A 57,671-nucleotide genomic window follows, 5' to 3' on the forward strand; every position below is an offset into this window, starting at 1 on the left:
TGATCCAGCCGCACTGCTCGGCCAGGTATTCGGCATTCGGGTTATCGGCGATGGCCCGCATCGCCGGCAAGCGTACGAAGCCCTGGCGCAGGCGCTGGACGCGGCCGCCTTCCTGATCCACCGCCAGCAGGAGGTCGGGCCGGATGGCACGGATCGACGCGCTCAACTCCCGCACCTGACGCGGGTGCTCGATGTTGCGGGCAAAAATGATCAGGCCACCCACTTCGGGCTGACGCAACAAGTGGCGATCTTCGGCCGTCAGCCAGGTACCGGCGACGTCCACCATCAACGAGCCTTGCAGGCCAGCAGTCATAGGATTTCCTTGATAAAGATGAACCCGCGCGCAACAACACTGCCAGGAAACAGGCCCGGCAGGTCGCGGTGACGCAATGGAAGATAGGACGGATTCGAAACGAGAGTCGGCATGGGCGGCTAGCTTAGCGGATGTAGGCCGCTGCGCCCACCCATGCCCTTACGCCTTGGCGAGCGCCGGGACGGATTTGCTGCGCGGGCGCAATTGCGCGGCCGCCATGGCTTCATCGGTCACGCCGGTTTCGGCGCGCATGCCGGCGGCCAAAAACGGCACCATCAGCCGCATCACCTGCTCAATCGAGGTGTTCACGCCGAAATCCGTTTCCGCGATGGCTCGCAGTGCCTTGATACCGGACATGCTGAACGCGGCGGCGCCGAGCATGAAGTGCACGCGCCAGAACAACTCGATCGGCGGGATACGCGGCGCCGCCTCATTGACCAGCAACATGTAACGGCGGAACACCTTGCCGTACATGTCTTCCAGGTAACGCCGCAAGTGCCCCTGGCTCTGGCTGAACGCCAGGCCCAACAGGCGCATGAAGATGGACAGGTCGTTGCCGCTGCGAGGTTGCACGACAAGGGCTTGCTCGACCAGGATTTCCAACAGCTCTTCCAGGGTCGGCTTGACCTCGGGCTTGGCCTGGCGACGCTCCAGCTCGCGGTCGAGGCTCAGGCAGAACGGCCCGAGGAAGCGCGAGAACACGGCCTGGATCAAGGCCTTTTTCGAACCGAAGTGATAGTTCACCGCCGCCAGGTTGACCCCGGCCTTGCTGGTGATCAGGCGCAACGAGGTTTCGGCGAAACCTTTTTCCGCGAACAACTGCTCGGCAGCATCGAGGATGCGTTCAACGGTTTCCGACTGGGCCATGACTACTCCGCCTGACAAACACTTGTTTGAAACATACGTTTCAGCCTGTGGGTTGTCAAGTCTGCGCGGGCGTTTTGCGAACGCCCGGTCAGCTATTTAACCACACCTTTGAACGGGCTGTAGCCATGGCGCGGGCGACCGTCCAGCGCCTGGTGAAAAAAGGAGGATTGCCAAGCGTCGCCCACTGTATATAATCCCAGTCACTGTATAAAAAGACAGAGCGATCAATATGCTAAAGCTGACGCCACGCCAAGCAGAGATTCTGGCCTTCATCAAACGTTGCCTCGAAGACAACGGCTACCCGCCGACCCGTGCGGAAATCGCCCAGGAACTGGGGTTCAAGTCGCCCAATGCGGCTGAAGAACACCTCAAGGCGCTGGCCCGCAAGGGTGCAATCGAAATGACCCCGGGGGCCTCCCGCGGCATTCGTATCCCGGGCTTCGAAGCCAAGGCCGACGACACTACCCTGCCGATCATTGGTCGCGTGGCCGCCGGTGCTCCCATCCTCGCCGAGCAACACGTCGAGGAGTCCTGCAACATCAATCCTTCGTTCTTCCACCCGCGAGCTGATTACCTGCTTCGGGTACACGGCATGAGCATGAAGGACATCGGCATCTTCGACGGCGACCTGCTGGCCGTTCATACCACTCGCGAAGCCCGTAATGGCCAGATCGTGGTGGCGCGCATCGGCGACGAAGTGACCGTCAAGCGCTTCAAGCGCGACGGCAGCAAGGTCTGGTTGATTGCCGAGAACCCCGAGTTCGCGCCTATCGAAGTAAACCTGAAAGATCAGGACCTGGTCATCGAAGGCTTGAGCGTCGGCGTGATCCGCCGCTAAAGGAGGCTTTATGCAATTCCCTCACACCCCACAACACACACAACTGCCGCTGTTCGAGGCATTCATGGCCCAACCGCTGGTTCCAGTCCTGAAAGAGGTCATCGAATCGCCCTGGGGCGTCGAACCCGAGGCTTTCAGCGAACTGTCGTTACGGGGTGCAGCCGGGAATTGCCTGAACCTGCTCGCGCCGATCCTGCGAGAGTTGAGCCAGGACCAGGATGCTCGCTGGTTGACGCTGATCGCCCCACCGGCCAGCGTCACCCAAGCCTGGTTGCGCGATGCCGGCCTGAATCGCGAACGGATCCTGCTGCTTCAACCACGCGGGACCCAAAGCGCGCAACAATTGACCTGCGAAGCGTTGCGCCTGGGCCGTAGCCATACCGTCGTCAGCTGGATCAATCCGTTGACCGCGACCGCGCGGCAACAATTGATCAGCGCCGCTCGCACCGGGGACGCACAAAGCTTGAATATTCGATTGGGCTAAGGCAAGCGCAGGGCTTCTCCAGAACAGAGAAGCCGGTCAGTACAGTGCTTCTAAAAAGCCGACGGACGGGATCAATGAAGAACCCGAGGGCCCTCTTCCTTGTTGAGGTCGCCTTCAACCAGGCGCCCCGCCATCTGGACACCCACGCTCAGCATCGCCTTGGCGACCTCGACGTGCTGGCCCTGAAGGAATGCCTTGGCGTCTTCGGAGAAGTTCAGCGTCACCAGGGAACCCTCATCCTCGGCCCTGCGCAGCTCGATGCGGCCATCAGGAAGTTCGACAATTTCTAGAAAGGACGTAGGCATAAAAGTCTGTTCTCCACGAAAGGCGAGGATTATATAGTCATCGGAACCGCTTCGCTCGGGATCTTGACCAAGCGTTGTCAGCGAATGTCTTGGGCCGAGCCGTAACTCAGCACTCATTCAGCCCTTCGCGAAAGCGTAGTGCCAGGCTCTTGAGGTTCTGCCGCCAGCTTTCCAGCTCCTCCCGGCTCAACACCTGCTCAGGCTCTTCTTCGTCCAGGTTGACCGCCACGATCAACGGCTGGGTCACGTCCCCCTTGGGCTTGCGAGGGGCCCGTGGCGGCTGGAAGAGCGCCGCATGGGCAGCCAACAGTTTCGCCAGCCAGGTTTCCGGGTTGTGGGCCAGCTCGACCATTTCGGCCAATTCCGGGATGGCGAGGGTTTCCAGCACTTCGCGGGTCAGCAGTTGTTCGGCCCGGGACGCATTCGCTTGCGGCAGGCGATAGAACCCCGCAATTTCATGGCACAACCCCAATAGAGCACCGTAAAGGTGGAACAGCACGGACTCACGCCCCGCCTGCAGCAGCGCCGGGGAATTCATCGCGCGCCCATCCTCGGCCCTGGCGAGCGCTTCGAGCGACAGGCCGGCGAAATAAATCTTTTGATTGGTGCGGGTATAGAGTTCGTGGGCCATGGCGGCACCTCTCCAACAAAATAAAAGCGTCACGCAAGGGCGACAGTGTCGTGGATCGACCGAAGGCCCGCAAGCCAAAAACAGGAAGGCCGCATGAAAACCCCGGGGTTGTCATGCGGCCTTCCTGTTCACTGGGGCTTACAAGAGGGTTCTCACCCGACAAGCAGCCGCCCTATCGGTCAGCGCTTGTCTTCAACGGTCCACTTGCCACCGTCGTAGAACGCCTTCCAGCCGGTTGGCTTGCCATCGACCTCGGTCTGCACGTACTGCTCCTTGGTCTTGCGGCTGTAGCGGATGACCGCCGGACGACCCTCCGGGTCCTTCTGCGGGGCTTCGCAGAGGAAATGGTACTTCGGATCGATCTCGTCCTTGTGCGGCACGATCTCCATCACCAGTGGCGCACGGGTCTCGCGGTTTTTCGGGAACTGGCTGGCCGCCAGGAACAGACCGGAAGCACCATCACGCAGGATGTAGGTGTCGTTGACCTTCTCGCACTGGAGTTCGGGCATCTTCACCGGGTCCATCTTCGGTGGCGCCGCATCGCCGCTCTTGAGCAGCTTGCGGGTGTTCTTGCAGGTTGGGTTGGTGCAACCGAAGAACTTGCCGAAACGACCGGTCTTGAGCTGCATCTCGCTGCCGCACTTGTCGCACTCCAAGCTAGGGCCTTCGTAGCCCTTGATGCGATAGGAGCCCTCTTCGATCTCGTAGCCGGCACAGTCCGGGTTGTTGCCGCAGATGTGCAACTTGCGCTTTTCATCCAGCAGGTAGGCGTCCATCGCCGTGCTGCAGATCGGGCAGCGATGCTTGCCACGCAGCACCAAGGATTCGGACTCCCCCTCGTCGTCCGCGGCGATTTCATCGCCAGGTACCAGGTTGACGGTCGCCTTGCAGCGCTCCTTGGGCGGCAGGCTGTAGCCCGAGCAACCGAGGAACACGCCGGTGGACGCTGTGCGGATCTGCATCGGACGACCGCAGGTCAGGCATGGAATGTCGGTCATGACCGGCTGGTTCGCCCGCATGCCACTTTCCGGGCTTTCGGCCACTTCGAGTTTTTTCTTGAAGTCGCCGTAGAACTCGTCAAGCACATTTTTCCAGTCGCGCTCGCCCTGGGCCACGTCGTCGAGGTTCTCTTCCATGCCGGCGGTGAAGCCGTAGTCCATCAGGTTCGAGAAGCTCTCGGACAGGCGCTCGGTAACGATGTCACCCATCTTTTCCGAATAGAACCGACGGTTGTGCAGCGCCACATAGCCACGATCCTGGATGGTGGAAATGATCGCCGCATAGGTCGAAGGACGACCGATACCACGTTTTTCCATTTCCTTGACCAGGCTGGCTTCCGAATAGCGAGCCGGCGGCTTGGTGAAATGCTGGGTCGGATCAAGCTTGATCAGCTTCATCACGTCGCCCTGGGCCATGTCCGGCAGGACGTCGTCATCCCCAGGCTTGGTGATTTGCGGCATGACGCGGGTGTAGCCGTCGAACTTGAGGATGCGGCCCTTGGCGCGCAGCTCGAAATCGCCAGCACCCACGCTGACCGTCGTCGACAGGTATTGCGCCGGCAGCATCTGGCAGGCCAGGAACTGGCGCCAGATCAGCTCGTAGAGACGCTCGGCATCGCGCTCCATGCCAGACAGCTTGCTTGGCTCGGTATTGGCGTCGGACGGACGAATCGCTTCGTGAGCCTCTTGTGCGCCTTCCTTGCTGCTGTAGACGTTGGGCGTGTCCGGCAGGTATTTCTTGCCGAACTCGCTTTCTATATAAGTGCGCGCCATCGCCACGGCATCGGCCGAGAGGTTGGTCGAGTCGGTACGCATATAGGTGATGTAGCCGGCTTCGTACAGACGCTGGGCCATCATCATGGTTTTCTTCACGCCAAAGCCCAGGCGGTTGCTCGCGGCCTGTTGCAGCGTGGAGGTAATGAACGGCGCCGACGGCTTGCTGCTGGTCGGCTTGTCCTCGCGCTTGACGATGCTGTAGCTGGATGCCTTGAGCTTCTCCAGCGCGGCCATGGCCTGGGCTTCATTGAGCGGCTTGAAGGCCTCGCCCTTCTCGCGGGCCACTTCGAAGCGCACGGTAGCGCCCTTGGCGGTGCCGAGGTCGGCGTGGACTTCCCAGTATTCCTCGGGGATGAACGCACGGATTTCCCGCTCGCGCTCCACCACCAGCTTGACCGCCACGGACTGTACGCGCCCGGCCGACAAGCCGCGGGCGATCTTGGCCCACAGCAGCGGCGAGACCATGTAGCCCACTACGCGATCGAGAAAGCGCCGTGCCTGCTGGGCGTTGACCCGGTGGATATCCAGCTCGCCCGGCTGGGAGAAGGCTTCCTGGATCGCCTTCTTGGTGATTTCGTTGAACACCACGCGCTTGTAGCGGCTGTCATCCCCACCGATGGCTTCGCGCAGGTGCCAGGCAATGGCTTCCCCTTCGCGGTCCAAGTCCGTCGCGAGATAGATGGTGTCGGCGTCCTTGGCGAGCCGACGCAGTTCTTCGATGACCTTTTCCTTGCCTGGGAGGATCTCGTACTTGGCTTTCCAGCCGTGTTCCGGATCAACCCCCATGCGCGAGACCAGCTGCTTGCGCGCCTTGTCTTTCGGCGACAGCGCCGGCGCTTCACCGGCAGCCGCCTTGCCGCGCTTGGCGGCTGGCTCCTTGCTGGCGCTAGCCGAACCGCTGGTGGGCAGGTCTCGGATATGGCCGATACTCGACTTCACCACGTATTGGTTGCCCAGATACTTGTTGATGGTCTTGGCCTTAGCCGGGGATTCCACAATGACCAGCGATTTGCCCATGGATCAGAAAATTCCTGAATGCTAAAAAGTGAAAGGCGGTTGGCGCCTGACGCGGCACCGCTATATATAGTGGCTGCAAGGTGAGGTCAAGCGCAGGGTTGCCCGCAGGTTGGCCTCAACGCTTGGGAAAAATGCTTTCCTCGGCCTGCACCAAAGCAAAGCGTGGCACCTGTTCGCCGTCAACCTCGACGGACTCCTGGAACATGCTCAAGGGACGCACCCAGAAGCCGTAATCGCCATACAGGGCTTGATAGAAGACCACTTCTTCCTCGGTCTCGGAATGCCGCGCAATACTGAATACGCGGTACTGCGGACCCTTGTAATGTTGGTAGAGCCCAGGTTGTATCGGCATGCTTTGGCCCTCACTGAATTTTTTTCAAAATAAAAACAAAATTTCTTTCTACTAAACCCGGAAAAACAAAAACCGGGGCACTTGGCCCCGGCTTCCATCGACGCAACGCTTAGACGCGTTCGAAGACAGTGGCGATGCCCTGGCCGAGACCAATGCACATGGTGGACACGCCAAACGTGCCGCCGTTCTGTTTCATCACGTTGAGCAACGTGCCGGAGATACGCGCACCGGAGCAACCGAATGGGTGGCCCAGGGCGATCGCGCCGCCGTGCAGGTTAACCTTCTCGTTCATCTTGTCGAGCACTTTCAGATCTTTCAGCACCGGCAGGGCCTGTGCGGCGAACGCTTCGTTGAGCTCGAAGAAGTCGATATCGGAGATGCTCAGGCCGGCACGCTTCAAGGCTTTCTGCGTGGCCGGTACCGGACCATAACCCATGATCGCCGGGTCCACACCCGCCACGGCCATGGAGCGAATTACCGCCATCGGCTGGATGCCCAGGTCTTGGGCACGCTGGGCCGACATCACGATCATGCACGAGGCACCGTCGGTGATCTGCGACGACGTACCGGCAGTCACGGTGCCACCCTTCGGGTTGAACGCCGGCTTGAGGGTCGCCAGGCTTTCCAGGGTGGTTTCCGGACGAATGGTTTCGTCGTAGTCGAACAGCTTCAGGAAGCCGTTCTCGTCATAGCCCTGCATCGGGATGATTTCGTCCTTGAACTTGCCTTCCACGGTCGCCTTGTGGGCGAGCTGGTGGGAGCGCACGCCGAAGGCGTCCTGCTGCTCACGGGTGATGCCGTGCATCTTGCCGAGCATTTCCGCGGTCAGGCCCATCATGCCCGAGGCTTTCGCCGCGTACAGCGACATGTGCGGGTTCGGATCGACGCCGTGCATCATGCTCACGTGGCCCATGTGCTCGACACCGCCGACGACGAACACGTCGCCGTTGCCGGTCATGATCGCCTGGGCGGCGGTGTGCAGCGCGCTCATGGACGAACCGCACAGGCGGCTGACCGTCTGGCCGGCTGCCGTGTGAGGAATCTGGGTCATCAGCGACGCCATGCGGGCGATGTTCCAGCCCTGCTCCAGGGTCTGGTTCACGCAGCCCCAGATCACGTCCTCGACTTCATTGGGGTCGACCTTGACGTTGCGTTCCAGCAGTTTGCTGATCAGGTGCGCCGACATGTCTTCGGCGCGGGTGTTGCGGTGCATGCCGCCCTTGGAGCGGCCCATCGGCGTACGACCGAAGTCGACAATCACGACGTCTCTAGGATTCAAGCTCATAAATGTTCTCTCGCTCTAGTCGTTGGGCGCTTAACCGAAGAAGCTCTGGCCGTTCTTGGCCATTTCACGCAGCTTCGCGGTCGGGTGGTACAGCGCGCCCAGATCAGCGTACTGGTCAGCCAGGGCAACGAACTCGGCCACACCGATCGAATCGATGTAGCGCAGCGCACCGCCACGGAATGGAGGGAAGCCGATACCGTAGACCAGGCCCATGTCGGCTTCGGCAGCCGTTTCGACGATGCCGTCTTCCAGGCAACGCACGGTTTCCAGGCACAGCGGGATCATCATCCAGTTGATGATGTCCTCGTCAGTGACCTCGCGCTGCTCGTAGACGATCGGCTTGAGCACTTCCAGCACCGACGGATCGGCGACTTTCTTCTGCTTGCCGCGCTTGTCGGTCTCGTAGGCATAGAAGCCCTTGCCGTTCTTCTGGCCCAGGCGCTTGGCTTCATAAAGCACGTCGACAGCCGAACGACGGTCGTCTTTCATGCGGTCCGGGAAGCCTTCGGCCATGACGTCGCGACCGTGGTGGCCAGTGTCGATGCCGACCACGTCCATCAGGTACGCCGGGCCCATCGGCCAGCCGAATTTTTCCATGATCTTGTCGATGCGCACGAAGTCCACGCCCGCGCTGACCAGCTTGGCGAAACCGCCAAAGTACGGGAACAGCACGCGGTTGACCAGGAAGCCCGGGCAATCGTTGACGACGATCGGGTTCTTGCCCATTTTCTTGGCGTAGGCCACGGTGGTGGCAATCGCCTGCTCGCTGGACTTCTCGCCACGGATCACTTCCACCAGCGGCATCATGTGCACCGGGTTGAAGAAGTGCATGCCGACGAAGTTTTCCGGGCGCTTGAGGGCCTTGGCCAGCAGCGAAATGGAGATGGTCGAGGTGTTCGACGCGAGGATGGTGTCCTCTTTGACCTTGTCTTCGACTTCAGCCAGTACCGCCTGCTTGACCTTCGGGTTTTCCACGACCGCCTCGACCACCAGGTCGACATGGCCGAAATCGCCGTAGGACAGGGTCGGACGAATGCCGTTGAGCACTTCGGCCATCTTCGCAGCGGTCATGCGACCTTTATCGACGCGACCCACCAGCAGCTTGGCTGCTTCGGCCAGGCCCTGCTCGATCCCGTGCTCGTTGATGTCCTTCATCAGGATCGGCGTGCCCTTGGACGCCGACTGGTAGGCGATACCACCACCCATGATGCCGGCACCGAGTACGGCTGCCTGCTTCACGTCACGGGCGATCTCGTCGTAGGCCTTGGCCTTTTTCTTCAGTTCCTGATCATTGAGGAACAGGCCGATCAGGCTCTGTGCAGCCGAGGTCTTGGCCAGTTTGACGAAGCCGGCGGCTTCGACTTCCAGGGCCTTGTCGCGACCGAAGTTCGCGGCTTTCTGGATGGTCTTGATCGCTTCGACCGGGGCTGGGTAGTTCGGGCCAGCCTGGCCGGCAACGAAGCCCTTGGCGGTTTCGAAGGCCATCATCTGCTCGATGGCGTTGAGCTTGAGTTTTTCCAGCTTCGGCTGGCGCTTGGCCTTGTAGTCGAACTCGCCGCTGATGGCGCGCTTGATCGTCTCAAGGGCCGCAGCCTGGAGCTTGCCAGGTTCAACCACGGCGTCCACGGCGCCGACTTTCAGCGCGTCTTCGGCACGGTTTTCCTTGCCGGCGGCAATCCACTCGATGGCGTTGTCGGCACCGATCAGGCGCGGCAGGCGCACGGTCCCGCCGAAGCCTGGGTAGATGCCCAGCTTGACTTCCGGCAGGCCGATCTTGGCGGTGGTGGACATGACGCGGTAGTCCGCCGCCAGGCACATTTCGAGGCCGCCACCCAGGGCGATGCCGTTGATGGCCACGACGGTCGGTACGTTGAGGTCTTCGAAATCGCTGAAAATGCGGTTGGCTTCGAGGTTGCCAGCGATCAGCTCGGCATCGGGCAGCTTGAAGTTGTCGACGAATTCGGTGATGTCGGCGCCGACGATGAACACGTCCTTGCCGCTGCTGACGATCACACCCTTGATCGAAGCATCTGCCTTGATAGTGTCCACGGCCTGACGCAGTTCATTCAGGGTAAGACGGTTGAACTTGTTGACGGACTCACCCTTGAGATCGAACTTCAGTTCGACGATGCCACTTTCAAGAGCCTTAACCGTGATGGCTTTACCTTCGTAAATCATCAACTGATCTCCACGATATGGAAGCTGAACAGTACACGTTGAACGCTGACCGCTGGTTGGGCATTGACGTTACCGTCGATGCTACGCCAATCCGCCAGGCACACCCGTCAACGCGATAGTCGGGTTCTGTAGGAACGTTCTGAAAATACAAACGCTCAATTCATACGCCCGTTTGATTTGGGTACGTCACCTTCACGGAATTTCCGACAATTGTCAATCGCCCTAAACAGAGGGCGCGAACACGACTTTACGGTCATTTTCGTACCGTACGGATCCGCAACACCCGGCCGCATGAGCAGCCATTCATAAGATCAATTATTAGAAAAGTCGCCCTAATCCCGGGCAAAGCCGGCACAACCGACTACGCTGTCGCAAACACGCTGCAATTGTTCGAGCAAGGGCGTTACGAACGAACGCCCGGAAATGACATTTGATTACCGGCCTGCCTGGCCAACCCGCCCGATGAGTCTGTCGGGCTTTTTTACGACTCAGGCCAGGACCTTGAGCACCTCGGCAATATGCTGCAAAACACTGGTTTCGCCCTTTTCGCCCCAATACAAGGCGATCATTTGACGATCAGCCTCGACCTTGTAGACGTTGGCCGGCAACTTTTCGAAATGCACGAGCAACGCCTCATCCTGGCAAACCTCTCGCCACTGGTTGACCCACACGCCGGGCGCGGACTGCCAGTAACTCCAGCTGTCCGGCTGCTTGCCGCGCCGCGGCCGATGGTACTGGGCACAAGGGTTTGGCGGCTGCTGGCCGAGCCAGTGAGGCCATTCCTGCGGCGCCAGCTGCATGGCCAGGCCAAGGCGCCGTGCCTCCATGCGCAGGGCCATCCGACCACTCTGAACACGGGAGGGCCGCAACCATGCCAGAGGACTTAACACCACCAACAGGATTGACACCACTATCCAGACCGTCATATTCGTACTCCCGAATTTTGAGGAGCCATTGACCTGCGTCGCCGTCAATGCGCTTGAAACCAGCCATACTTACCGTATCGCAATTCTCTGGAGTGCCTTCCATGTACTACGAACACGTTCTGGTCGCCGTCGACCTCACTGAAGAATGCGATCCCGTCGTCAAGCGCGCCCTCGCCCTTTGCGAAGGCCGGGAGACCAAGCTGTCGCTGGTGCACATCGTCGAGCCGATGGCCATGGCCTTTGGCGGCGACGTTCCCATGGACCTGTCCCAATTGCAGCAACAGCAATTCGACCAGGCCAAGGAGCGTCTTGACCGGCTGATCGTGAAGTACCCGGCGCTGAAAAAGGAATTCAGTCACTTGACCTACGGCCAACCGCGCCAGGAAATCCATCACCTGGCCAAGGAACAGGGTTGCGACCTGATCGTCGTCGGCAGCCATGGCCGCCACGGCCTGGCACTTCTGCTGGGCTCCACCGCCAACGACGTGCTGCATGGCGCACCGTGCGATGTGCTGGCGGTGCACCTGATCAAGCGCAGCTGATTCACCAAGGAACTCAGCTCAATGACCGTGGCGAGGGAGCTTGCTCCCGCTGGGCTGCGTAGCAGCCCCCTGGCGGTGAGTGCCTCGCCCTCAGGCGGCAGCAAATCCCCTCGCCACGGTCATTGAGCGTGCGGGCTCAAGCGTCCAGCTCGGCCCAACGCTCGACCAATGCATCCAGCTCGGCCTGCAGTTGCTCCAGGTGCGCAATCACTTTGGCGGTTTCAGCAGCAGGTCGCTGGTAGAACCCGGTGTCGGCCATCTCGGCTTCCACCGCTGCGATCTGCTGCTCCTTCGCATCGATATCACCGGGCAAGGCTTCCAGCTCACGCTGCAGCTTGTAGCTGAGTTTCTTCTTCACCGGGGCCGGAGCGGCGGCAGCGGGCACCGGGGCCGGCTCGGCCTTGACCACGGCCGAGTTCAGGTCGGCCTTGCCGGACTTGCTCTCGGTCACGCCCAGAAGACGCGGCGAACCGCCCTGGCGCAGCCAGTCCTGGTAACCGCCAACGTATTCGCGAACCCGGCCTTCGCCTTCGAACACCAGGGTGCTGGTGACCACGTTGTCGAGGAATGCCCGGTCGTGACTGACCATCAGCACCGTGCCATTGAAGGTCAGCAGCACTTCTTCCAGCAGTTCCAGGGTTTCCACGTCCAGGTCGTTGGTCGGCTCGTCGAGCACCAGCAGGTTCGCCGGCTTGCTGAACAGCTTGGCCAGCAGCAAGCGCGCGCGCTCGCCACCCGACAGCGCCTTGACCGGCGTGCGGGCCCGCTGCGGGCTGAACAGGAAGTCGCCCAGATAGCTCAATACATGGCGGCTCTGGCCATCGATCTCGATGAAATCGCGGCCTTCGGCCACGTTGTCGATCACGGTTTTTTCCAGATCCAGTTGATGGCGCAATTGGTCGAAGTAGGCCACGTCGATCTTCGTGCCCTCTTCCACCTTGCCACTGCTCGGGACCAGGCCACCGAGCATCAGCTTGAGCAGGGTAGTCTTGCCGGTGCCGTTGGCACCCAGCAGGCCGATGCGGTCGCCACGCTGCAGGACCATGGAAAAATCCTTGACCAGGAACGGCCCGCCGGGATGGGCGAAGCTGACGTTCTCCAGCACCATGACCTGTTTGCCGGATTTTTCGGCCGTTTCCAGTTGGATATTGGCCTTGCCGGTGCGCTCACGGCGTTCGCTGCGCTCCACGCGCAGCGCCTTGAGGGCACGTACCCGGCCTTCGTTACGGGTACGACGGGCCTTGATACCCTGGCGGATCCAGACTTCTTCCTGGGCCAGGCGCTTGTCGAACAGGGCGTTGGCGGTCTCTTCCGCCGCCAGCACGGCTTCCTTGTGCACCAGGAAGCTGGCGTAGTCGCCGTTCCAGTCGATCAGGCCGCCACGGTCCAGCTCAAGGATGCGGGTGGCCAGGTTTTGCAGAAAGGAACGGTCGTGGGTGATGAACAACACCGCACCCTGGAAGTCCTTCAAGGCTTCTTCAAGCCAGGCAATCGCACCGATGTCCAGGTGGTTGGTCGGTTCGTCGAGCAGCAGCAGGTCCGGCTCGGACACCAGGGCCTGGGCCAGCAAAACGCGACGACGCCAGCCGCCGGACAATTCGGCGAGGGTCTTGTCGGCCGGCAGTTGCAGGCGGCTCAGGGTGCTGTCGACCAGTTGCTGCAGACGCCAGCCATCACGGGCTTCGAGGCCCTGCTGGACGTGCATCAGCTTGTCCAGGTCCGCGTCGGTGACGATGTTCTGGCTCAGGTGGTGATATTCGGCCAGCAGCGCGCCGACACCGTCGAGGCCCTCGGCAACCACGTCGAACACGGTCCGCTCGTCGGCTACCGGCAGTTCCTGAGGCAGTTCGCCGATTTTCAGGCCTGGCGCACGCCAGACCGAGCCGTCATCGGGCTTCTGATCGCCCTTGACCAGCTTCATCATGCTGGACTTGCCAGTGCCATTGCGGCCGATGATGCACACCCGCTCACCACGGGCGATCTGCCAGGACACCTTGTCCAACAACGGCATCGCGCCGAAAGCAAGGGACACATCGCTGAATTTGAGCAGGGTCATGAGCTTCTCCAAAAACCGGGCGCGCATTCTACCTGAGAAGCGCCCGGCCAGGGCCGCCAATTTCGTCGCCAATGCGCCCTTTAGCGGTTATGCCGCACAAATGTTGCGAACTGATACCAACGGCCCCGCAAAGCTTTCGCCGGTTGCTGGCAAAAGGCTAAGCTACAGACAGTTACCCCAGGTTCCCCCTGGGCTTGTCATGTTTTTTCTGCCCGGATGCCTCATGCGCAGTCGCCTTTTCAGTGTTCTATCGTGTCTATTTGTCTGTGCCACTGCCGTTCAATCCGCCCAGGCCGTGGATATTTCTACCCAGCGCCAGTATTACGATGAGGCCAAGCGGGCCTTGGCCAAGGGCGATTCGGGCCCCTACTTGCGCTACAGCCAGGCCCTGCGTGACTATCCGCTGGAACCGTACCTGGCCTACGACGAACTGACCGCTCGCCTCAAGAGCGCCAGCAACGCCGAGATCGAGAAATTCCTCGCCGAACACGGCGACCTGCCCCAGGCCAACTGGATGAAATTGCGCTGGTTGCGCTGGCTGGCTGATCGCGGCGACTGGGACACGTTCGTCAAATACTACGACCCCAAGCTCAACTTCACCGAACTGGACTGCCTCAACGCGCAGTACCAGCTCAGCCATGGCTTGAAGGCCGAAGGCTACGCCAATACCGAAAAACTCTGGCTCACCGGCAAATCCCAGCCCGACGCCTGCGACACCCTGTTCGGCATGTGGGCAGCCCAGGGCCAGTTGACCGAACAGAAGCGCTGGGAGCGCGCCAAACTCGCCGCCCAGGCGCGTAATTACCCATTGGCCAACAGCCTGGTCAATGCCATGACCACCCTCGCCCCCCGTGGCAGGTTGCTGGTGGACGTGGCGCAGAAACCCGAATTGCTCAACCAGCCGTCGCGCTTCCTGCCGGCCGACGAACCGATGTCCGATATCGTCAGCCTGGGCCTGCGTCGCCTGGCACGCCAGGACCCGGACAAAGCCATGGCCCTGCTGGACGGCTATGCCAGCACCATGCGTTTTTCCCGGGATGAGAAAGTCGCGATCGCCCGGGAAATCGGCCTGACCCTGGCCAAGCGTTTCGACAGTCGCGCCCTGGCCGTGATGACCCAGTACGACCCGGAGCTACGGGACGACACCGTTTCCGAATGGCGCCTGCGCCTGCTGTTGCGCCTGGCTCGCTGGGACGACGCCTACCAATTGACCCGCCGCCTGCCCGAGTCGCTGGCCAGCACCAACCGCTGGCGCTACTGGCAGGCCCGCACCCTCGAACTGGCCCAACCCCAGAACCCCGAGGCACTGACGCTCTACAAGCACCTGGCCCGCGAGCGCGATTTCTACGGTTTCCTGGCCGCTGACCGCTCCCAGTCGCCCTACTCGCTCGTCAACAAGCCACTGGTGATGAGCCAGGCGCTGATCAACAAAGTACGCAACACCCCTGGCGTGCGCCGTGCACTGGAATTCCACGCCCGCGGCGACATCGTCGATGGACGCCGCGAGTGGTACCACGTCAGCCGGCATTTCAATCGGGACGAAATGGTCGCCCAGGCCAAACTGGCCTACGACCTGAAGTGGTATTTCCCGGCCATCCGTACCATCAGCCAGGCCAAGTACTGGGACGACCTGGACATCCGCTTCCCGATGGCCCACCGCGACACGCTGGTGCGCGAAGCCAAGGTCCGCGGCCTGCATTCAAGCTGGGTGTTCGCGATCACCCGCCAGGAAAGTGCCTTCATGGACGACGCCCGCTCCGGCGTCGGTGCTGCCGGCCTGATGCAACTGATGCCCGGCACGGCCAAGGAAACCGCACGCAAGTTCAGCATTCCGCTGGCCTCGCCGCAGCAAGTGCTGAACCCGGACAAGAACATCCAGCTTGGCGCGGCTTACCTGAGCCAGGTCCACAGCCAGTTCAACGGCAACCGCGTCCTGGCATCGGCGGCCTACAACGCCGGCCCAGGCCGCGTGCGCCAGTGGCTGCGCGGCGCCGACCACCTGAGCTTCGACGTCTGGGTCGAAAGCATCCCCTTCGACGAAACACGCCAATACGTGCAGAACGTCTTGTCGTACTCGGTGATCTACGGCCAGAAACTCAACTCACCGCAGCCGTTGGTGGACTGGCATGAGCGGTATTTTGATGATCAGTGATTATTAGCGGAAGCTGTTGCTGAGAAGAAAAATGCCCGCATCGAAAGATGCGGGCATTTCTTTTTGCTCGCTTGCTGGACCCTGTGGGAGCGGGCTTGCCCGCGAAGAAGCCTGGCCTATCCAGCATCTCCATCGACTGACACACCGCTTTCGCGAGCAAGCTCGCTCCCACAAGGGATCTACGGTGAACACACATCCTGTGCCCACCCACGATCAACCTGTGGGAGCGGGCTTGCCCGCGAAGAGGCCCGACCTGTCCAACATCTCCATCGACTGACCCACCGCCTTCGCGAGCAAGCTCGCTCCCACAAGGGATCTACGGTGAACACACATCCTGTGCCCGCCAAGGATCAACCTGTGGGAGCGGGCTTGCCCGCGAAGAGGCCCGGCCTGTCCAACATCTCCATCGACTGACACACCGCTTTCGCGAGCAAGCCCGCTCCAACAAGGGAAGTACGGTGAACACACATCCTGTGCCCGCCAACGATCAACCTGTGGGAGCGGGCTTGCCCGCGAAGAGGCCCGGCCTATCCAACATCTCCATCGACTGACACACCGCTTTCGCGAGCAAGCTCGCTCCCACAGGAGTCCTTTGGTGAACACTGAATCCGCGAACACTCAGGAAACCGCTGTGCTTAGTCGGTCGCCGCTTCTACCCCCACATTGAACTGCAACGCCGCCAACCGCGCATACAGCGCGTTGCTGGCGACCAGTTCCTGGTGGGTTCCCACGGCAACGACCTTGCCCTGGTCCATCACTGCGATCCGGTCGGCGTTCTTGACCGTGGCCAGGCGGTGGGCGATGACCAGGGTGGTGCGGTTTTTCATCAGGCTCGGCAGGGCTTGCTGGATCAGGTGTTCACTTTGCGCATCGAGGGCGCTGGTGGCTTCGTCCAGCAGCAGGATCGGCGCATCCACCAGCAGCGCCCGGGCGATGGCCAGGCGCTGGCGCTGACCGCCGGATAACCCCAGGCCACCGTCGCCCAAGTGAGTTTGATAGCCGTCGGGCATTTTCTCGATAAAATCGTGGGCGTGGGCGATCTGCGCGGCTTCGCGCACCTGCTCGGACGTCGCCTGTGGATTGCCGTAACGTATATTTTCTTCAACCGTGCCAAAAAACAGCGCCGGGTTTTGCGAAACCAGGGCGAAATGGCGGCGCAGGTCCAGGGGGTCGAGTCGGGTCAGCGGCACATTGTCGATGAGAATCTGCCCCTGCGCCGGGTCGTAGAAGCGCAGCAACAGGTCATACACCGTCGACTTGCCCGCCCCGGAAGGCCCGACCAGGGCCAGTGTCTCGCCAGCCTGGACGGTCAGGTCGAGGCCATCGACCGCGTAGCTGTCCGGTCGGGACGGATAGGAAAAACGCACGCCCTCCAGGCACAGATCGCCTCGGACCCGTTCCGGCAGCGTCACCAGACCGGTGCTCGGCGGCTGGATGATGTTCTCCGAACGCAGCAACTCGGCGATACGCTCCGCCGCGCCAGCCGCCCGTTGCAACTCGCCGATCACCTCGCTCAGGGTTCCGAAGGCACTGCCGACGATCAGGCTGTAGAACACGAAGGCCGCCAGTTCGCCACCAGAGATACGCCCGGCGATCACGTCCATGCCGCCCACCCACAACATCACACCCACTGCCCCCAGGACCAGTACGATCACCAGGGTGATCAGCCAGGACCGCTGGACGATACGTTTGCGTGCGGTATCGAAAGCCTGCTCCACTGTGACGGAAAAACGTTGCTCATCCTGGACCTGGTGGTTGTAGGCCTGCACGGTCTTGATCTGGCCAAGGGTTTCGGAAACATAGCTGCCAACGTCGGCGATGCGGTCCTGGCTCTGGCGCGAGAGGCTGCGCACCCGGCGACCGAACAGCAGGATCGGCGCCAGCACCAACGGCAGCGCGATCACCACGATGCTGGTCAGCTTGGGGTTGGTGACGAACAGCAGCACGATGCCGCCCACCACCATCAAGGCGTTGCGCAGGAACAAGGACAGCGACGAGCCGATCACCGACTGCAGCAACGTGGTGTCGGCGGTCAGGCGCGACTGGATTTCCGAACTGCGGTTGTTTTCGTAGAAGCCCGGGTGCAGGTATACCAAATGGTTGAAGACCTGCCGGCGGATGTCGGCCACCACCCGCTCGCCGATCCACGACACCAGATAGAAACGGGCAAAGGTGCCCATCGCCAGCGCGATCACCAACACCATGAACAGGCCGATGGACTGATTGAGCAGGTGCGGTGATCGGGTCATGAAGCCCTGGTCCACCAGCAATCGGATGCCTTGCCCCATGGACAGGGTGATGCCGGCAGTGACAACGAGTGCCAACAATGCGCCAGCCACTTGCTTGCGATACGGCGCGATGAAGCCGCTGGCCAGGCGTATGGCACGGCGATGTTGGGAAGAAAGCATCAGAAACGTCCGATAAAGGGAAAAAGGCCGCCAACGGCATCGAAAAACAAGGGAACCAAGTTGAATCAAAATGAGTCCGGTTGAATATGACCGCAACGACTAGCGGCTAGATGTTATCGGTCTAAAGTCTGGCTGGAAACGCGACTGTGTTTCTGGTTGAGTACAGGTGTCGCCATGAACCCACAAGGAGTGTCATGGCTCGGTCACCTGGCGACATTACAGTAGGCACACAACCTGATGAGGAGACAGGCCATGTCCTTGCAACACAGCAGCGACGACAAGATCCAAGTAATCCGCACGCAACCGGACCAGTCCCTGGGCTGTTCGTTCATCGATGCCCAAGGGCGCGAAGTACCGATCACCGAGGACATGATCCAGAAGGCTTGCAGCGAACTGGAAAAACGACTGGTCAAACCTGCCGAACAAAAGTGATACAGCCCGTCTTCGCCTGAACCCGACCTTGGTGTCGGGTTTTTTGTGCCTGATTACAACAGGGTGGCGCCCAGCGCGGTCACGATCTGTTGCAAGGCCGGCGACTGCCCTTCGATAGCCACGTTCAAGCTGTCGATCTCCCGGCGCGGCGGATAGTGCTTGCGCAACGCATCGAAGGCGCTGCGCTGCTCACTGACCGTGTCCACCAGGCTGCGGCGAAAATCCGCATCGTCGCGGCGCGGGTCGTACACACCGCGGCACAGCGCGGCCAGGGCCCAGGCGGGGTCGGTGTCGGCATCCAGGGTGACACCGCCAAGCCAGGGCCGGGGCAGCAGGTCGCTCAGGCTGACAGCCACCGGTTGTTGCAGGAAATCGCACAAGGCCTGGTAGATCTGCGCCGTGCCGCGCTGGCGGCCATCGAGACTGTAGCCGGCAATGTGCGGGGTGGCGATGACGCACAGGTCGGCCAGGTCCACGTCCACGGTCGGCTCCTGCTCCCAGACGTCCAGCACCGCTTGCAGGTCTTCGCGCTCCAGCAGCACCTCGCGCAACGCCGCATTGTCGATCACCGGGCCACGGGCGGCATTGATGAGCCAGGTCCCGGGCTTGAGCCGGTTCAAACGCGCTTCGTCGAACAGGTGCCAGGTCGGTTGCTCGCCGTCACGGGTCAGCGGTGTGTGCAGGCTGATGACATCGCACTGCTCGATGATCTGCTCCAGGCTGACATAGTCACCGCCCTCGGCGGCCTGGCGCGGTGGGTCGCAGACCTTCACGGTCCAGCCCAGCCCCTGGAGCACCTTGATCAAGCGCCCGCCCACCTGGCCCGCGCCGACCACGCCGAAAGTCCGTTGCTCAAGGTTCGCGCCCTCGATTTCAGCCAGGGCCATGAGGCTGCCCAGCACGTAGTCCACCACGCCCCGGGCATTGCAGCCCGGAGCACTGGCCCAACGGATCCCGGCTTCGGCGAAATACTCCAGGTCCAGGTGATCGGTGCCGATGGTGCACGTGCCCACGAAGCGTACCCGGCTGCCTTCCAGCAGCGCTCGATTGACCTGGCTGACCGAGCGCACCAGCAGCACATCGGCCTGCTCGACCATCGCCCGATCGATCCCCCGCCCGGCCACTCGGCGGATTTCACCGAAACCTTGGAAAAATGCATCGAGCAGGGGGATGTTTTCGTCGGCGACGATCAGCATGGCGAAGCTCCTGTGGCGGGGTGGGCAGTGTAGGCGCTCCGGTAGGTCTGCGCATTACCAAGAGCGAATGATGTTGTGGCGAGGGGATTTATCCCCGCTCGACTGCAAAGCAGTCGCAATGATAGCAAGGGGTGCTACGCACCCAACGGGGATAAATCCCCTCGCCACAAAAACTCACGCGCCGAGTGCATGATTACAAATCCCCTAACACAGGTTTTTTCCTGACCACTGCGTCAACGCGTAGAATTCGCCGCCTTGCGCTTATTCTTTCGGACGCTTCGCCTGTGAAACCTGTGATCGACACACCCGCCCTCCTCTCCCGCCCGGCCCGGGTCCGCCTGGAGTTCAAGACACTGCTAGCCCTGGCATTGCCGATCATGGTGGCGCAACTGGCGACCACCGCCATGGGCTTCGTCGATGCGGTGATGGCCGGCCGTGTCGGCCCGCGGGACCTGGCGGCGGTGGCGCTGGGCAATTCGATCTGGGTGCCGGTGTTCCTGTTGATGACCGGTACGTTGCTGGCCACCACCCCGAAAGTCGCCCAGCGCTTCGGTGCCGGCGCGTTTGGCGACATCGGCCCGCTGGTGCGCCAGGCACTGTGGCTGGCGCTGGTGGTGGGGCTGATCGCCACGCTGGCGCTGTTCAGCGCCGAGCCGATCCTGCACATCATGAAGGTCGACCCCGAACTGATCGGCCCGTGCATGGAGTACCTGCGCGGCATCGGTACCGGCCTTCCGGCGGTGGCGCTGTATCACGTACTGCGCTGCTTCAGCGATGGCCTGGGACGCACCCGGCCAGCGATGGTGCTGGGGTTGTGCGGGCTGGCACTGAACATTCCGCTCAACTACATCTTCATTTATGGGCACCTGGGCGTGCCGGCCATGGGCGGCGTCGGTTGCGGCTGGGCCACGGCCATCGTGATGTGGGTCATGGCCCTGGGCATGGCCGGTTGGGCCCGATGGGCGCCGGCCTATCAATCGAGCCATCTGTTCAGCCGTTTCGACTGGCCGCAGTGGGCCGTCATCCAGCGCCTGCTCGGCATCGGCCTGCCGATTGGTATCGCAGTATTCGCCGAGTCGAGTATTTTCGCGGTGATTGCATTGTTGATCGGCAGCCTTGGCGCCACCGTGGTCGCCGGGCACCAGATTGCCCTGAACTTCAGCTCCCTGGTGTTCATGATCCCCTACTCCTTGGGCATGGCCGTGACGGTTCGGGTCGGTCAGGCACTGGGACGCGCCCAGCCCCGTGAAGCGCGCTTCGCCGCGGGCGTGGGCATGGGCACCGCGCTGGCGTATGCATGCCTGTCGGCGAGCCTGATGTTCGCCCTGCGCGGCCCCATCGCCGCGATCTATACCGCCGACCCGGTGGTGATCGAGGTCGCGTCGATGCTGATCGTCTACGCGGCCCTGTTCCAGTTTTCCGACGCGATCCAGGTGACGGCGGCGGGCGCGCTGCGTGGCTATCAGGACACGCGGGTGACGATGATCCTGACGTTGTTTGCCTATTGGGGCATCGGCCTGCCGGTGGGCTATGCCCTCGGCCTCACCGACTGGCTCGGCGCGGCCAGCGGCCCGAGCGGGTTGTGGCAGGGTTTGATCGTAGGCTTGAGCTGCGCGGCGCTGATGCTGTCGATCCGCCTGGCACGCAGCGCACGCCAGCAGATTCGCATCAGCCGTACGCGAGGCTAGGCGAGTTTCTTGCGGATCCAGTAGCGGTAGGTGCCATCCACTTCGTCCTGGCCCACCAGTTCGTGGTCGAGAAACACACAGAACTTGGGGATGTCGCGACGCGTCGAGGGATCGGTGGCGATCACTTTCAGCAGCCCGCCAGGCACCAGGTCGCGGATGTGTTGGTGCAGCATCATCACCGGCTCGGGGCAATTGAGGCCGGTGGCATCCAGCGTGCCGTCGACCGGTGTGTCGTTCATTTCACTCATGTTCTACTCCAGATACTGACCGGCATTGTCGCGCAATGCCGGGGCTCTTAACAAATGCGCCTAGCCACAGACCCGTCCTAGCGGGACTTGGGCTTGCCGGTGTCCAACCGCCGCAAATGACAGGTCACTTCCTCGCGGTCGTGGTACAGCTGCTTGCAGCCGATCTCGACCTTGATACCCCGGGCCTTGAAGCCCTCGGCGATGCGTTCGAGCAGGCGCTTGACTTCGGCATAGCGCTGTTTCATCGGCAACTTGAGGTTGACCACCGCCTCGCGACAGTGCCCGTCGCCAATCCACTCTTCCAGCATCGCCGCGTTGCGCGCCGGTTTCTCGACGATGTCGCAGACCATCCAGTCCACCGGCTGCTTGGGCTTGAAGGTGAAGCCATCCGCCATCAGGTGCTGCACCAGGCCAGTCTCCATCAGGCTCTCGGCCATCGGGCCATTGTCGATGGCCGTGACCAGCATGCCGCGGTTGACCAACTGCCAGGTCCAACCGCCCGGCGCCGCGCCCAGGTCCACCCCGGTCATGTCGCTGTGCAGGCGCTCGTCCCACTCCTGGCGAGGAATGAAATGGTGCCAGGCCTCTTCGAGCTTGAGGGTGGAACGACTCGGCGCCTCCCGGGGAAACTTCAGGCGCGGGATGCCCATCGGCCACATCGCCGAATTATCGGCCGGCGCCTGCCCCAGGAACACTTCGCGGCCACTCTTGAAGGTCAGTAACAGGCGAGGCTTGTGCGGGTCGTCCGCCAGCTTGCCGGCGGCGGTCAGCGCCTTGCGCAGCGGGCCTTCGAATTTCTTGCAGAAGTTCGACAGTTCCTTGCCATCATTGGTGTCGACCACCTCCAGCCACAAGCTGCCACAGACGGGGAACTGCGCCATGTGCGCCAGGATCACGCTGATGCGATCGGTTTCCGGCAGCTCGATAAAGGTGCCGCGGGCCCACTGACGCGGAAAAATCAGCTCGGCGAAACGCAGGCCGCGCATCAGGCGCTCGGCGCCGTCCTCCTCGGTGCAGACAAATTCGACACAGGCACTGGCCGGCTTGGCCTTGGCGTAGCCGGCCACGTTGAGCCGGGCCGCGTGTTCGGCGATCTCGGAGCAGACCTCGCCCTCGAAGCCGGGCCGGCAGTGCATGAAAAGCGTGTTCATTGAAACTCCGTAGCAAAGCCTGTCACGAAAACCGCCGCATGATAGCGGACTTCGGAACCCCGAACCTGTCCATAGAGTCCAGTGATTAGTCATACGCTCGAAACAGGGCTAGGTTAAAGGCTCTGTCCGTCCCCGTCAGTCCGTAGCCGTGCGGACTCAAAGGAGTGATTTCAATGCCGTCCCTCGATAGCCTGAAAACCCTTAAAACATTGCAAGTCGACGCCAGGACTTACCACTATTTCAGTCTCCCGGACGCTGCCCGCAGCCTCGGCGACCTGGACAAGCTGCCCATGTCCCTGAAGGTGCTGCTGGAAAACCTGCTGCGCTGGGAAGATGAAAAAACCGTCACCGGCGCCGACCTCAAGGCCCTGGCCGGGTGGCTCAAGGATCGTCGTTCCGACCGCGAGATCCAGTACCGCCCCGCACGGGTGTTGATGCAAGACTTCACCGGCGTCCCGGCGGTGGTTGACCTGGCGGCCATGCGCGCCGCCGTCGAACAGGCCGGCGGCGACCCGCAGCGGATCAACCCGCTGTCACCGGTGGACCTGGTGATCGACCACTCGGTGATGGTCGATCGCTTCGCCAGCCGCGACGCATTCGAACAGAACGTCGACATCGAGATGCAGCGCAACGGCGAACGCTACGCCTTCCTGCGTTGGGGCCAGAGCGCCTTCGATAATTTCAGCGTGGTGCCGCCGGGCACCGGCATTTGCCACCAGGTCAACCTCGAGTACCTGGGCCGCACCGTGTGGACCCGCGAAGAAGACGGCCGCACCTATGCCTTTCCAGACACCCTGGTGGGCACCGACTCCCACACCACCATGATCAATGGCCTCGGTGTACTGGGCTGGGGCGTCGGCGGAATCGAGGCCGAGGCGGCGATGCTGGGCCAACCGGTGTCGATGCTGATCCCCGAAGTGATCGGCTTCAAACTCACCGGCAAGCTGCGCGAAGGCATCACCGCCACCGACCTGGTGCTGACGGTCACGCAGATGCTGCGCAAGAAAGGGGTGGTGGGCAAGTTCGTCGAATTCTATGGCGACGGCCTCGCCGACCTGCCCCTGGCCGACCGCGCCACCATCGCCAACATGGCCCCGGAATACGGTGCCACGTGCGGTTTCTTCCCGGTGGACGACGTCACCCTGGATTATTTGCGCCTGTCCGGCCGGCCGACGGAAACCGTGAAACTGGTGGAAGCCTACTGCAAGGCCCAGGGCCTGTGGCGCCTGCCCGGCCTGGAGCCGGTATTCACCGACACCCTGGCCCTGGACATGGGCAGCGTCGAGGCCAGCCTCGCCGGGCCGAAACGCCCCCAGGACCGGGTCTCGCTGCCTAACGTCGGCCAGGCCTTCAGCGACTTCCTGGGCCTGCAGGTCAAACCCACCAGCAAGGAAGAAGGTCGCCTGGAAAGTGAGGGCGGTGGCGGTGTCGCGGTGGGCAACGCCGATCAGGTCGGCGAAGCCGAGTATGAGTTCGAAGGCCATACCCATCGGCTGAAAAACGGCGCGGTGGTGATCGCCGCCATCACGTCCTGCACCAATACGTCCAACCCCAGCGTGATGATGGCCGCCGGGCTGCTGGCCAAGAAAGCCGTTGAAAAAGGCCTGACGCGCAAACCCTGGGTCAAGAGCTCCCTGGCGCCCGGCTCCAAGGTCGTCACCGACTACTACAAGGCCGCCGGCCTGACCGAGTACCTGGACCAGCTCGGCTTTGCCCTGGTGGGCTACGGTTGCACCACCTGCATCGGCAACTCCGGGCCGCTGCCGGACCCGATCGAGAAAGCCATCCAAAAAGCCGACCTGACCGTGGCGTCGGTCTTGTCGGGCAACCGCAACTTCGAAGGCCGGGTGCATCCACTGGTGAAGACCAACTGGCTGGCCTCGCCGCCCCTGGTGGTCGCCTACGCCCTGGCGGGCACCGTGCGCATCGACATCAGCAGCGAGCCGCTGGGGAACGACCAGCACGGCAAGCCGGTGTACCTGCGGGACATCTGGCCCAGCAGCCAGGAAGTGGCCGAGGCCGTGGCCAAGGTCAACACCAGCATGTTCCACAAGGAATACGCCGCCGTGTTTGCCGGTGACGAGCAGTGGCAGGCCATCGAGGTGCCACAGGCGGCAACCTACGTCTGGCAGGACGACTCGACCTACATCCAGCACCCACCGTTCTTCGACGGTATTGGCGGGCCACCACCGGCCATCAGGAACGTCGAAGGCGCCCGGGTCCTGGCGCTGCTCGGGGACTCGGTCACCACCGACCACATCTCCCCGGCCGGCAACATCAAGACCGACAGCCCCGCCGGTCGCTACCTGCGCGAACAGGGCGTGGAACCGCGGGACTTCAACTCCTACGGCTCAAGGCGCGGCAACCACCAGGTGATGATGCGCGGCACCTTCGCCAATATCCGCATACGCAATGAAATGCTCGACGGCGAAGAAGGCGGCAACACGATCTATATACCCAGCGGCGAAAAAATGCCGATCTACGACGCCGCCATGCTGTACCAGGCCACGGGCACGCCACTGGTGGTGATCGCCGGCCAGGAGTACGGCACCGGTTCGAGCCGGGACTGGGCGGCCAAGGGCACCAACCTGCTGGGGGTCAAGGCGGTGATCGCCGAAAGCTTCGAGCGCATCCACCGCTCCAATCTGGTGGGCATGGGCGTGCTGCCGTTGCAGTTCAAGCTCGACCAGAACCGCAAGCGCCTGAACCTCACGGGCAAGGAAACCCTGGACATCCTTGGCCTGGATGGCGTCGAGCTGACCCCGCGGATGAACCTGCCCCTGGTGATCACCCGCGAGGACGGTCGCCAGGAGCGGATCGAGGTGTTGTGCCGGATCGATACACTCAATGAAGTGGAGTACTTCAAGGCCGGCGGGATCCTGCACTACGTGCTGCGGCAGTTGATCGCCAGTTGAACGCAATCTCTTGTGGGAGCGAGCAAGCTCGCTCCCACAAGGCTTTCCCCCCGGATGAACGGTTCAATCGCCGTTTTTGTATCGACCTGCTTATAATCCCCTCCCCACTGACGCTCACGGAACGGTGTCAGCCGCGAGGTGCCCGCGCGCGTCCATGAGTCGGCGTGGACACCCTTTGTGCTCTTTGCGTGACATGGCAGCGTCGTAGACGCGGCGACCACGTTCGCCCAAAGCGCCACCGCCTAAAAGGATGTTATATGCCTGCTCTCCCCTGGCCTTACCTGGCCCTTCTTTCTCTTGGCTATGCCTTGGCCCTGGTCTACGGGCATTTGGCGTGGACGGCCGCCATTACGCTGGTATTGCTACTGTTCGCCGGTTATGCCGTTCGCCAGCAAGCGATGCCGGTCGGCCGGTTTCTCGGGCACGTCCTGTTCCTGGTGATGGCCCTCGCGTTGGCGATGCATTGGATGCCTGGTTTTTTCAATGGCCGGGTGATCCCTCCACAGCGCCTGACTGACGACGCCGCGCGATTCGCGCTGTACTTGAACCAGGACAAACCCCTGATAGGCTTTTGGCTGCTACTGGCCTGCCCGTGGGTCGTCGGCCGGCGCTCGCTGCGCCTGTCGGTCTTCGCCACGGCCCTGGGCCTGGGTCTGAGCGCAGTCCTTGCATTGGGCGGGGCACTGCTGCTGGGCATGATCCACTGGGCGCCGAAATGGCCGGACCAGGCGTGGATCTGGCTGGCCAATAATCTTTTACTGGTGACATTGGTGGAGGAAGCGCTGTTTCGTGGCTACATTCAGGGAGGCCTGAGCCGGCGTTTCAAACATCTGGCCTATGGCGACAACCTGGCCTTGCTCCTGGCCTCGCTGGTATTCGGCCTGGTGCATGCCGGCGCTGGCTGGCAATGGGTGTTGCTGTCGGGCCTGGCGGGGATCGGTTATGGCCTGGCGTACCGTTTCGGTGGCCTGGGCGCGGCAATCGCCACGCATTTTGCCCTCAACCTGCTTCATTTCGCCCTATTTACCTACCCGATGCTGGCGTGATAGCGACAGGCAAAAATAACTTCAACTTAAACCTGACGACGCCGACAACCTTTCAAAGCCTTGCGGATCTACACACCATGCGTAATAACCAACCCATTACACAACGCGAAAGGACCTTCCCGGCCCAGCAACGATTGATTTCCACCACCGACGCCAAAGGTGTGATCACCTACTGCAACGACGCATTCGTCGAAATCAGCGGGTTTTCCAAGGAGGAACTGATTCGTTCACCGCACAACCTGGTACGCCATCCCGACGTTCCTTCCGCCGTGTTCGCCCATATGTGGGGCACGCTGAAACAAGGCTTGCCATGGATGGGCATCGTCAAGAATCGCTGCAAAAGCGGCGACCATTACTGGGTCAACGCCTACGTCACGCCTATATTCGAAGGCAACCAGGTGATCGGCTACGAGTCGGTACGGGTCAAGCCGACCGCCGAGCAGATCACCCGGGCCGAGGCGCTGTATCGCCGCATCAACCAGGGCAAGCCCGCGGTTCCACGCAGCGACAAGTGGCTGCCCATGCTGCAGGACTGGCTGCCGTTCATCCTGGTCAGCCAGTTGAGCTTCGTCGTCGGCGCGTTCCTCAACTCCCACTGGGGCTTCGCCCTCGCGGCGGTGCTGTCGGTGCCGTTGGGCCTGATGGGGCTGCAATGGCAGCAACGCGGGATCAAGCGCCTGCTGCGCCTGGCCGAACAGACCACTTCCGACCCGCTGATCGCCCAGATGTACACCGACAGCCGTGGCGCCCAGGCACGCCTGGAGATGTCGATCCTCAGCCAGGAAGCGCGCCTGAAAACCTGCCTGACCCGCTTGCAGGACACCGCCGAGCACCTCAACGATCAGGCTCGCCAGTCCAACTCCCTGGCCCACGACAGCTCCAGTGGCCTGGAGCGCCAGCGAGTGGAAACCGAGCAGGTGGCCACGGCGGTGAACCAGATGGCGGCGACCACTCAGGAAGTCGCCAGCCATGTACAGCGCACCGCCGATGCGACCCAGGAGGCCAATCGCCTGACCGGTCGCGGCCGCGACATTGCCGGGGAAACCCGCGAGGCCATCGAGCGACTGTCGGTTGTCGTGGGTGAAACGGGCCAGACCGTGACCCAACTGGCCAAGGACAGCGACGAGATCGGCGGCGTGGTAGACGTGATCAAAGGCATCGCCGACCAGACCAACCTGCTGGCCCTGAACGCCGCCATCGAAGCGGCCCGTGCCGGTGAGATGGGCCGCGGTTTTGCCGTGGTGGCCGACGAAGTGCGGCAACTGGCGCAGCGCACCAGCGAATCCACCGGGCAGATCCACGCCCTGATCGCCAAGCTCCAGCAGACCGCCACCAACGCCGTGCAAACCATGGACGCCGGCCATCGCCAGGCCGAAGAGGGTGTGGCGCGGGTCATGGAAGCGGACCAGGCATTGGTGGGCATCAGCGAAGCGGTGGCCAACATCACCGACATGACCACCCAGATCGCCGCAGCGACCGAGGAGCAAAGCTCGGTGGCCGAGGAGATCAGCCGCAACATCAGCAACATCTCGGAACTGGCCGACCAGACTTCGGGGCAGGCTCACAGCTCGGCGCTGCTGAGCGAAGAACTGACCCGCACGGCCAATACCCAGTACTCGCTGGTGGAACGGTTCAACCGCTGACAGGGCTTAGCGGGATAAAAAACCGGGAAGACAGTGCTTCCCGGTTTTTTTTGCCCATTTAAAAGAGTTGCAGCGTTACAAACCTTCGCGTGAAAACTGCCTTCCTCTGTGGGAGCGGGCTTGCCCGCGAAGAGGCCCCGCCAGACACGCTCAACGGCGAAGAAGAAACCCAGCCACCGCCTGCGCCGCCGTCTCCAAATGCTGCCCATGACTGAACCCCGAAGCCTTCAACGGCTTGAGGTCATGATCCCCCGCCTCCAGCCACACCACCTCGATACTGGCTGACAACGCATACCCCGCCACCGCCTCGCGATTGCCCAATGCGTCGCGCTCGCCCTGGATGATCAGCGTTGGGGCCTTCAATTCGGCCAGATGCTCGACCCGCGGCTTCTCCGGTTTGCCCGGCGCATAGAACGGATACCCGAGGCACACCAGCGCGTCGCACCCCAGTTCGTCAGCCAACAGGCTCGCCATCCGCCCGCCCATGGATTTGCCGCCAATCGCCAGTCGACCCGCGACATAAGGCCGCACGGTGGCGTACACCTCGCGCCAGCATTCCAACAATTTCGGTGCCGGGTTGGGGGGGCGCTTGCCGCCGTCCAGGCGTCGTTGGGCCATGTAGGGAAACTCGAAGCGCAACACGTTGACGCCCTGCGCAGCAAGACGTGCGGCCATGTCGTCCATGAAACCGCTGTCCATCGGCGCACCCGCACCATGGGCCAGGATCAGGGTCGGCGGATCGCCGTCGTCCACCGGTTGTGCCGGCGTCCACAGCCAACCGTGTTGGGCCACGCACCGCGCCCATTGATCCCCGTCAATACTGGCCTTGTGCTGTTTGTCCATGCTTGCCTCGCTTTTAGTCTGCCTATAACTCCAGGCGAAGCACGCCGCCCTGCCTTGCGCAGGCGCTCACTTCGGCTGAACCGTGGATGGGGAACCATGAACACTTCTATCAGTACCGCCTACAACTACAAGGTGGTCCGCCAATTCGCCATTATGACGGTGGTGTGGGGCATCGTCGGCATGGGGCTCGGGGTTTTTCTCGCCGCCCAATTGGTCTGGCCACAGCTCAACTTCGATTTGCCCTGGACCAGCTTCGGTCGCCTGCGTCCGCTGCACACCAACGCGGTGATCTTCGCCTTCGGTGGCTGCGCGCTGTTCGCCAGTTCGTTCTATTCGGTGCAGCGCACCTGCCAGACCCAGCTGTTTGCGCCGAAAATCGCCGCTTTCTGCTTCTGGGGCTGGCAACTGGTGATTCTGCTGGCGGCCATCAGCCTGCCGCTGGGCTACACCAGTTCCAAGGAATACGCCGAGCTGGAATGGCCGATCGACATCCTGATCACCATTGTCTGGGTCGCCTACGCCATCGTCTTCTTCGGCACCGTGGCCAAGCGCAACACCAAGCACATCTACGTCGGCAACTGGTTCTTCGGCGGGTTCATCCTGACCGTGGCGATCCTGCACATCGTCAACAACCTGGAACTGCCGGTGAGCTTCACCAAGTCCTACTCGGTGTACGCCGGGGCCACGGACGCGATGGTGCAATGGTGGTACGGGCACAACGCCGTAGGCTTCTTCCTCACGGCCGGGTTCCTGGGGATGATGTACTACTTCGTGCCGAAACAGGCCGAGCGTCCGGTGTATTCCTATCGCCTGTCCATCGTTCACTTCTGGGCGCTGATCACCCTGTACATCTGGGCGGGTCCTCACCACCTGCACTACACCGCGCTGCCGGACTGGGCGCAGTCGCTGGGCATGGTGATGTCGCTGATCCTGCTGGCACCGAGCTGGGGTGGCATGATCAACGGCATGATGACCCTCTCGGGCGCCTGGCATAAGTTGCGCAGCGACCCGATCCTGCGGTTCCTGGTGGTGTCCCTGGCGTTCTACGGCATGTCGACCTTCGAGGGCCCGATGATGGCCATCAAGACCGTCAACGCCCTCTCCCACTACACCGACTGGACCATCGGCCACGTACACGCCGGCGCACTCGGCTGGGTGGCGATGATTTCCATCGGCGCGCTGTATCACATGATCCCGAAAGTCTTCGGCCGGCCACAGATGCACAGCATCGGCCTGATCAACGCGCACTTCTGGCTCGCGACCATCGGCACCGTGCTCTACATCGCCTCGATGTGGGTCAACGGCATCGCCCAGGGCCTGATGTGGCGCGCGGTGAACGAGGACGGCACGCTCACCTACTCCTTCGTCGAGACGCTGGTGGCCAGCCACCCGGGCTTCATCGTACGGCTGGTGGGCGGGGCAGTCTTCCTCACCGGCATGCTGCTGATGGCCTACAACACCTGGCGCACCGTGCGGGCTTACCAGCCTGCCGAAGCCGCCGCTGCCGCGCAGATGGCCTGAGGAGTCCGCCATGAAACACGAAACAATCGAAAAAAACGTCGGCCTGCTGATGCTGCTGATGGTGCTGGCCGTGAGCATCGGCGGCCTGACCCAGATCGTGCCGCTGTTCTTCCAGGACGTGACCAACAAGCCGGTGGATGGCATGAAGCCCTACACCGCCCTGCAACTGGAAGGCCGTGACATCTACATCCGCGAAGGCTGCGTCGGCTGCCATTCGCAGATGATCCGTCCGTTCCGCGCCGAAACCGAGCGCTACGGCCACTACTCGGTCGCCGGTGAAAGCGTCTGGGACCACCCGTTCCTGTGGGGTTCCAAGCGTACCGGCCCGGACCTGGCCCGCGTCGGCGCACGCTACTCCGACGACTGGCACCGTGCGCACCTGTACAACCCGCGCAACGTGGTGCCCGAGTCGAAGATGCCGGCCTACCCATGGCTGGTGACCCAGGCCGTGGACAGCAGCCACACCGAGACCAAGCTGCGGGCCATGCGCACCCTGGGTGTGCCGTACACCGACGATGACATCACAGGCGCCGTGGCCTCGCTCAAGGGCAAGACCGAAATGGACGCCCTGGTGGCCTACCTGCAAGTGCTCGGCACTGCCATCAAGAGCAAGAGGTGAGCCCCATGTTTCTTGAAATGAGCACTGGAATGATCCGCGGCCTGGGCACGATCGTGGTCTTCGTCGCCTTCATCGGCCTGCTCCTGTGGGCGTTCAGCAGCAAGCGCGGCCCGGAATTCGCCCAGGCGCGCCTGCTGCCGTTCGCCGACGAGCCACCCGCCGATACCGCCAATCCCCAAGACCCTGCAACAAGGAGTACCCGGCCATGACCACCTTCTGGAGTACGTGGATCTGCGTACTGACCCTCGGCAGCCTGATCGGCCTGACCTGGCTGCTGATCGGTACCCGCAAGGGCGAGACCAAGGGCAGCGTCGACCAGACCATGGGCCACAGCTTCGACGGCATCGAGGAGTACGACAACCCGCTGCCGCAATGGTGGTTCCTGTTGTTCGCCGGCACCCTGGTGTTTTCCGTCGGCTACCTGGTCCTGTATCCGGGCCTGGGCAACTGGAAAGGCATCCTGCCCGGCTACGAGAATGGCTGGACCGGTGCCCACGAATGGGAAAAGGAAATGGCCAAGGCCGACGCCAAGTTCGGGCCGATCTTCGCCAAGTTCGCCGCGATGCCCGTGGAAGAAGTCGCCAAGGACCCACAAGCCCTGAAAATGGGCGCCCGCCTGTTCGCCTCCAACTGCTCGGTCTGCCACGGCTCGGACGCCAAGGGCGCCTTCGGCTTCCCGAACCTGGCCGACAACAACTGGCGCTGGGGCGGCGCGGCCGACACCATCAAGACCACCATCATGGGTGGCCGCATGGCGGCGATGCCGGCCTGGGGCGAGGTGCTTGGGGACGCCGGGGTCAAGAACGTCGCGGCGTACGTGCGCCATGACCTGGCCGGCCTGCCGTTGCCAGCGGACAGCGGCGCCGACCTGCAAGCCGGCCAGCAGGCCTTCAACACCACCTGCGTCGCCTGCCACGGCGCCAACGGCCAGGGCACCGAAGCCATGGGCGCGCCTAACCTGACGCAACCGGCCGGTTTCATCTACGGCACCAGCCTGGCCCAGTTGCAACAGACCATTCGCCATGGTCGCCAGGGCCATATGCCGGCGCAGAATGAAATGCTCGGCAATGACAAGGTGCAACTGCTTGCCGCCTACGTCTACAGCCTCTCCCACAACGCTGGCGCCGAACGCCTGCAAGCTGAACGCAAAAGCGAATAAATCCTGACCACATGAACAGCCGCATCCATTGGATGCGGCTGTTCCATGCCTGCACGCGACGCATTGTCGCACCCTCCCAAGGTCTTTCTTTCGGTTCCTGCGAATCGGGTCTAAGCTTGCCTCTGCGTGCATTGGCGACTGCCTGTTTCAGGTCGACCCGACCCGATGTGTCCGACAATCGTTCGACAAGAAAAGCCGCAAAGGCAGGGAATACCGGCTGTTGCGACAATTGCCCGGCATCCCTCGAACGCAGCGTTTGAACACACCCCGTTACAACCGACCTGAACCCCTCGCCGCTTTCCTTTGTCGCGACATTTTTCCGTGGGCCGATTTTGTCCCTACACGGAACATGGAAAGGCCGCAGAATCAGCGTCGGAAAGCATTGACCCAGGTCATGGCGCGTTGCAATGACCCCCCGCTTTCTCCATACTTGCGACCGATTTTTATCCTAATAAAACACCCAAACCGTGGAACCTTAGAATGAGCACAGCAATCAGTCCGACTGCTTATAACTATAAGGTAGTCCGCCAGTTCGCCATCATGACGGTGGTCTGGGGGATCCTTGGCATGGGGCTCGGTGTCTTCATCGCCTCGCAACTGGTCTGGCCGGAGTTGAACTTCGATCTGCCATGGACGACATTTGGACGCCTGCGCCCGCTGCACACCAACCTGGTGATCTTCGCCTTCGGTGGATGTGCGTTGTTTGCCACTTCTTACTACGTCGTGCAGCGAACCTGCCAAACGCGACTGATCTCCGACAGCCTCGCCGCCTTCACCTTCTGGGGTTGGCAAGCGGTCATCGTCGGCGCGATCGTGACCTTGCCAATGGGTTTCACCACCACCAAGGAATACGCGGAACTGGAATGGCCCCTGGCTATTCTGCTGGCCATTGTCTGGGTGACCTACGGTCTGGTGTTCTTCGGCACCATCGTCAAGCGCAAGACCAAGCACATCTATGTCGGTAACTGGTTCTACGGTGCCTTCATCGTCGTGACGGCCATGCTGCACATCGTCAACCACATGTCGTTGCCGGTCAGCCTGTTCAAGTCGTACTCGGCCTACTCGGGCGCGACCGACGCGATGATCCAGTGGTGGTACGGCCACAACGCCGTGGGCTTCTTCCTGACCACCGGCTTTTTGGGGATGATGTACTACTTCGTGCCGAAACAGGCCGAGCGTCCGATCTATTCCTATCGCCTGTCCATCGTCCACTTCTGGGCGCTGATCACCCTGTACATCTGGGCCGGTCCGCACCACCTGCACTACACCGCGCTGCCGGACTGGGCGCAGTCCCTGGGCATGGCGATGTCGATCATCCTGCTGGCACCCAGCTGGGGCGGCATGATCAACGGCATGATGACCCTGTCGGGCGCCTGGCATAAATTGCGCACCGACCCGATCCTGCGGTTCCTGGTGGTGTCCCTGGCGTTCTACGGCATGTCGACCTTCGAAGGCCCGATGATGGCCATCAAGACCGTCAACTCCCTGTCCCACTACACCGACTGGACCATCGGCCACGTACACGCCGGTGCGCTCGGCTGGGTGGCGATGATTTCCATTGGCGCCATCTACCACATGATCCCGAAACTGTTCGGTCGCGCGCAGATGCACAGCACCGGCCTGATCAACGCGCACTTCTGGCTCGCCACCATCGGTACCGTGCTCTACATCGCCTCGATGTGGGTCAACGGCATCACCCAGGGCCTGATGTGGCGTGCGATCAACGACGACGGCACTCTGACCTACTCGTTCGTCGAAGCGCTGCAGGCCAGCCATCCTGGCTACATCGTGCGTGCCCTGGGCGGCGCGTTCTTCGCCAGCGGCATGCTGTTGATGGCCTACAACGTGTACCGCACCGTTCGTGCCTCTGACCCGGCTGAAGCTGAAGCCGCCGCCAAGATCGCCGTAGTTGGAGCTCACTGATGAAGCACGAAGCAGTAGAGAAGAATATCGGCCTGCTGGCCTTCTTCATGGTCATCGCCGTGAGCATCGGCGGCCTGACCCAGATCGTTCCGCTGTTCTTCCAGGACGTCACCAACAAGCCGGTCGAAGGCATGAAGCCGCGCACCGCCCTTGAACTGGAAGGCCGCGACATCTACATCGCCAACGGCTGTGTCGGCTGCCACTCGCAGATGATCCGTCCGTTCCGCGCCGAAACCGAACGCTACGGCCACTACTCGGTCGCCGGCGAAAGCGTCTGGGATCACCCGTTCCTGTGGGGTTCCAAGCGTACCGGTCCGGATCTGGCCCGCGTTGGCGGCCGCTACTCCGACGACTGGCACCGTGCGCACTTGTACAACCCGCGCAACGTCGTGCCGGAATCGAAGATGCCGGCCTACCCGTTCCTCGTAGAAAACAAGCTCGACGGCAAAGACACCGCGAAAAAAATGGAAGTCCTGCGCACCCTGGGCGTGCCTTACACCGACGAAGACATCGCCGGTGCCAAGGATGCCGTCAAGGGCAAGACTGAAATGGACGCGCTGGTGGCCTATCTGCAAGGCCTGGGCACCATCATCAAAAGCAAACGGTGATTCTTAATGGATATCGGGATGATTCGCGGCCTGGGCACCGTCGTCGTGATGGTGGCTTTTATCGGCCTGGCCCTGTGGGTGTTCAGCCCCAAGCGCAAGTCGGAGTTTGACGACGCGACCTTGCTGCCGTTCGCGGATGATCCCGAAGCCATCAAGCACGTCGAGCAAGCTTCTAGGAGTAACAAAGAATGACTACGTTCTGGAGTCTGTACGTCACAGTCCTCAGCCTGGGAACGATCTTCTCCCTGACCTGGCTGCTGCTGTCGACCCGCAAGGGCCAGCGCAGCGAAGCCACCGAAGAGACGGTCGGCCACTCCTTCGACGGGATCGAGGAGTACGACAACCCACTGCCCAAATGGTGGTTCATGCTGTTCGTGGGCACCATCGTGTTCGCCCTCGGCTACCTGGTGCTCTACCCGGGCCTGGGCAACTGGAAAGGCCTGCTGCCAGGCTATAACTACCTGGACACCGAGAAACAGACCGCTTTCGCCAACGGCCAGACCGGCTGGACGGGCGTTCACGAGTGGGAAAAGGAAATGGCTCGTTCGGATGCCAAGTTCGGTCCGATCTTCGCCAAGTTCGCGTCCATGCCGATCGAAGAAGTCGCCAAGGACCCGCAAGCCTTGAAGATGGGTGGCCGCCTGTTCGCCTCCAACTGCTCGGTCTGCCACGGTTCCGACGCCAAGGGTGCCTACGGCTTCCCCAACCTGACCGACGCTGACTGGCGCTGGGGCGGTGAGCCGGAAACCATCAAGACCACCATCATGGGCGGTCGTCACGCCGTCATGCCGGGCTGGGCTGCCGTGGTCGGTGAACAAGGGGTTGCCGACGTGGCCGCCTACCTGGTCACCAGCCTGCACGGTCGCAAACTGCCGGAAGGCGCCAAGGCCGACCCGGCCAACGGCCAGAAGCTGTTCGCGGCCAACTGCGTGGCGTGCCACGGTCCGGCCGGCAAAGGCACGCCGGCCATGGGCGCCCCTGACCTGACCCACCCTGGCGCGTTCATCTACGGTTCGAGCTTCGCGCAACTGCAACAGACCATCCGCTACGGTCGCCAGGGCCAGATGCCTGCCCAGGCCGACCTGCAAGGCAACGACAAGGTCCACTTGCTGGCCGCCTATGTCTACAGCCTGTCCCACGGCGAAAAGGCTCCAGCCGCTGACGCCCAGTAAGGCTTTCGCCTGAAACACCAAAAGGCCCCGTCAATGCACATTGACGGGGCCTTTTCGTTCTCGGTGTCGCGAAACCTGTCCTGCTGCGCTTGTCGGCCATCGGCGCAAGTAGTAACGTGCCTACATTCAAGCTCAATGAGGGGCACCGCCATGTCCATCACCACACTCTCCAGCCGTGAATTCAACCACGACACAAGTGGTGCCAAAAAAGCCACCCGCGACGGGCCGGTTATCATCACCGACCGTGGCAAGCCGGCCCACGTGCTGCTAAGCATTGAGGAGTACCAGAAACTGACCGGCGTCAACGCCAGCATTGTCGAGTTGCTGGTCATGCCCGATGCGCCGGATATCGATTTCGAGACCGAGCGTGCCGTCATCACTCCCCGCTCGGTAGACCTGTCCTGAATGTTCTTACTCGATACCCACGTCATTTCGGAACTGCGCAAACCTCAAGCAAATAGAAACGTCCAAGCCTGGGCGCGCAGCGTTCCTGCCCCCAGCCTGTACGTCTCGGCGATTACCGTACTGGAACTGGAAACCGGCGTATCGCGCTTCGAACGCAAAGACCCCGCTCAAGGCAGCCGCTTGCGTGAATGGCTGGATAACCATGTGATGCCTGCGTTTGCAGGTAGAGTCCTGACGATCGATCGCGCCGTCGCGCTGCGCTGCGCCCGGCTGCATGTACCGGACCGCTGCAATGAATGCGACGCGCTGATCGCCGCAACCGCGCTGGTCCACGGGCTGACCGTGGTCACCCGCAACGTGAACGATTTCCAGGGCAGCGGCGTGGCGTTGCTCAATCCGTGGTCAAGCTGAAATAACGTTACAACGGATCCTCAACTCATCGCCAAGGAGACAGGCGTAGTGATAGGTATAGACCCCTTCAAGCAAATGGCCGTCAAACATCCTGGGCTCCGGCATGTCTGACGCACTTTGGGCTGCCCGCCTGGGCGATGCGCTGGAACACACCTCGATGATGGCCGACATCCTCGGTGGTGTGCTCGAAGTAGCCGCGAACATCGCCATCACGGCCCTGGCCACCGCCGCCGTGGTGGCCGCCACGGGCATCACCGTGGCCACCGGTGGGCTCGGTTGCTTCCTGCTTGGCGCGGTGGTCGGTGCAGTGGTCGGCATCGCCATGAGCAAAACCGGGGCCGACAAAGGCTTGAGCCATTTATGCGAGGGCATTGGCAACGCGCTCTTTCCGCCCACGGTGCAGGCCAATATCCTCACCGGCTCCACCGACACCCTGACCAACAACATTCCAGCGGCCCGCGCCGCCGGGGCCATCGAGTCCCATGTCGCGCCCGCCGGCACCGAACTCGAGGAGCCGCAGCCCGAGCCCAGCTACCTGGACATGGCCGAGAGCTTCTTCTCGCAGATGTGGCGCCCCACCGTCGCCACGCCCGCGCCCGGCGCCGTACCCAAACCGCTGGACATGATCACCTGCCTGAAGCATCCGCCAATGCCGCCACAGTTTTTGGCCGAAGGCTCGGACAAGGTCACCATCAATGGCCAGCCCGCCGTGCGCAGCGGTGACCGCAGCACTTGCGACGCCAAGGTTGTGTCATCGGGGCTGATTTCCCCTGACGTGACCATCGGCGGCGGTACCGTGGTGGTGCGCGAGATCCGCAGCGGCAAGACCCCGGGCGTGGGGCTGGCGGTCACGGCGCTGCTGATGCTCAAGGGCGGCAAGGGCAAGTTTTTCAGCAAGCTGCCGTGCATGCTGGCCGGTGCAGCGGCGTCGATGGCGGTTAGCAGCGCAATGGGCGCGGCAGCCAACGCGGCCATGGGTACGTCGAATCCGGTGCACGCCGCCACCGGGGCCAAGGTACTGGGGCGCGATGAAGAGCTGGACTTCGTATTGCCCGGCATCCTGGCGATCGACTGGCAACGTTTCTACAACAGCCGCGACGAGCGCCGTGATACGTTGTTCGGCGCCGGTTGGAGTGTGGCCTATGAAGTCTGCGTGGAGATCCTCCCGCACCCGGACGGCGGCGAAACCCTGATCTACACCGACGAACAGGCCCGCCCTATCGACATGGGCGCGATCCCCTCGGGCGGCGCGGTGTTCAGCGCCGGCGAAGGCCTCGCCGTGCGCCGGCACGTCAACGGCCAGTTGTTGATCGAAAGCGACGACGGCCTGTACCGCCTGTTCGAGCCGACCCCGGGCCGGGCCGCGCTTCTGCGCCTGAGCCAACTGGGCGACCGCAACGACAACCGCATCCACCTCGACTATGACGACACCGGGCGCCTGGTGCGACTGCGCGACACCTTCGACCTGGTGCAGGTCGAACTGATCCGCGAAGGCGAGCGTGTCACCTGCATCGAGCGCCTCTACCCCGACCAGTCGCGGGACATGCTGGTCAGCTACGCCTACGACGCGGCGAACAACCTCGCCGAAGTACGCGACGCCACCGGCCAGGTGCAACGGCGCTTCCGCTACGACGCCGGGCGGCGGATGGTGGAGCACCAACTGCCCACCGGCCTGCGCTGCTTCTACGAATGGGCGCTGATCGAGAACCAGGAATGGCGCGTAATCCGGCATTGGACCGACGAAGGCGACACCTATCAGTTCGACTATGACCTGGCGGCCGGTACCACGCGCATCACCGACAGCTTGCAACGCACCAGCACCCGCCACTGGAACAGCCAGCACCAGATCATCTGCTCATCCGACAACCTCGGCCAGACCTGGCTGTTCGAGTGGAACGACGAACGCCAGTTACTCAGCGCCACCGACCCGCAGGGCGGCGGCTATGCCTTCAGCTACGACGAAGCCGGCAACCTGGTCAGCGAAACCGACCCCTTGGGCCGCAGCGATTCCACTCTGTGGCTCGAACACTGGGCCTTGCCGCTGGTGGACACCGACGCCGCCGGCAACGGCTGGCAGTATCGTTACGACTCGCGGGGCAACTGCATCGCCGAGACCGACCCGTTGGGCCACGTCACCCGCTACCGCTACGACGCCCACGGCCAGGTCATCGAGATCATCGACGCCACCGGCAAGCGTAAGAAGCTGCGTTGGAACCCGTTCGGGCAACTCGTCGAGCACATCGATTGCTCAGGCTACCCGACGCGCTTCAGCTACGACTCGCGCGGCTATCTGCAAACCATCACCGATGCCCTCGGCGAACGCACCCAGTTCAGCTATGACGCTCAGGGCCGCCTGCTCAGCAGCCAGTTGCCGGACGGGCGCACCGAGCAGTACCAGCGCGACGCCGCCGGCCAGCTCACCGGCTACACCGACCCGGCCGGACACACCACGTTCTACCAACACAACCGCCGCGGCCAAGTGCGCCAACGCACCGATGCCCAGGGCCGACAGGTGCAGTTTGCGTACGACAGCTATGGACGATTGCAGGCCCTGGTCAATGAGAATGGGGAAAGCTATCGGTTTGCCTGGGATGCCGGGGATCGGCTGGCTGAACAGCGCAATCTCGATGGCAGCGTCAAACGTTACACCTACGACGCTCTTGACCACGTAACAAGAGTCGAGACCGTCGCAGCGCTGCGAAATGATCATCAACCCCTCGAAGAACCCATCGTCCAGCATTTGGAACGCGATGCGGTAGGCCGACTAATCACTCGACTCACGCCTGACGGACAGTCTCGGTACAGCTATAGCCCGCTAAACCAATTGATCGAAGCCGTCACTGCCAATAAAGATGGCGATGAACAGCGATTGGGCTTCGCTTATGACGCGTTGGGATATTTGATTGAAGAACAGAGTTCGACAGGGCTTTTGCAGCACCATTACGACGAACTCGGCAATCTCATCCGGACCCGACTCCCTGACGGTCGCTGGATTAACCGCCTCTACTACGGCAGTGGCCACCTGCATCAGATCAATCTTGACGGTCAAGTCATCAGCGATTTCGAACGTGACCGGCTGCATCGTGAGGTGATGCGCACGCAAGGCCAAATCCACACGCGTAGCGACTACGACCGTAGCGGACGCCTACGCAGTCGCCAACGCCGCCTCGCAAGCCCTTCTTCGCCGATGGCCAATGCCGAACAGATCCATTTTGAATTCGACCCCAGCGATCATCTTGTAGGACGCCTCGAACGAATGCCACAAGGTCAGCAACGTCAACTGCTGCACTACGACGCGACGGGACGAATCATGGCGAGCCAGGGAAGCCGCCAAGGACAGAATGAAACGTTCTCCTTCGATGCGGCTGCCAATCTCCTCGACGGCTCCCGGGGCGCAGCCGGACGGGTTATGCACAACCAATTGCTGACTTATCAGGATAAGCGTTATCGATACGACGGCTTCGGACGAATAATAGAAAAACGCAGCCAACGGCACGGGTTGCAACGATTCAGATATGACTCGGATCATCGTCTGATTGAGGTTCGAACGCAGAAAGTGGAGGGAGAAAGCGTCGTCAGGATGCGCTATGACCCCTTGGGCCGAAGGATTGGGAAAACTGAACATGACAGCAAAGGTCAACTCATCGCTTCCACGCGCTTCGACTGGGATGGTCTGCAATTACTAAAAGAGCAAAAAAGTGGCCTGACCAGCCTGTACCTCTACGCTGATAACGGTCACGAGCCCTTGGCAAGGGTCGATGGCATCGAAGAGAATCAACGCATTCGCCATTACCACAACGATCCCAATGGCCAGCCATACGCCTTGACGGAAAATGACGGGCATCCGCTGTGGCATGCCCGCTATCAAGTATGGGGCAACACTTTTGAGGAGGTGCGTGAACCGTATTACGTCGAAGAACAGAACCTTCGATTCCAAGGGCAATATCTGGATCGGGAAACTGGCCTGCACTACAACACCTTTCGCTTTTACGACCCCGACATCGGACGCTTTACTACGCCCGACCCTCTGGGCCTGACCGGTAGCCTTAATCTCTATCGCTACTCACCGAATCCGTTTACCTGGATCGACCCATTGGGGTTGAAAGAAAACGAGATTATCCGCTACATGGGCGAAAGCGAAACGGTTTCCTCAAAGGCCGCCAATGGCGGTAAAGGGGGCTTGGTACCGAATATCCGGGGAGAGAAGGCGGTTTGGGTCAATCAAGACAGCAACCCAGGATTCAACCCAGGCAATGAAAAATATCGAGTCGTCGCTACCGTCAACAATGAAGGGGTCAGCATGCTCAATAACCACAAAGATATCTCTACTGTTGACTATAAGGAGACCGGGTTGAAAGATGGCGTGCTTTCCAAAACGAATGAACCCAAGGCCAGAGGAATCGGTTTCCGGTTGTTGGATAAATTCAATAAAACCATCACGTCATTTCGTGTCGAGAAAAAAGGCCCGAATGGAAAGTGGAAGACATGTGGGTAAGGCTAAATGGACATATTCAACCTCCTCTCCTATAAGCTTGAAAATTTCCTGAACGCCCGCCCCTACCCTAAGGCGCTGGGCGCCATTTTCTATGAAGAAGACGAGCCCTCATTACTCCGAGTCGTGGCCAGGAAACGCAACGGCTCAGCCTTCAGCGTGAGCCGTTGGCACGATTTGTTTTCAGTAAGCGCTTTCGAAAAATCCATGGCGAAAATCGGTTTCACGGAATTGGATTGCTATGCCCTGCTTCTGGTTCTCTCACGCCTTGGTTACCTACTTGAGATCGACAACCGCCAACGAACCAACAAGGACTATTTTATTTTCTTCTACTTGATCCAGTTGATCAGCTTGAAGAACAGCACGATCGATTCCAATGCGCAACTCAGAAACCACATGTTCAGGTTCCTGCTCTTCGAGTTGAGCATCGACGACGAGGTGTATCGTCGGTTCAGCATCGAGGGTCATCAATTGATGATGACGACCGATGCCTTGGGGCCTGTGCCTTTTCTGGAGATCATCGACCTGGTCTACAGAACGATCAAGGCGGATGCCAGGAAAGAGCATGAGCTGTTGAGCCATTTGAAAAACTATCAGACAGCCGTTATCCGGTTACTGACCGAACCTGACGCAGACACTTATCGCTTCAAGCTCAATGACCGTCACAGCGAGCTCATGTATCCCGACCTTTTCCTGAACACTTATGCTCAGGACAGGCAGCGGGTACTCAACGCGTTGATTGATACAATCAACCCGCTCCAATCAACGGAAAACCTGTTCGTCTCGAACATGATTCTGATGAACTACTCCTTTCACATCCTGAAAAACCGACCCCGTGAACTCCTGAAACTGAAGAAATACGTCAATGATGAGGTGCTGTTTGGTAAGCTGCTGGAGGCCATCATCCTACGTCGCATGAGCGTCACCAAAGCGCTGTTCGAAAAAATCCCCACGGGTCATGACCTGTCTTTGCTAAATGACGACCCCGCTTCGTTCTACAACATCCTGTACAGGCAGTAAAATTGCGGCGAATTTAGCCAGGGCAGGCTGTACTTCCCCAAGCGAAGCATCTTCGTGGCTCAGCGAAGATCTTCCGGATGTACGCCACCGAAATTGTCCTGTTATCTCACTGACACAAACACTATCAATGCCACCGCCCTCCACTCTGGCACGCGTAAGTTCATCTCGCTAAAGTCGCCCCTGGAACAAATATCCATTATTCATAGAAAAGGATTTCCATGAAAAAACTGACTGACTTGAAACTTCTATCCGCTTTGTTAGTGCTCTACGGCGTGCCGGCCGCTCATTCATTGGCGGCGGATGTAGCACCCAGTGCTATCGTATTTGCCGCCAGCCCGAAGTACCCCTCCAGCGAAAAATCCGAAAACGGTGAGGCCGAATCGGCCAGCGATACGGCGTCCCGCTCCCGCTGGCTGATCGACGCGCAGTACACCAGCATCGCCGAGTTCCGTGCGCAATCAGGAGGACCCGCCGCGGTGCCTGTCATGATCAACGGCAACTTGACCCGGTCAGGTCAGGCCAGCGAGCGTTCTTATATCAAGACGGTTTTGCAGAACAAACTGAACAATATCTACGACTACGGCCTGGGCAATCATGACTACGACTTCAATGTCGAAAGTTGCGCCAGTTGTGCGGCCGGAAGTGTCGACGACTTCAAAGAACGCTACTGGGGAAAAACCCGGAACATGGACTTGTCGGCCAGGGCTTCAGGCCTGACGAAAACCTGGTATGGGAGCCTGGCCTATGCCAGGGATTTTGGCGATGTGCACCTGGTTCAATTGCATAACCAACCCACGTATTCGGTGAATTTTTCCACCCACGCCGTGTTCAATACCACCGCCTACGAAATTACCGCGTCCCTCGATTGGCTGGAGCGCGACCTGCAACAGGCGCGCTCTCAGGGAAAAATCATTCTGTTGAGCCTGAACCAGCCGTTCCGCTGGCCAGTCCCGGTGGCTGAGATCACCCGTTTCAAGCAATTGATCGAGGATCATGGCGTGACCGCTGTATTTTCCGTCGATGGGAACAACAAGCCCGGGGCCCATCTGCCCAACTACACCTACGGCGACGTGCCTTTGTTCACCAGCGGCTCGGCTGTCCGGAAAACCTGGCTGCATGCCAAGCTCTCCGACGACAGGAAACACCTGACCGTGCACATCATTGCCGACAACGACTGGCGCAATCCTGTCGCCAGTCACACCGTTGAGGTCCGGTAGCCTTTCAAGCGGCGTCAAAGGGGGTTCCCATTGGCGCCGTCCGCCGCGGCTGGACGGCTATACTCGACAAGTCAATTGATCTGGATCATGACTTGTTACATCCGCTACACCATTCGACCCTTGCGCCCAACGCGACCAAAGGTCGCACCCTTGAGCTAGAGCGACAGGCGTATCATTGCGCCACTGCAACACCCCTTTGTGACCGTGGTCGGCACGTACTGGCCTTGGCACTTTTCCACTGCCGTGGGATGCATTTTGATGAGTAATCAGATTCCGGTACATGACGTCACCCCGCCTGCCAAGGACGCGAACAAAAGCGTCGACCTGTACGCCTCTCGGGAAAAAATTTACACCCGTGCCTTCACCGGCCTGTTCCGCAACCTGCGGATGGTGGGTGGAGCGGTCCTGTTCCTGCTGTACTTCGGTACGGTCTGGTTGAACTGGGGCGGCCACCAGGCCGTCTGGTGGAACTTGCCTGAACGCAAATTCTTTATTTTTGGCGCGACCTTCTGGCCCCAGGACTTCATCCTGCTGTCCGGGCTGCTGATCATTGCCGCCTTCGGGCTGTTTTTCATCACCGTCTATGCCGGACGAGTCTGGTGCGGCTATACCTGTCCGCAAAGCGTGTGGACCTGGATCTTCATGTGGTGCGAGAAGGTCACCGAGGGTGACCGCAACCAACGTATCAAGCTCGATAAGGCGCCCATGGGGGCCAACAAGTTCCTGCGCAAGTTCGCCAAGCACAGCCTCTGGCTGCTGATCGGCTTCGTCACCGGCATGACCTTCGTCGGTTACTTCACACCGATCCGCGAGCTGGTGTTCGAGTTTTTCACCGGCCAGGCCGACGGCTGGTCGTACTTCTGGGTCGGTTTCTTCACCCTCGCCACCTACGGCAACGCCGGCTGGCTGCGCGAACAAGTGTGTATCTACATGTGTCCTTACGCTCGTTTCCAGAGCGTGATGTTCGACAAGGACACCCTGATCGTTTCCTACGACCCGCGTCGCGGCGAAAGCCGTGGCCCGCGCAAGAAAGGCGTCGACTACAAGGCCCTGGGCCTGGGCGATTGCATCGACTGCACCATGTGCGTCCAGGTCTGCCCGACCGGGATCGACATCCGCGACGGCCTGCAGATCGAGTGCATCGGCTGCGCGGCCTGCATCGACGCCTGCGACAACATCATGGACAAGATGGATTACCCCCGCGGCCTGATCAGCTACACCACCGAACACAACCTGTCCGGGCAAAAAACCCATAAACTGCGTCCGCGCCTGATCGGCTACGCCCTGGTGCTGCTGGCCATGATCAGCTTGCTGGTGGCGGCGTTCTTCATGCGCTCGCTGGTGGGGTTCGACGTCAGCAAGGACCGCGTGCTGTACCGCGAAAACGCCGAGGGGCGGATCGAGAACGTCTACAGCCTGAAGATCATGAACAAGGACCAGCGCGACCACACCTACATCCTGGAAGCTGCCGGCCTGCCCGACCTGAAGCTGCAAGGCCGGAGGGAAATCAAGGTCGCGGCCGGCGAGATCTTCAGCCAGCCGGTCGAATTGTCCAGCGCACCGGAGCAATTGCCATCGAGCACCAACGAGGTGACCTTCATCCTCAAGGGTGCCGATGACGAAAGCGTTCACGTTGAAGCCAAGAGCCGATTCATCGGCCCACAAACTCGTTGAGAGAACTGAACATGCCTGCAGCAACCGCCACCAGCCCTTGGTACAAGCACCTCTGGCCGTGGATCATTATCGGGATCCTGACCTGTTCGGTGACACTGAGCCTGACGATGGTGACCATTGCGGTGAAAAACCCGGACAACCTGGTCAACGACAACTATTACGAGGCTGGCAAGGGTATCAACCGTTCGCTGGAGCGCGAATTGCTGGCCCAGACCCTGCAACTGCATGCCAACGTGCAACTGGACGACGTCACCGGCGAAGTGAACCTGCACCTGAACGGCAACAGCCGCCCGCAGACGCTGGCATTGAGCCTGATCTCCCCGACCCAACCGGAGAAAGACCGCAAGATCGTCCTGACCCGCAATGACAGCGAACCCGGTCGCTACGTCGGCCAACTGGCGGACAAGATCGAGGGCCGACGCTTTGTCGAATTGCTGGGGGTGGAGAACGACAAGACCTGGCGGTTGTTCGAAGAAGAACAGGTCAACCATGGCCAGGACATCCTGCTGGGCGATGAACCGCTGCAAGGCGCCGAAGACCTGAAGAAGTAAATCGCTTCTGGGTGGCGGGGTCGCGAAGCGGCCCCGTTCTTCGTCTGACCGGCTCATCCGACTACGACTGCTGCGCAGCCGAGCGGGAACAAGACCCTCGCCACAACAGCGCCCATAAACCCGCAAACGCCCCAGCCATAAAGGCCTTCATGCGACAACCATGACCACTCCCCAGCCCTGCTACCACTGCGCCCTGCCCGTCCCTCCCGGCAGCCGCTTCACCGCCGTTGTCCTGGGTGAAACCCGCGAGATGTGCTGCCCGGGTTGCCAGGCGGTGGCCGAGGCGATTGTCGCAGGCGGCCTGGAGAGCTATTACCAGCACCGTAGCGAAGCGTCGGCCAACCCCGAAACCCTGCCGGTACAGTTGACCGATGAGCTGGCGCTGTACGATCGCCCGGACGTGCAGCAGTCGTTCGTGCACCATGAAGGCGAGCTGGCCGAAACCACCCTGTTGATGGAAGGCATCAGTTGCGCCGCCTGCGGCTGGTTGATCGAAAAGCAACTGCGCAGCTTGCCGGCGGTGGCCGAGGCGCGGCTGAACCTGTCCAATCATCGCCTGCATGTGCGCTGGGCCGACGCTCAATTGCCGCTGAGCACGCTGCTGGCCCAGTTGCGCCAGATCGGCTACGTCGCTCATCCGTACCAGGCCGACCAGGCCAGCGAGCAACTGGCGGCCCAGAATCGCCTGGCCCTGCGCCAGTTGGGCGTGGCCGGGCTGCTGTGGTTCCAGGCGATGATGGCAACCATGGCCACCTGGCCGGAATTCAACATCGACCTGAGCCCGGAGATGCACACCATCCTGCGCTGGGTGGCCCTGTTCCTCACCACGCCCATCGTCTTCTATAGCTGTGCGCCCTTTTTCAAGGGCGCGATGCGCGACCTGCGCACCCGGCACCTGACCATGGACGTTTCGGTGTCCCTGGCCATCGGCAGTGCCTACATCGCCGGGATCTGGACATCGATCACCGGCGCCGGCGAGCTGTATTTCGATGCCGTGGGCATGTTCGCCCTGTTCCTGCTGGCCGGCCGTTACCTGGAGCGCCGGGCCCGGGAACGCACGGCCGCGGCCACCGCGCAACTGGTCAACCTGTTGCCGGCCTCATGCCTGCGTCTGGCGGATGACGGCCAGAGCGAGCGGATCCTGCTCAGTGAACTGCGCAACGGCGACCGAGTGCTGGTGCATCCAGGGTCGGTGCTGCCGGCCGACGGCAGGATCCTGGAGGGCCAATCCAGCATCGATGAGTCACTGCTGACCGGCGAATACCTGCCCCAGCCACGCCAGGCGGGCGATGCGGTCACGGCAGGCACGCTCAACGTCGAAGGCGCCCTGACGGTGGAGGTGCTCGCGCTCGGCCAGGACACTCGCCTGTCGGCCATCGTGCGCTTGCTGGAGCGAGCCCAGGCCGAGAAACCGCGACTGGCGGAGATCGCCGACCACGCCGCCCAGTGGTTCTTGCTGTTCTCCCTGGTCGCCGCAGCGGCCATCGGCTTGCTGTGGTGGCAACTGGACGCGTCCCGGGCCTTCTGGATCGTGCTGGCGATGCTGGTCGCCACCTGCCCTTGCGCGCTGTCCCTTGCCACGCCGACGGCGCTCACCGCCGCCACCGGCACCCTGCACAAGCTCGGCTTGCTGTTGACCCGCGGCCATGTGCTGGAGGGCCTGAACCAGATCGACACGGTGATTTTCGACAAGACCGGCACGCTCACCGAAGGTCGCCTGGCGTTGCGTGCCATCCGACCGCTGGCCGCCCTCGACAGCGACCAATGCCTTGCCCTGGCCGCTGCCCTGGAAAATCGCTCCGAGCACCCCATCGCCCGCGCCTTCGGCCGCGCCCCCGTGGCCGCCGAGCACGTACAAAGCACCCCCGGGCTGGGCCTGGAAGGCCTGGTGGAAGAGCAACGCCTGCGCATCGGCCAACCCGGTTTCGTCTGCCAATTGAGCGGCGCAACCGTACCGACGATGCCGGACGAACCCGGACAATGGCTGTTGCTGGGCGATGCCGGCGGGCCGCTGGCCTGGTTCGTCCTGGACGACCGCCTGCGCGCCGATGCCCCGGCCCTGCTGGCCGCCTGCCAGGCCAGGGGTTGGCGGACACTGCTGTTGTCGGGCGACAGTTCGCCGATGGTGGCCAGTGTCGCCGCCGACCTGGGCATCGACGAGGCGCGGGGCGGCCTGCGTCCGGACGACAAGCTGGCGGTGTTGCAGCAGTTGCACCAACAGGGCCGCAAGGTGCTGATGCTCGGCGACGGCGTCAACGACGTGCCGGTACTGGCGGCGGCGGACATCAGCGTCGCCATGGGTTCGGCCACCGACCTGGCCAAGACGAGCGCCGACGCCGTGCTGCTGTCCAACCGCCTCGACGCCCTGGTCCACGCCTTCAACCTGGCCCGACGCACCCGCCGGGTAATCATCGAGAACCTGGTGTGGGCAGGCCTGTACAATGGCCTCATGTTGCCGTTCGCCGCCCTCGGCTGGATTACGCCGGTGTGGGCGGCGGTCGGCATGTCCATCAGTTCGTTGACCGTGGTGTTGAACGCGCTCAGGCTGACCCGTCAGCCCCGCACGCCAGTGTTCGACACCACGCCCGATACCCGCCCGCTGCCGGCCTGAGCCGCGCGGGCATGGAGTTCCCAGATGCCAGCTCTCTACGTGATGATCCCGGCCGCGCTGCTGATCGTGGCCATCGCCGTGTACATTTTCTTCTGGGCCGTGGACAGCGGGCAGTACGACGACCTCGACGGTCCGGCCCACAGCATCCTGTTCGACGACCAGGACCCTAATCACCAGGCCGCAGTGGACGAAGCCGACGGGCAAGCCCGCGGGCCGGATGACAAGGCCCCGCCTCATGCTTGACCTGGCGCCCTTGTTGGTTTCGGCGGTGATCCTCGGCCTGCTGGGTGGCGGCCATTGCCTGGGCATGTGCGGCGGCCTGATGGGCGCCCTGACCCTGGCGATCCCCAAGGAACAGCGCAGCCGGCGCTTGCGGCTGCTGCTGGCCTACAACCTGGGCCGCATCCTGAGCTATGCCTGCGCCGGCCTGTTGATCGGGCTGGCCGGCTGGGCCGTGGCCAACAGCGCGGCGGCGATGTTCATGCGGATACTGGCCGGCCTGCTGTTGATCGCCATGGGGCTGTACCTGGCGGGCTGGTGGAGCGGCCTGACTCGCATCGAAGGCCTGGGCCGCGGCTTATGGCGGTACATCCAACCCGTGGCCAACCGCCTGCTGCCGGTGTCGAGCCTGCCCCGGGCCTTGTTGCTCGGCGCGCTGTGGGGCTGGCTGCCTTGCGGACTGGTCTACAGCACCCTGCTGTGGTCCGCCAGCCAGGGCAATGCGCTGGACAGCGCCCTGCTGATGCTGGCTTTCGGTCTTGGGACCTGGCCGGTGCTGCTGGCCACCGGCCTGGCCGCCGAACGCATCACTGCCCTGCTGCGCAAACGCAGCGTGCGCATGGCCGGCGGCTTGCTGGTGATGCTCTTCGGCCTCTGGACACTGCCAGGGCCGCACCAGCATTGGCTCATGGGGCACTGACAGGGATTCCCCGCCCCACCCCTGTGGGAGCGGGCTTGCTCGCGAAAGCGGTCTATCTGTTTCGGTAATGTTGGATGTACCGCAGCCTTCGCGAGCAAGCCCGCTCCCACAGAGGACGTGCAGCGGTCCTTGCCGGTCGCCCCCGTTGATGCAAATCAACACGCCCCGCCGTCCGCCCCCCTAGACTCCGCCCATGCCAGCCTATCCGGGGAACGCCCGCATGCTCGACGCCATTCGTTGGGACTCAGACCTGATCCGCCGCTACGACCTGGCGGGACCGCGCTACACCTCGTACCCGACTGCGGCGCAGTTCGGCAGCCAGGTGGGCACCTTCGACCTGCTCCACGCCCTGCGTGACAGCCGCAAGGCACTGCGACCACTGTCGCTGTATGTGCATGTGCCGTTCTGCGCGAACATTTGCTACTACTGCGCCTGCAACAAAGTCATCACCAAGGACCGGGGCCGTGCCCACGCCTACCTGCAACGCCTGGAGCAGGAAATCCAACTGATCGGCTGTCACCTGGACCCGGCCCAGCGGGTGGAGCAGTTGCACTTGGGCGGTGGCACCCCGACCTTCCTCAGTCACGACGAACTGCGCCAACTGATGGGCAAGCTGCGCAAGCACCTGAACCTGCTGGACGACGATTCGGGCGACTACGGCATCGAAATCGATCCCCGGGAAGCCGACTGGTCGACCATGGGGATGTTGCGGGAGCTGGGTTTCAACCGGGTCAGCGTCGGCCTGCAAGACCTCGACCCCGCCGTGCAACGCGCGGTCAACCGCCTGCAAAGCCTGGACGAAACCCGCGCCGTGATCGAAGCCGCGCGCACCTTGCAGTTCCGTTCGATCAACATCGACCTGATCTACGGCCTGCCCAAGCAGACCCCGGAAAACTTCGCCCGCACCGTCGAAGAAGTCATCCACCTGCAACCGGACCGTCTGTCGGTGTTCAACTACGCCCACCTGCCGGAACGCTTCATGCCCCAACGGCGCATCAACGGCCAGGACCTGCCCAACCCGGAGCAGAAACTGGCGATGCTGCAAGGCACCATCGAACAACTCACCGCCGCCGGCTACCGCTACATCGGCATGGACCACTTCGCCCTGCCCGACGACGACCTGGCGATCGCCCAGGAAGAAGCCACCCTGCAACGCAACTTCCAGGGCTACACCACCCACGGCCATTGCGACCTGATCGGCCTCGGCGTATCGGCCATCAGCCAGATCGGCGACGTGTATTGCCAGAACAGCAGCGACCTGGCCCATTACCAGAACACCCTCGCCGACGGCCAACTGGCGACCAGCCGCGGGTTGATCTGCAACGCCGACGACCGCCTGCGGCGCGCGGTGATCCAGCAGTTGATCTGCCATTTCGACCTGACCTTCGCCGACATCGAGCACGCCTTCGGCATCGATTTTCGCGCCTACTTCGCACCGCTGTGGCCGCAATTGCTCAGCATGGCGCAGGACGGCATGATCGAACTCGACGACCACCACATCGCAGTGCTGCCCGCCGGACGCCTGCTGGTGCGCGCCGTGTGCATGGTTTTTGACGCCTATCTGGAGCAGCACACCCGACAAAGATTTTCCCGCGTCATCTAAGCGCGACAATTTGACGGTAAAACCACACTGGCCCAACCCCCTGTGCTGGGGTACCCTTACGGCCTATGTGTGTTTTCCCACAAGGATTTAAGAAATGTCCGAGCCAGTCAAACTGCGCGCCCACAACCAGGCTCATTGCAAGGATTGCAGCCTGGCCCCCCTCTGCCTGCCACTTTCGTTGAACCTGGAGGACATGGACGCGCTGGACGAGATCGTTAAACGGGGACGCCCGTTGAAAAAAGGAGAATTCCTGTTCCGCCAGGGCGACACCTTCGATTCCGTCTACGCCGTGCGCTCGGGCGCCTTGAAAACCTTCAACCTGAGCGATGGCGGCGAAGAACAGCTCACCGGTTTCCACCTGCCCAGCGAGCTGGTCGGCCTGTCAGGCATGGACACCGAGAGCCACCCGGTTTCGGCCCAGGCGCTGGAAACCACTTCGGTGTGCGAAATCCCGTTCGAACGCCTCGACGAACTGGCGCTGCAATTGCCGCAGTTGCGTCGCCAGTTGATGCGGGTGATGAGCCGGGAAATCCGCGACGACCAGCAGATGATGCTGCTGCTCTCGAAAAAAACCGCCGACGAGCGCATCGCCACGTTCCTGGTGAACCTCTCCGCACGGTTTCGCGCCCGGGGCTTTTCGGCCAACCAGTTCCGCCTGAGCATGTCGCGCAACGAAATCGGCAACTACCTGGGCCTGGCGGTGGAAACCGTGTCCCGGGTCTTCACCCGCTTCCAGCAGAACGAATTGATTGCCGCCGAAGGCAAGGAAATTCACATCCTCGACCCAATCCAGCTCTGCGCCCTGGCCGGCGGCTCGATCGACGGTTGATGGACGAGCGCGGCTGAGGGATTGCCCCAGCCGCGCTATACTGCCGCGTTTGCAGCCCTGCCAGGACACTTCGACGATGGTCTTCGATTCCTTCGACATCAAATCCCTGATCCGCCCCGTGATCGACTTCCCCAAGCCGGGCGTGATCTTTCGCGACATTACCCCGCTGTTCCAGTCCCCGACCGCCCTGCGCCTGGTGATGGACAGCTTCGCCCACCGCTATGTCGAGGCCGAGTTCACCCACATCGGTGCGATGGACGCGCGCGGCTTCCTGATCGGCTCGATCCTGGCCTATCAACTGAACAAACCGCTGGTGCTGTTTCGCAAGCAAGGCAAGCTGCCAGCGGACGTGCTGGCCGAGGGTTACCAGACCGAATACGGCGAAGCCTTCCTGGAAGTGCACGCCGACAGCCTGTGCGAAGGGGACTCGGTGGTGATGTTCGATGACCTGATCGCCACCGGCGGCACGCTGATCGCCGCCGCCAACCTGATCCGCCGCATGGGCGCCAAGATCCACGAGGCGGCAGCGATCATTGACCTGCCGGAACTGCTGGGCTCCCAGCGCCTGGAAGACATGGGCATCCCTACGTATTGCCTGACGCAGTTTTCCCTGAGCGAACGCTAATCGACTGTGGGAGCGGGCTTGCTCGCGAAAGTGGTGTGTTTGCCAGATAAATGTGGCTGATCCACCGCTTTCGCGGGCAAGCCCGCTCCCACAGGAGTTTTCGGGTGTTTGTCAGAGGGTAATCGGCTTGCGCCCGGCAAACGAGTGCGCCAGCGTCCCGCCGTCCACCAACTCAAGCTCCCCGCCCAGCGGCACGCCATGGGCGATGCGAGAGGCGATGAGGCCCTTGTTGTTCAGCAGTTGGGCGATGTAATGGGCGGTGGCCTCACCTTCGACCGTGGGGTTGGTGGCGAGGATGACTTCGGTGAACGTGCCCGCCTCGTCGATGCGCGCAATCAATTGAGGGATGCCGATGGCTTCCGGTCCCAGGCCATCGAGGGGCGACAAATGCCCCTTGAGCACGAAATAGCGCCCGCGGAACCCGGTCTGCTCCACCGCGTACACATCCATCGGCCCTTCCACGACGCATAACAGGCTGTCGTCCCGGCGCGAATCGGCGCATTGAGGGCACAGGTCATCTTCGGTGAGGGTGCGGCACAAACGGCAATGCCCGACCCCCTCCATGGCCTGGCTCAGGGCCTGGGCCAAACGCAAACCGCCACTGCGATCACGCTCGAGCAATTGCAACGCCATGCGCTGGGCAGTTTTCTGACCTACACCCGGCAAGGTTCGCAGGGCATCGATCAGTTGGCGAATCAAAGGGCTGAAGCTCATCGAGGAAATGTCCGACATGACAACGAGACGCGGTTTATACCCGCGCCTCCGATTAGCGTCAAATACTCAATCCTGAGCGACCCGTACCACCAACTTGCCGAAGTTGCGTCCTTCCAGCAGGCCGATGAAGGCTTGCGGCGCATTTTCCAGGCCATCGACCACGTCTTCGCGGAACTTGACCTTGCCGTCCCGGACCCAGGGCGCCATGGCGCTGATGAACTCCGGCTGCCGGTCACCGTAGTCGTCGAACACGATGAAGCCCTGTATCCGCACGCGCTTGGTCAGCAACGTCCGCTGCAATTGCGGCAAGCGATCCGGGCCACTGGGGGGCTGATGTTCGTTGTAGGAGGCGATCAGGCCACAGAGTGGAATCCGTGCCTTGGCGTTGAGCAATGGCACCACGGCATCGAAGACCTTGCCGCCGACGTTTTCGTAATAGATGTCGATGCCCTTGTCACAGGCCTGGGCCAGTTCTTCGGCAAAATGTTCGCTGCGGTGATCGATACAGGCGTCAAACCCGAGCTCGTCGACCACGTACTTGCATTTCTCATCGCCGCCGGCCACGCCGACCACACGCAGGCCCTTGATCTTCGCCACCTGGCCGACCACCGAACCGACGGCACCCGAGGCTGCCGCCACCACCAGGGTTTCCCCGGCCTTGGGTTGGCCGATGTCCATCAGTCCCATGTAGGCGGTCATGCCTGGCATGCCCAACACGCCCAGGGCCATCGACGGACTGGGCAGCCCGGACGGGACAGGGATCACGTTGCGTCCGTCGCTGATGCTGTAGCTCTGCCAGCCCGTGGCCCCGACCACCAGGTCGCCCTCCTGGAATTTCGGATGCCGCGAACGCTCCACGCGACTGACCGCCCCACCCGTCATCACCTCGTCGATTTGCACCGGCGCCGCGTAGGAAGGCGCATCGCTCATTCGCCCACGCATGTAGGGGTCGAGGGACAGGAACAGGGTCTTGAGCAAGATTTGTCCGTCCGCCAGGTCAGGCAACGTCACTTGCTCGATGCGAAAATTCTCCGCGGTGGGAGCCCCCTTGGGACGGGACGCGAGGACGATGCGCTGGTTGGAGGTCGATGCTTGTGACATGGAAGCGTCTCCTTGATCGTTGAGTGAACAGCTATAGGGAGCAGACCATTGCCGGGGGTTTGGCGTTCGATGTTTGTTCGCAGGGCCCCCTTCGCGAGCAGGCACGCTCCCACAACGATGCCCGCTGCGCAGCAGAAACAAAAATGCCAGGCGCGATGCCTGGCATTGTGTGTAGCCCATCCCGAACGGGATGGCGAGTCAGAACGGCAGTTTCATGCCCGGTGGCAGTTGCATGCCAGCGGTCATGCCGGACATCTTGTCCTGGCTGTTGGCTTCGATCTTGCGCACCGCGTCGTTCACGGCAGCGGCGAACAGCGCTTCGAGCATTTCCTTGTCATCTTCGCTCAGGCCTTCGACCACGCTCGGGTCGATGCTAACGCGCTTGATGTCATGGCGGCCGGTCATGACCACGGTCACCATGTCGCCGCCGGACTTGCCGGTGACTTCGGCGTTGGCCAGCTCTTCCTGCATCTTGGCCATTTTTTCCTGCATCTGCTGCGCCTGCTTCATCAGGCCGGCCATGCCACCTTTCATCATGGGAATCACCTCGAAAGTACTTGGGTAAACAAAGCGCCGGCCCGTTCGGCCGGCGCCCTCAGTTATGAGCCCTGGGTGACCGGGGCCTCGACAGGTTCGATAGTATCGTGACGCACCACCGCGCCGAACTGTTGCATCATCTGCTGGATGAACGGATCACCGTGGATCGACTCCTCGGCCTCGCGCTGACGGTCGGCACGGCGACGGGACGCGGCCTGGGCCGGGGTTTCCTGCTCAGGTTTGATCAGCTCGATGCTCAGCGTCAGGGTGCGCTGGTGGTACTGGTTCAGCGCCTCGTTCAGGCGACGCTGTTGGGTGGCGTTGAACAATGCGCTGTGGGCCGGGTCCAGGTGCAGCAACCAGTGGTCCCCTTCCACGGAAATCAATGTGCAGTTGGCGGCGATGCTACCGGTCATGCCGGTGATCGGCAGTTTCGGGAACAGCTCCAGCCATTGCAAGGCCAGCCCGGTGGCCGGCATTGCCGCCGGTTCCGGTTCAGGCTCGGGAGCCGGCTCGGCGGCATGCTCGCTGGCCAGCTCGTCCAGGTAGCTGTAGGCCGAGTCCAGGTCCGGCTCGATGTAGTCTTCGTCCAGCGGCGGTTCGTCATCCAGGTCCATGCCCGGCGTGGCGATCGCGACGTCGGCCACTGTCGGCTCCGGCACCGGGGCGGCGACCCACTCGGGCGCCTCGGGCACCACGCTGTCGGGTGTCGGCAAGGGCATCGGCGGCAACTCGGGCTGCTCGGCGACGGTTTCCAGTACGGGCTCCACCGCTGGCTGCTGGACGATGGGCGGCTCGACCGGGTCGTTCCAGGGCAAATCGATCACCGCTTCGGCGACTGGCTCGGGTTCAGGCTCAGGTTCGGCCTCGAGCACTGTCTCAGGCTCGGGCGCGGCAGGTGCGACGACCGGCGTCGGGACCGGGGCCGGCGCTGGCGGAGCAGAAGCCACTGCCGGCGCAACGACGGGCGCGGCAGCCACTGGCTTGGCGGAATCAGCTGTGGCCTGGCTGATCCCCACTGGCTTTAGCGGTTGCCTCGGGGCGTCCGCCGTGTCGGCCGGGCGGAACGCGAGCATCCGCAGCAGGACCATTTCGAAGCCACCGCGCGGGTCCGGCGCCAGGGGCAGGTCGCGTCGGCCGATCAGGCCCATCTGGTAGTAGAACTGCACGTCTTCGGCCGGCAGTGCCTGGGCCAGGGCCAGCACCCGGTCACGGTCGCCGTGGCCGTTGTCGACGCCTTCTGGCAAGGCCTGGGCGATGGCGACCCGGTGCAGCACGTTGAGGATTTCCGAAAGCACGCCACTCCAGTCCGGGCCTTGCTCGGCCAAGTGACGCACGGCTTCGAGCAGAGCCTTGGCATCGCCTTCGATCAGCGCCTGCAACACGTCATAGACCTGGCCATGATCGAGGGTGCCGAGCATGGCCCGCACATCGGCCGCCATGACCTTGCCTTCGCCGAACGCAATGGCCTGGTCGGTCAGGCTCATGGCATCGCGCATCGAGCCATCGGCGGCGCGACCGAGCAGCCACAATGCATCGTCTTCGAAAGGCACGTTCTCCACGCCCAGGACGTGGGTCAGGTGCTCGACCACCCGCTCCGGGGTCATGTTCTTCAAGGAGAACTGCAGGCAACGGGACAGGATCGTCGCAGGAAGTTTCTGCGGGTCGGTGGTCGCCAGGATGAACTTGACGTAGGGCGGCGGCTCTTCGAGGGTCTTGAGCAACGCGTTGAAGGAATGACTGGAGAGCATGTGCACTTCGTCGATCAGGTAGACCTTGAAGCGCCCACGGCTCGGGGCGTATTGCACGTTATCGAGCAGCTCGCGGGTGTCCTCGACCTTGGTGCGACTGGCGGCGTCGATCTCGATCAGGTCGACGAAACGGCCTTCGTCGATTTCCCGGCAGACCGAACACTCGCCACACGGGGTCGAAGTGATACCGGCTTCACAGTTCAGGCATTTGGCGATGATCCGCGCGATCGTGGTCTTGCCCACGCCACGGGTTCCGGTAAACAGGTAGGCGTGGTGCAGCCGCTGGCTGTCCAAGGCATTGATCAGAGCCTTGAGCACATGGGTCTGGCCGACCATTTCGCGGAACGAGCGCGGACGCCATTTACGTGCAAGAACCTGATAACTCATCGAAAACCGTCGCAACGAAGGAACATAAGCGGCTAATGCTAGCGGAGCAGGGGCGAAATTGCATCCGGTGCGCTCGTCTAATATGTCTAAGCTTGGGTCTGGGGCTCGGTTGTCGACACGGTTTGGCTTGGTCAGGAGAGTTTATGCGCACAGCCATGGGGGCTTTGCTGTTGCTGGGGACCAGTTGTCTGGCAGAAGAAGTACCCTTGCGTATCGCCATCACCGACGGCTGGGCCATGCCCATGGTGCAGATCGAACGCGGCCGTCCGACCCAGGGCATATTGCCCGACATCATGATCAGCCTGGCCACCCAGGTCGGCATGCCGGCCGAATTCCACGTGCTGTCCCGCGCCCGCCTTGACGGCGCCATGAAAAACGGTGAAACCGACTTGCGCTGTTATGTCACCCCGGAATGGGTGCATGACGACAGTCGCAATTACCTCTGGAGCATCCCGTTGTTCTTCCAGCGCGACCTGCTCGTCGGCCCCCCGGGCGGCCCCGAGCGCGTGGTACCGGCGCGACTGGAACCGC

At 62.0% G+C, this 57,671-nt stretch carries 50 protein-coding genes (2 of these 50 cut by a window edge); 31 read left to right on the forward strand and 19 right to left on the reverse strand.

Annotation, left to right across the window (positions count from 1 at the left end; all coding sequences use genetic code 11):
• Positions 1 to 301: the 5' portion of a beta-N-acetylhexosaminidase gene (nagZ, locus tag V5F23_RS18595; RefSeq protein ID WP_172679759.1), read on the reverse strand. 698 nt of this gene lie to the left of the window's left edge; the window shows 301 of its 999 coding nt (coding positions 1-301); it begins with the start codon at positions 299 to 301; its stop codon lies beyond the left edge, outside the window.
• A gap of 171 nt (positions 302 to 472) precedes the next feature.
• A complete protein-coding gene (locus V5F23_RS18600) occupies positions 473 to 1,180 on the reverse strand; it encodes a TetR/AcrR family transcriptional regulator (protein WP_042729268.1) in 708 nt (235 codons plus the stop codon).
• Between the two features lie 229 nt (positions 1,181 to 1,409).
• On the opposite strand from V5F23_RS18600, the gene lexA reads away from it, so the two are divergent.
• Both lexA and sulA read left to right on the forward strand, forming a co-directional pair.
• A complete protein-coding gene (lexA, locus tag V5F23_RS18605) occupies positions 1,410 to 2,018 on the forward strand; it encodes a transcriptional repressor LexA (protein ID WP_042729269.1) in 609 nt (202 codons plus the stop codon).
• A gap of 10 nt (positions 2,019 to 2,028) precedes the next feature.
• Complete coding sequence (sulA, locus tag V5F23_RS18610; RefSeq protein WP_042729270.1) at positions 2,029 to 2,502, forward strand: SOS-induced cell division inhibitor SulA; 474 nt, start codon at positions 2,029 to 2,031, stop codon at positions 2,500 to 2,502.
• Between the two features lie 71 nt (positions 2,503 to 2,573).
• Here the strand turns inward: sulA and V5F23_RS18615 are convergent, their stop codons facing one another.
• From V5F23_RS18615 to V5F23_RS18645, 7 genes are all read right to left on the reverse strand, one after another.
• Complete coding sequence (locus V5F23_RS18615) at positions 2,574 to 2,807, reverse strand: hypothetical protein (RefSeq protein WP_042729282.1); 234 nt, start codon at positions 2,805 to 2,807, stop codon at positions 2,574 to 2,576.
• A 106-nt stretch (positions 2,808 to 2,913) separates the two neighbouring features.
• Positions 2,914 to 3,438 carry a DUF6586 family protein gene (locus tag V5F23_RS18620; protein ID WP_042729271.1) on the reverse strand — a complete coding sequence of 175 codons (525 nt, stop codon included), beginning with the start codon at positions 3,436 to 3,438 and terminating at the stop codon, positions 2,914 to 2,916.
• A gap of 179 nt (positions 3,439 to 3,617) precedes the next feature.
• Complete coding sequence (topA, locus tag V5F23_RS18625) at positions 3,618 to 6,230, reverse strand: type I DNA topoisomerase (RefSeq protein WP_042729272.1); 2,613 nt, start codon at positions 6,228 to 6,230, stop codon at positions 3,618 to 3,620.
• 115 nt (positions 6,231 to 6,345) lie between these two features.
• Positions 6,346 to 6,582, reverse strand: a complete 237-nt coding sequence (locus V5F23_RS18630; RefSeq protein WP_042729273.1) for a DUF1653 domain-containing protein — start codon at positions 6,580 to 6,582, stop codon at positions 6,346 to 6,348.
• A 109-nt stretch (positions 6,583 to 6,691) separates the two neighbouring features.
• Positions 6,692 to 7,867: an acetyl-CoA C-acyltransferase FadA gene (gene fadA / locus V5F23_RS18635; RefSeq protein ID WP_042729274.1), complete on the reverse strand. Its 1,176-nt coding sequence runs from the start codon at positions 7,865 to 7,867 to the stop codon at positions 6,692 to 6,694.
• A 30-nt stretch (positions 7,868 to 7,897) separates the two neighbouring features.
• Positions 7,898 to 10,045: a fatty acid oxidation complex subunit alpha FadB gene (fadB, locus tag V5F23_RS18640; RefSeq protein WP_042729275.1), complete on the reverse strand. Its 2,148-nt coding sequence runs from the start codon at positions 10,043 to 10,045 to the stop codon at positions 7,898 to 7,900.
• Positions 10,046 to 10,533: 488 nt separating this feature from the next.
• Positions 10,534 to 10,971 (reverse strand): hypothetical protein, encoded by a 438-nt coding sequence (locus V5F23_RS18645; RefSeq protein WP_338496010.1) that lies wholly within the window; start codon positions 10,969 to 10,971, stop codon positions 10,534 to 10,536.
• A 101-nt stretch (positions 10,972 to 11,072) separates the two neighbouring features.
• Between V5F23_RS18645 and V5F23_RS18650 the strand changes: the two genes are divergently transcribed.
• Positions 11,073 to 11,513 (forward strand): universal stress protein, encoded by a 441-nt coding sequence (locus V5F23_RS18650; RefSeq protein ID WP_042729277.1) that lies wholly within the window; start codon positions 11,073 to 11,075, stop codon positions 11,511 to 11,513.
• Between the two features lie 136 nt (positions 11,514 to 11,649).
• Here the strand turns inward: V5F23_RS18650 and V5F23_RS18655 are convergent, their stop codons facing one another.
• Positions 11,650 to 13,569: an ATP-binding cassette domain-containing protein gene (locus V5F23_RS18655; RefSeq protein WP_338496012.1), complete on the reverse strand. Its 1,920-nt coding sequence runs from the start codon at positions 13,567 to 13,569 to the stop codon at positions 11,650 to 11,652.
• Between the two features lie 223 nt (positions 13,570 to 13,792).
• Here V5F23_RS18655 and V5F23_RS18660 point away from each other — a divergent pair, with 223 nt between their 5' ends.
• Positions 13,793 to 15,721 carry a transglycosylase SLT domain-containing protein gene (locus V5F23_RS18660; protein ID WP_338496014.1) on the forward strand — a complete coding sequence of 643 codons (1,929 nt, stop codon included), beginning with the start codon at positions 13,793 to 13,795 and terminating at the stop codon, positions 15,719 to 15,721.
• Between the two features lie 635 nt (positions 15,722 to 16,356).
• Here V5F23_RS18660 and V5F23_RS18665 read toward each other — a convergent pair.
• Entirely contained in the window at positions 16,357 to 18,129 is a 1,773-nt protein-coding gene (locus V5F23_RS18665) for an ABC transporter transmembrane domain-containing protein (RefSeq protein WP_212802839.1), read from the reverse strand.
• Positions 18,130 to 18,381: 252 nt separating this feature from the next.
• Here V5F23_RS18665 and V5F23_RS18670 point away from each other — a divergent pair, with 252 nt between their 5' ends.
• Positions 18,382 to 18,561, forward strand: coding sequence for a PA1571 family protein (locus tag V5F23_RS18670; protein ID WP_003199629.1), 180 nt, complete (start codon positions 18,382 to 18,384; stop codon positions 18,559 to 18,561).
• A gap of 53 nt (positions 18,562 to 18,614) precedes the next feature.
• Here the strand turns inward: V5F23_RS18670 and pdxB are convergent, their stop codons facing one another.
• Positions 18,615 to 19,757, reverse strand: a complete 1,143-nt coding sequence (gene pdxB, locus V5F23_RS18675; protein WP_338496017.1) for a 4-phosphoerythronate dehydrogenase PdxB — start codon at positions 19,755 to 19,757, stop codon at positions 18,615 to 18,617.
• Positions 19,758 to 20,041: 284 nt separating this feature from the next.
• On the opposite strand from pdxB, the gene V5F23_RS18680 reads away from it, so the two are divergent.
• Positions 20,042 to 21,445 (forward strand): MATE family efflux transporter, encoded by a 1,404-nt coding sequence (locus V5F23_RS18680; protein ID WP_047737776.1) that lies wholly within the window; start codon positions 20,042 to 20,044, stop codon positions 21,443 to 21,445.
• Here the strand turns inward: V5F23_RS18680 and tusA are convergent.
• Positions 21,442 to 21,693: a sulfurtransferase TusA gene (tusA, locus tag V5F23_RS18685; RefSeq protein ID WP_042732523.1), complete on the reverse strand. Its 252-nt coding sequence runs from the start codon at positions 21,691 to 21,693 to the stop codon at positions 21,442 to 21,444. The genes V5F23_RS18680 and tusA overlap by 4 nt on opposite strands.
• Positions 21,694 to 21,770: 77 nt before the next feature.
• On the reverse strand, positions 21,771 to 22,844 hold the full coding sequence (gene rlmM / locus V5F23_RS18690) for a 23S rRNA (cytidine(2498)-2'-O)-methyltransferase RlmM (protein WP_212802840.1): 1,074 nt from the start codon (positions 22,842 to 22,844) through the stop codon (positions 21,771 to 21,773).
• A gap of 173 nt (positions 22,845 to 23,017) precedes the next feature.
• Between rlmM and acnA the strand changes: the two genes are divergently transcribed.
• The 3 genes from acnA to V5F23_RS18705 all read left to right on the forward strand — a co-directional run bounded on the left by acnA (position 23,018) and on the right by V5F23_RS18705 (position 28,448).
• On the forward strand, positions 23,018 to 25,759 hold the full coding sequence (gene acnA, locus V5F23_RS18695; RefSeq protein WP_047737780.1) for an aconitate hydratase AcnA: 2,742 nt from the start codon (positions 23,018 to 23,020) through the stop codon (positions 25,757 to 25,759).
• 257 nt (positions 25,760 to 26,016) lie between these two features.
• Positions 26,017 to 26,805 carry a CPBP family intramembrane glutamic endopeptidase gene (locus V5F23_RS18700; protein WP_042731121.1) on the forward strand — a complete coding sequence of 263 codons (789 nt, stop codon included), beginning with the start codon at positions 26,017 to 26,019 and terminating at the stop codon, positions 26,803 to 26,805.
• 77 nt (positions 26,806 to 26,882) lie between these two features.
• Positions 26,883 to 28,448, forward strand: coding sequence for a PAS domain-containing methyl-accepting chemotaxis protein (locus V5F23_RS18705; protein ID WP_042731120.1), 1,566 nt, complete (start codon positions 26,883 to 26,885; stop codon positions 28,446 to 28,448).
• 150 nt (positions 28,449 to 28,598) lie between these two features.
• On the opposite strand, the gene V5F23_RS18710 is transcribed toward V5F23_RS18705, so the two are convergent.
• Complete coding sequence (locus V5F23_RS18710) at positions 28,599 to 29,291, reverse strand: alpha/beta family hydrolase (protein WP_047737784.1); 693 nt, start codon at positions 29,289 to 29,291, stop codon at positions 28,599 to 28,601.
• A gap of 96 nt (positions 29,292 to 29,387) precedes the next feature.
• On the opposite strand from V5F23_RS18710, the gene ccoN (V5F23_RS18715) reads away from it, so the two are divergent.
• The 21 genes from ccoN (V5F23_RS18715) (at position 29,388) to V5F23_RS18815 (ending at position 52,650) form a co-directional block, all read left to right on the forward strand.
• The gene (gene ccoN / locus V5F23_RS18715; protein ID WP_042731118.1) at positions 29,388 to 30,812 is read left to right on the forward strand and encodes a cytochrome-c oxidase, cbb3-type subunit I; all 1,425 of its coding nucleotides are present in this window, start codon (positions 29,388 to 29,390) and stop codon (positions 30,810 to 30,812) included.
• Between the two features lie 10 nt (positions 30,813 to 30,822).
• Entirely contained in the window at positions 30,823 to 31,431 is a 609-nt protein-coding gene (gene ccoO / locus V5F23_RS18720) for a cytochrome-c oxidase, cbb3-type subunit II (protein WP_042731117.1), read from the forward strand.
• A gap of 5 nt (positions 31,432 to 31,436) precedes the next feature.
• On the forward strand, positions 31,437 to 31,640 hold the full coding sequence (locus V5F23_RS18725) for a cbb3-type cytochrome c oxidase subunit 3 (protein WP_042731116.1): 204 nt from the start codon (positions 31,437 to 31,439) through the stop codon (positions 31,638 to 31,640).
• Positions 31,637 to 32,590, forward strand: a complete 954-nt coding sequence (gene ccoP, locus V5F23_RS18730; protein WP_042731115.1) for a cytochrome-c oxidase, cbb3-type subunit III — start codon at positions 31,637 to 31,639, stop codon at positions 32,588 to 32,590. Before V5F23_RS18725 ends, ccoP (V5F23_RS18730) begins: the two co-directional genes overlap by 4 nt.
• Before the next feature lie 480 nt (positions 32,591 to 33,070).
• Positions 33,071 to 34,513 carry a cytochrome-c oxidase, cbb3-type subunit I gene (gene ccoN / locus V5F23_RS18735; RefSeq protein ID WP_042731114.1) on the forward strand — a complete coding sequence of 481 codons (1,443 nt, stop codon included), beginning with the start codon at positions 33,071 to 33,073 and terminating at the stop codon, positions 34,511 to 34,513.
• A complete protein-coding gene (ccoO, locus tag V5F23_RS18740; RefSeq protein WP_003199605.1) occupies positions 34,513 to 35,121 on the forward strand; it encodes a cytochrome-c oxidase, cbb3-type subunit II in 609 nt (202 codons plus the stop codon). Before ccoN (V5F23_RS18735) ends, ccoO (V5F23_RS18740) begins: the two co-directional genes overlap by 1 nt.
• A gap of 6 nt (positions 35,122 to 35,127) precedes the next feature.
• On the forward strand, positions 35,128 to 35,313 hold the full coding sequence (locus V5F23_RS18745; protein WP_003183474.1) for a CcoQ/FixQ family Cbb3-type cytochrome c oxidase assembly chaperone: 186 nt from the start codon (positions 35,128 to 35,130) through the stop codon (positions 35,311 to 35,313).
• A complete protein-coding gene (gene ccoP, locus V5F23_RS18750; protein ID WP_042731113.1) occupies positions 35,310 to 36,293 on the forward strand; it encodes a cytochrome-c oxidase, cbb3-type subunit III in 984 nt (327 codons plus the stop codon). The genes V5F23_RS18745 and ccoP (V5F23_RS18750) overlap by 4 nt, the downstream gene beginning before the upstream one ends.
• Positions 36,294 to 36,443: 150 nt before the next feature.
• On the forward strand, positions 36,444 to 36,698 hold the full coding sequence (locus tag V5F23_RS18755) for a type II toxin-antitoxin system Phd/YefM family antitoxin (RefSeq protein WP_042731112.1): 255 nt from the start codon (positions 36,444 to 36,446) through the stop codon (positions 36,696 to 36,698).
• Positions 36,699 to 37,109 carry a type II toxin-antitoxin system VapC family toxin gene (locus V5F23_RS18760; protein WP_212802841.1) on the forward strand — a complete coding sequence of 137 codons (411 nt, stop codon included), beginning with the start codon at positions 36,699 to 36,701 and terminating at the stop codon, positions 37,107 to 37,109. It begins immediately after the preceding gene.
• 103 nt (positions 37,110 to 37,212) lie between these two features.
• Positions 37,213 to 41,604 (forward strand): RHS repeat-associated core domain-containing protein, encoded by a 4,392-nt coding sequence (locus V5F23_RS18765; protein ID WP_338496032.1) that lies wholly within the window; start codon positions 37,213 to 37,215, stop codon positions 41,602 to 41,604.
• Positions 41,605 to 41,610: 6 nt separating this feature from the next.
• On the forward strand, positions 41,611 to 42,621 hold the full coding sequence (locus tag V5F23_RS18770; protein WP_042728023.1) for a hypothetical protein: 1,011 nt from the start codon (positions 41,611 to 41,613) through the stop codon (positions 42,619 to 42,621).
• 218 nt (positions 42,622 to 42,839) lie between these two features.
• Entirely contained in the window at positions 42,840 to 43,838 is a 999-nt protein-coding gene (locus V5F23_RS18775; RefSeq protein ID WP_212802842.1) for a phosphoesterase, read from the forward strand.
• 258 nt (positions 43,839 to 44,096) lie between these two features.
• Positions 44,097 to 45,512, forward strand: coding sequence for a cytochrome c oxidase accessory protein CcoG (gene ccoG / locus V5F23_RS18780; RefSeq protein WP_212802843.1), 1,416 nt, complete (start codon positions 44,097 to 44,099; stop codon positions 45,510 to 45,512).
• Positions 45,513 to 45,523: 11 nt separating this feature from the next.
• On the forward strand, positions 45,524 to 46,063 hold the full coding sequence (locus V5F23_RS18785; RefSeq protein ID WP_042728026.1) for a FixH family protein: 540 nt from the start codon (positions 45,524 to 45,526) through the stop codon (positions 46,061 to 46,063).
• 160 nt (positions 46,064 to 46,223) lie between these two features.
• Positions 46,224 to 48,674, forward strand: coding sequence for a heavy metal translocating P-type ATPase (locus tag V5F23_RS18790; protein WP_042728027.1), 2,451 nt, complete (start codon positions 46,224 to 46,226; stop codon positions 48,672 to 48,674).
• 24 nt (positions 48,675 to 48,698) lie between these two features.
• A complete protein-coding gene (gene ccoS / locus V5F23_RS18795) occupies positions 48,699 to 48,917 on the forward strand; it encodes a cbb3-type cytochrome oxidase assembly protein CcoS (RefSeq protein WP_042728028.1) in 219 nt (72 codons plus the stop codon).
• Entirely contained in the window at positions 48,910 to 49,593 is a 684-nt protein-coding gene (locus V5F23_RS18800) for a sulfite exporter TauE/SafE family protein (protein WP_338496039.1), read from the forward strand. The genes ccoS and V5F23_RS18800 overlap by 8 nt, the downstream gene beginning before the upstream one ends.
• 220 nt (positions 49,594 to 49,813) lie before the next feature.
• Positions 49,814 to 51,196: an oxygen-independent coproporphyrinogen III oxidase gene (hemN, locus tag V5F23_RS18805; protein WP_338496041.1), complete on the forward strand. Its 1,383-nt coding sequence runs from the start codon at positions 49,814 to 49,816 to the stop codon at positions 51,194 to 51,196.
• 94 nt (positions 51,197 to 51,290) lie between these two features.
• On the forward strand, positions 51,291 to 52,025 hold the full coding sequence (fnr, locus tag V5F23_RS18810; RefSeq protein WP_042728031.1) for a fumarate/nitrate reduction transcriptional regulator Fnr: 735 nt from the start codon (positions 51,291 to 51,293) through the stop codon (positions 52,023 to 52,025).
• Between the two features lie 76 nt (positions 52,026 to 52,101).
• Positions 52,102 to 52,650, forward strand: a complete 549-nt coding sequence (locus V5F23_RS18815) for an adenine phosphoribosyltransferase (protein WP_042728032.1) — start codon at positions 52,102 to 52,104, stop codon at positions 52,648 to 52,650.
• Positions 52,651 to 52,761: 111 nt separating this feature from the next.
• Here V5F23_RS18815 and recR read toward each other — a convergent pair whose 3' ends face one another.
• The 4 genes from recR to dnaX all read right to left on the reverse strand — a co-directional run bounded on the left by recR (position 52,762) and on the right by dnaX (position 57,140).
• Positions 52,762 to 53,364: a recombination mediator RecR gene (recR, locus tag V5F23_RS18820; RefSeq protein ID WP_042728052.1), complete on the reverse strand. Its 603-nt coding sequence runs from the start codon at positions 53,362 to 53,364 to the stop codon at positions 52,762 to 52,764.
• A gap of 66 nt (positions 53,365 to 53,430) precedes the next feature.
• A complete protein-coding gene (locus V5F23_RS18825) occupies positions 53,431 to 54,465 on the reverse strand; it encodes an NADP-dependent oxidoreductase (protein ID WP_338496043.1) in 1,035 nt (344 codons plus the stop codon).
• Between the two features lie 198 nt (positions 54,466 to 54,663).
• Positions 54,664 to 55,002, reverse strand: a complete 339-nt coding sequence (locus V5F23_RS18830) for a YbaB/EbfC family nucleoid-associated protein (protein WP_003183512.1) — start codon at positions 55,000 to 55,002, stop codon at positions 54,664 to 54,666.
• 62 nt (positions 55,003 to 55,064) lie between these two features.
• Complete coding sequence (gene dnaX / locus V5F23_RS18835) at positions 55,065 to 57,140, reverse strand: DNA polymerase III subunit gamma/tau (protein ID WP_042728034.1); 2,076 nt, start codon at positions 57,138 to 57,140, stop codon at positions 55,065 to 55,067.
• A 143-nt stretch (positions 57,141 to 57,283) separates the two neighbouring features.
• On the opposite strand from dnaX, the gene V5F23_RS18840 reads away from it, so the two are divergent.
• Positions 57,284 to 57,671: the 5' portion of a transporter substrate-binding domain-containing protein gene (locus V5F23_RS18840; RefSeq protein ID WP_042728035.1), read on the forward strand. 380 nt of this gene lie beyond the right edge of the window; 388 of the gene's 768 nt are visible here — the first part of the coding sequence; its start codon is at positions 57,284 to 57,286; its stop codon lies beyond the right edge, outside the window.

The sequence above is a fragment of the Pseudomonas sp. WP18 genome, assembly GCF_036689585.1.
Lineage (GTDB): Bacteria > Pseudomonadota > Gammaproteobacteria > Pseudomonadales > Pseudomonadaceae > Aquipseudomonas > Aquipseudomonas chlororaphis_E.

Bases quoted from the DNA above. Each gene is read 5' to 3' on its own strand.
- V5F23_RS18600 (WP_042729268.1), bottom strand. From the start codon at position 1,180: ATGGCCCAGTCGGAAACCGTTGAACGCATCCTCGATGCTGCCGAGCAG.
- lexA (WP_042729269.1), top strand. From the start codon at position 1,410: ATGCTAAAGCTGACGCCACGCCAAGCAGAGATTCTGGCCTTCATCAAA.
- sulA (WP_042729270.1), top strand. From the start codon at position 2,029: ATGCAATTCCCTCACACCCCACAACACACACAACTGCCGCTGTTCGAG.
- V5F23_RS18615 (WP_042729282.1), bottom strand. From the start codon at position 2,807: ATGCCTACGTCCTTTCTAGAAATTGTCGAACTTCCTGATGGCCGCATC.
- V5F23_RS18620 (WP_042729271.1), bottom strand. From the start codon at position 3,438: ATGGCCCACGAACTCTATACCCGCACCAATCAAAAGATTTATTTCGCC.
- topA (WP_042729272.1), bottom strand. From the start codon at position 6,230: ATGGGCAAATCGCTGGTCATTGTGGAATCCCCGGCTAAGGCCAAGACC.
- V5F23_RS18630 (WP_042729273.1), bottom strand. From the start codon at position 6,582: ATGCCGATACAACCTGGGCTCTACCAACATTACAAGGGTCCGCAGTAC.
- fadA (WP_042729274.1), bottom strand. From the start codon at position 7,867: ATGAGCTTGAATCCTAGAGACGTCGTGATTGTCGACTTCGGTCGTACG.
- fadB (WP_042729275.1), bottom strand. From the start codon at position 10,045: ATGATTTACGAAGGTAAAGCCATCACGGTTAAGGCTCTTGAAAGTGGC.
- V5F23_RS18645 (WP_338496010.1), bottom strand. From the start codon at position 10,971: ATGACGGTCTGGATAGTGGTGTCAATCCTGTTGGTGGTGTTAAGTCCT.
- V5F23_RS18650 (WP_042729277.1), top strand. From the start codon at position 11,073: ATGTACTACGAACACGTTCTGGTCGCCGTCGACCTCACTGAAGAATGC.
- V5F23_RS18655 (WP_338496012.1), bottom strand. From the start codon at position 13,569: ATGACCCTGCTCAAATTCAGCGATGTGTCCCTTGCTTTCGGCGCGATG.
- V5F23_RS18660 (WP_338496014.1), top strand. From the start codon at position 13,793: ATGCGCAGTCGCCTTTTCAGTGTTCTATCGTGTCTATTTGTCTGTGCC.
- V5F23_RS18665 (WP_212802839.1), bottom strand. From the start codon at position 18,129: ATGCTTTCTTCCCAACATCGCCGTGCCATACGCCTGGCCAGCGGCTTC.
- V5F23_RS18670 (WP_003199629.1), top strand. From the start codon at position 18,382: ATGTCCTTGCAACACAGCAGCGACGACAAGATCCAAGTAATCCGCACG.
- pdxB (WP_338496017.1), bottom strand. From the start codon at position 19,757: ATGCTGATCGTCGCCGACGAAAACATCCCCCTGCTCGATGCATTTTTC.
- tusA (WP_042732523.1), bottom strand. From the start codon at position 21,693: ATGAGTGAAATGAACGACACACCGGTCGACGGCACGCTGGATGCCACC.
- rlmM (WP_212802840.1), bottom strand. From the start codon at position 22,844: ATGAACACGCTTTTCATGCACTGCCGGCCCGGCTTCGAGGGCGAGGTC.
- acnA (WP_047737780.1), top strand. From the start codon at position 23,018: ATGCCGTCCCTCGATAGCCTGAAAACCCTTAAAACATTGCAAGTCGAC.
- V5F23_RS18700 (WP_042731121.1), top strand. From the start codon at position 26,017: ATGCCTGCTCTCCCCTGGCCTTACCTGGCCCTTCTTTCTCTTGGCTAT.
- V5F23_RS18705 (WP_042731120.1), top strand. From the start codon at position 26,883: ATGCGTAATAACCAACCCATTACACAACGCGAAAGGACCTTCCCGGCC.
- V5F23_RS18710 (WP_047737784.1), bottom strand. From the start codon at position 29,291: ATGGACAAACAGCACAAGGCCAGTATTGACGGGGATCAATGGGCGCGG.
- ccoN (WP_042731118.1), top strand. From the start codon at position 29,388: ATGAACACTTCTATCAGTACCGCCTACAACTACAAGGTGGTCCGCCAA.
- ccoO (WP_042731117.1), top strand. From the start codon at position 30,823: ATGAAACACGAAACAATCGAAAAAAACGTCGGCCTGCTGATGCTGCTG.
- V5F23_RS18725 (WP_042731116.1), top strand. From the start codon at position 31,437: ATGTTTCTTGAAATGAGCACTGGAATGATCCGCGGCCTGGGCACGATC.
- ccoP (WP_042731115.1), top strand. From the start codon at position 31,637: ATGACCACCTTCTGGAGTACGTGGATCTGCGTACTGACCCTCGGCAGC.
- ccoN (WP_042731114.1), top strand. From the start codon at position 33,071: ATGAGCACAGCAATCAGTCCGACTGCTTATAACTATAAGGTAGTCCGC.
- ccoO (WP_003199605.1), top strand. From the start codon at position 34,513: ATGAAGCACGAAGCAGTAGAGAAGAATATCGGCCTGCTGGCCTTCTTC.
- V5F23_RS18745 (WP_003183474.1), top strand. From the start codon at position 35,128: ATGGATATCGGGATGATTCGCGGCCTGGGCACCGTCGTCGTGATGGTG.
- ccoP (WP_042731113.1), top strand. From the start codon at position 35,310: ATGACTACGTTCTGGAGTCTGTACGTCACAGTCCTCAGCCTGGGAACG.
- V5F23_RS18755 (WP_042731112.1), top strand. From the start codon at position 36,444: ATGTCCATCACCACACTCTCCAGCCGTGAATTCAACCACGACACAAGT.
- V5F23_RS18760 (WP_212802841.1), top strand. From the start codon at position 36,699: ATGTTCTTACTCGATACCCACGTCATTTCGGAACTGCGCAAACCTCAA.
- V5F23_RS18765 (WP_338496032.1), top strand. From the start codon at position 37,213: ATGTCTGACGCACTTTGGGCTGCCCGCCTGGGCGATGCGCTGGAACAC.
- V5F23_RS18770 (WP_042728023.1), top strand. From the start codon at position 41,611: ATGGACATATTCAACCTCCTCTCCTATAAGCTTGAAAATTTCCTGAAC.
- V5F23_RS18775 (WP_212802842.1), top strand. From the start codon at position 42,840: ATGAAAAAACTGACTGACTTGAAACTTCTATCCGCTTTGTTAGTGCTC.
- ccoG (WP_212802843.1), top strand. From the start codon at position 44,097: ATGAGTAATCAGATTCCGGTACATGACGTCACCCCGCCTGCCAAGGAC.
- V5F23_RS18785 (WP_042728026.1), top strand. From the start codon at position 45,524: ATGCCTGCAGCAACCGCCACCAGCCCTTGGTACAAGCACCTCTGGCCG.
- V5F23_RS18790 (WP_042728027.1), top strand. From the start codon at position 46,224: ATGACCACTCCCCAGCCCTGCTACCACTGCGCCCTGCCCGTCCCTCCC.
- ccoS (WP_042728028.1), top strand. From the start codon at position 48,699: ATGCCAGCTCTCTACGTGATGATCCCGGCCGCGCTGCTGATCGTGGCC.
- V5F23_RS18800 (WP_338496039.1), top strand. From the start codon at position 48,910: ATGCTTGACCTGGCGCCCTTGTTGGTTTCGGCGGTGATCCTCGGCCTG.
- hemN (WP_338496041.1), top strand. From the start codon at position 49,814: ATGCTCGACGCCATTCGTTGGGACTCAGACCTGATCCGCCGCTACGAC.
- fnr (WP_042728031.1), top strand. From the start codon at position 51,291: ATGTCCGAGCCAGTCAAACTGCGCGCCCACAACCAGGCTCATTGCAAG.
- V5F23_RS18815 (WP_042728032.1), top strand. From the start codon at position 52,102: ATGGTCTTCGATTCCTTCGACATCAAATCCCTGATCCGCCCCGTGATC.
- recR (WP_042728052.1), bottom strand. From the start codon at position 53,364: ATGAGCTTCAGCCCTTTGATTCGCCAACTGATCGATGCCCTGCGAACC.
- V5F23_RS18825 (WP_338496043.1), bottom strand. From the start codon at position 54,465: ATGTCACAAGCATCGACCTCCAACCAGCGCATCGTCCTCGCGTCCCGT.
- V5F23_RS18830 (WP_003183512.1), bottom strand. From the start codon at position 55,002: ATGATGAAAGGTGGCATGGCCGGCCTGATGAAGCAGGCGCAGCAGATG.
- dnaX (WP_042728034.1), bottom strand. From the start codon at position 57,140: ATGAGTTATCAGGTTCTTGCACGTAAATGGCGTCCGCGCTCGTTCCGC.